The sequence below is a fragment of the Mesorhizobium sp. M0701 genome (assembly GCF_040320365.1).
Classification (GTDB): domain Bacteria; phylum Pseudomonadota; class Alphaproteobacteria; order Rhizobiales; family Rhizobiaceae; genus Mesorhizobium.
On sequence record NZ_JAMYPO010000009.1, the window covers coordinates 110,720 to 164,546 of the forward strand.

The 53,827-nt window shown below is 63.6% G+C and carries 56 protein-coding genes and 1 riboswitch (2 of these 57 cut by a window edge); of the genes, 28 read left to right on the forward strand and 28 right to left on the reverse strand.

Annotated elements, in window-relative coordinates; genetic code table 11:
* Together NKI24_RS11760 and NKI24_RS11765 are read left to right on the forward strand one after the other, a co-directional pair.
* A protein-coding gene (locus tag NKI24_RS11760; protein WP_352451219.1) for an ArsR/SmtB family transcription factor crosses the window boundary here: on the forward strand, positions 1–50 show its end. 319 nt of this gene lie to the left of the window's left edge; 50 of the gene's 369 nt are visible here — the last part of the coding sequence; its start codon lies off the left edge, out of view; its stop codon occupies positions 48–50.
* Complete coding sequence (locus NKI24_RS11765; protein WP_352451204.1) at positions 47–532, forward strand: SRPBCC family protein; 486 nt, start codon at positions 47–49, stop codon at positions 530–532. The genes NKI24_RS11760 and NKI24_RS11765 overlap by 4 nt, the downstream gene beginning before the upstream one ends.
* A gap of 57 nt (positions 533–589) precedes the next feature.
* Here NKI24_RS11765 and NKI24_RS11770 read toward each other — a convergent pair whose 3' ends face one another.
* The 3 genes from NKI24_RS11770 to rpmB form a co-directional block, all read right to left on the reverse strand.
* Entirely contained in the window at positions 590–1,264 is a 675-nt protein-coding gene (locus tag NKI24_RS11770; protein WP_352745366.1) for a spermidine synthase family protein, read from the reverse strand.
* Between the two features lie 76 nt (positions 1,265–1,340).
* Positions 1,341–2,021, reverse strand: coding sequence for a queuosine precursor transporter (locus tag NKI24_RS11775; protein ID WP_352570583.1), 681 nt, complete (start codon positions 2,019–2,021; stop codon positions 1,341–1,343).
* A gap of 82 nt (positions 2,022–2,103) precedes the next feature.
* Positions 2,104–2,400 (reverse strand): 50S ribosomal protein L28, encoded by a 297-nt coding sequence (rpmB, locus tag NKI24_RS11780; protein ID WP_006328411.1) that lies wholly within the window; start codon positions 2,398–2,400, stop codon positions 2,104–2,106.
* 384 nt (positions 2,401–2,784) lie between these two features.
* Between rpmB and NKI24_RS11785 the strand changes: the two genes are divergently transcribed.
* The 4 genes from NKI24_RS11785 to NKI24_RS11800 all read left to right on the forward strand — a co-directional run bounded on the left by NKI24_RS11785 (position 2,785) and on the right by NKI24_RS11800 (position 6,525).
* The gene (locus tag NKI24_RS11785) at positions 2,785–3,714 is read left to right on the forward strand and encodes an IS110 family RNA-guided transposase (RefSeq protein ID WP_352745370.1); all 930 of its coding nucleotides are present in this window, start codon (positions 2,785–2,787) and stop codon (positions 3,712–3,714) included.
* Between the two features lie 421 nt (positions 3,715–4,135).
* Positions 4,136–4,927 carry a DUF3108 domain-containing protein gene (locus tag NKI24_RS11790; RefSeq protein WP_352616079.1) on the forward strand — a complete coding sequence of 264 codons (792 nt, stop codon included), beginning with the start codon at positions 4,136–4,138 and terminating at the stop codon, positions 4,925–4,927.
* Between the two features lie 42 nt (positions 4,928–4,969).
* Positions 4,970–5,857 carry an aromatic amino acid exporter YddG gene (yddG, locus tag NKI24_RS11795; RefSeq protein WP_352616076.1) on the forward strand — a complete coding sequence of 296 codons (888 nt, stop codon included), beginning with the start codon at positions 4,970–4,972 and terminating at the stop codon, positions 5,855–5,857.
* Positions 5,854–6,525, forward strand: a complete 672-nt coding sequence (locus NKI24_RS11800; RefSeq protein ID WP_352745374.1) for a lysoplasmalogenase family protein — start codon at positions 5,854–5,856, stop codon at positions 6,523–6,525. Before yddG ends, NKI24_RS11800 begins: the two co-directional genes overlap by 4 nt.
* A gap of 5 nt (positions 6,526–6,530) precedes the next feature.
* Here the strand turns inward: NKI24_RS11800 and NKI24_RS11805 are convergent, their stop codons facing one another.
* Entirely contained in the window at positions 6,531–6,959 is a 429-nt protein-coding gene (locus NKI24_RS11805) for a cupin domain-containing protein (protein WP_352745377.1), read from the reverse strand.
* 21 nt (positions 6,960–6,980) lie between these two features.
* Positions 6,981–7,748, reverse strand: a complete 768-nt coding sequence (gene gloB, locus NKI24_RS11810; protein WP_352451211.1) for a hydroxyacylglutathione hydrolase — start codon at positions 7,746–7,748, stop codon at positions 6,981–6,983.
* Between the two features lie 98 nt (positions 7,749–7,846).
* Between gloB and NKI24_RS11815 the strand changes: the two genes are divergently transcribed.
* From NKI24_RS11815 to NKI24_RS11825, 3 genes are all read left to right on the forward strand, one after another.
* Entirely contained in the window at positions 7,847–8,626 is a 780-nt protein-coding gene (locus tag NKI24_RS11815) for a class I SAM-dependent methyltransferase (protein WP_352745380.1), read from the forward strand.
* 116 nt (positions 8,627–8,742) lie between these two features.
* Positions 8,743–10,575 carry an ABC transporter ATP-binding protein/permease gene (locus tag NKI24_RS11820; RefSeq protein ID WP_352745382.1) on the forward strand — a complete coding sequence of 611 codons (1,833 nt, stop codon included), beginning with the start codon at positions 8,743–8,745 and terminating at the stop codon, positions 10,573–10,575.
* 76 nt (positions 10,576–10,651) lie between these two features.
* Positions 10,652–11,458: a DUF1194 domain-containing protein gene (locus NKI24_RS11825; protein WP_352451214.1), complete on the forward strand. Its 807-nt coding sequence runs from the start codon at positions 10,652–10,654 to the stop codon at positions 11,456–11,458.
* An 18-nt stretch (positions 11,459–11,476) separates the two neighbouring features.
* Here NKI24_RS11825 and NKI24_RS11830 read toward each other — a convergent pair whose 3' ends face one another.
* Together NKI24_RS11830 and NKI24_RS11835 are read right to left on the reverse strand one after the other, a co-directional pair.
* The gene (locus NKI24_RS11830) at positions 11,477–12,502 is read right to left on the reverse strand and encodes an RNA polymerase subunit sigma-70 (protein WP_352745385.1); all 1,026 of its coding nucleotides are present in this window, start codon (positions 12,500–12,502) and stop codon (positions 11,477–11,479) included.
* Between the two features lie 42 nt (positions 12,503–12,544).
* Entirely contained in the window at positions 12,545–13,291 is a 747-nt protein-coding gene (locus NKI24_RS11835; RefSeq protein WP_352745388.1) for an SDR family NAD(P)-dependent oxidoreductase, read from the reverse strand.
* 235 nt (positions 13,292–13,526) lie between these two features.
* Here NKI24_RS11835 and NKI24_RS11840 point away from each other — a divergent pair, with 235 nt between their 5' ends.
* Complete coding sequence (locus NKI24_RS11840) at positions 13,527–13,847, forward strand: DUF1330 domain-containing protein (RefSeq protein WP_352745391.1); 321 nt, start codon at positions 13,527–13,529, stop codon at positions 13,845–13,847.
* 25 nt (positions 13,848–13,872) lie between these two features.
* On the opposite strand, the gene metW is transcribed toward NKI24_RS11840, so the two are convergent.
* Positions 13,873–14,487 (reverse strand): methionine biosynthesis protein MetW, encoded by a 615-nt coding sequence (gene metW, locus NKI24_RS11845; protein WP_023677909.1) that lies wholly within the window; start codon positions 14,485–14,487, stop codon positions 13,873–13,875.
* A gap of 58 nt (positions 14,488–14,545) precedes the next feature.
* Complete coding sequence (metX, locus tag NKI24_RS11850) at positions 14,546–15,715, reverse strand: homoserine O-acetyltransferase MetX (RefSeq protein WP_292661143.1); 1,170 nt, start codon at positions 15,713–15,715, stop codon at positions 14,546–14,548.
* 92 nt (positions 15,716–15,807) lie between these two features.
* Positions 15,808–15,885, reverse strand: a riboswitch (SAM riboswitch).
* A 138-nt stretch (positions 15,886–16,023) separates the two neighbouring features.
* On the opposite strand from metX, the gene hisC reads away from it, so the two are divergent.
* A complete protein-coding gene (hisC, locus tag NKI24_RS11855; protein WP_352745393.1) occupies positions 16,024–17,133 on the forward strand; it encodes a histidinol-phosphate transaminase in 1,110 nt (369 codons plus the stop codon).
* 6 nt (positions 17,134–17,139) lie between these two features.
* A complete protein-coding gene (locus NKI24_RS11860; protein ID WP_023677912.1) occupies positions 17,140–18,075 on the forward strand; it encodes a prephenate/arogenate dehydrogenase family protein in 936 nt (311 codons plus the stop codon).
* Positions 18,076–18,205: 130 nt separating this feature from the next.
* Here NKI24_RS11860 and NKI24_RS11865 read toward each other — a convergent pair whose 3' ends face one another.
* Positions 18,206–19,207 (reverse strand): DUF2125 domain-containing protein, encoded by a 1,002-nt coding sequence (locus tag NKI24_RS11865; protein WP_352452468.1) that lies wholly within the window; start codon positions 19,205–19,207, stop codon positions 18,206–18,208.
* Positions 19,208–19,321: 114 nt separating this feature from the next.
* Between NKI24_RS11865 and NKI24_RS11870 the strand changes: the two genes are divergently transcribed.
* Positions 19,322–19,870 carry a gamma-glutamylcyclotransferase gene (locus tag NKI24_RS11870; RefSeq protein ID WP_352745396.1) on the forward strand — a complete coding sequence of 183 codons (549 nt, stop codon included), beginning with the start codon at positions 19,322–19,324 and terminating at the stop codon, positions 19,868–19,870.
* 45 nt (positions 19,871–19,915) lie between these two features.
* Here the strand turns inward: NKI24_RS11870 and NKI24_RS11875 are convergent, their stop codons facing one another.
* The gene (locus NKI24_RS11875) at positions 19,916–20,896 is read right to left on the reverse strand and encodes a quinone oxidoreductase family protein (RefSeq protein ID WP_352745399.1); all 981 of its coding nucleotides are present in this window, start codon (positions 20,894–20,896) and stop codon (positions 19,916–19,918) included.
* A 345-nt stretch (positions 20,897–21,241) separates the two neighbouring features.
* On the opposite strand from NKI24_RS11875, the gene NKI24_RS11880 reads away from it, so the two are divergent.
* Together NKI24_RS11880 and NKI24_RS11885 are read left to right on the forward strand one after the other, a co-directional pair.
* Positions 21,242–22,189 (forward strand): aldo/keto reductase, encoded by a 948-nt coding sequence (locus NKI24_RS11880; RefSeq protein ID WP_352743762.1) that lies wholly within the window; start codon positions 21,242–21,244, stop codon positions 22,187–22,189.
* Between the two features lie 78 nt (positions 22,190–22,267).
* The gene (locus tag NKI24_RS11885; RefSeq protein WP_352745402.1) at positions 22,268–22,888 is read left to right on the forward strand and encodes a LysE family translocator; all 621 of its coding nucleotides are present in this window, start codon (positions 22,268–22,270) and stop codon (positions 22,886–22,888) included.
* A 27-nt stretch (positions 22,889–22,915) separates the two neighbouring features.
* On the opposite strand, the gene NKI24_RS11890 is transcribed toward NKI24_RS11885, so the two are convergent.
* Positions 22,916–23,716: a lysophospholipid acyltransferase family protein gene (locus tag NKI24_RS11890; RefSeq protein ID WP_352452463.1), complete on the reverse strand. Its 801-nt coding sequence runs from the start codon at positions 23,714–23,716 to the stop codon at positions 22,916–22,918.
* Between the two features lie 107 nt (positions 23,717–23,823).
* Entirely contained in the window at positions 23,824–24,732 is a 909-nt protein-coding gene (locus NKI24_RS11895) for a LysR family transcriptional regulator (protein ID WP_352452462.1), read from the reverse strand.
* 131 nt (positions 24,733–24,863) lie between these two features.
* Between NKI24_RS11895 and NKI24_RS11900 the strand changes: the two genes are divergently transcribed.
* Positions 24,864–25,484, forward strand: coding sequence for a pyridoxamine 5'-phosphate oxidase family protein (locus NKI24_RS11900; protein ID WP_352743768.1), 621 nt, complete (start codon positions 24,864–24,866; stop codon positions 25,482–25,484).
* Between the two features lie 29 nt (positions 25,485–25,513).
* Here the strand turns inward: NKI24_RS11900 and NKI24_RS11905 are convergent, their stop codons facing one another.
* The 3 genes from NKI24_RS11905 to ftsE all read right to left on the reverse strand — a co-directional run bounded on the left by NKI24_RS11905 (position 25,514) and on the right by ftsE (position 28,002).
* Positions 25,514–26,278 (reverse strand): YdcF family protein, encoded by a 765-nt coding sequence (locus NKI24_RS11905; protein ID WP_031212035.1) that lies wholly within the window; start codon positions 26,276–26,278, stop codon positions 25,514–25,516.
* 88 nt (positions 26,279–26,366) lie between these two features.
* A complete protein-coding gene (locus NKI24_RS11910; RefSeq protein WP_352743770.1) occupies positions 26,367–27,350 on the reverse strand; it encodes a cell division protein FtsX in 984 nt (327 codons plus the stop codon).
* On the reverse strand, positions 27,343–28,002 hold the full coding sequence (gene ftsE / locus NKI24_RS11915; protein WP_023677923.1) for a cell division ATP-binding protein FtsE: 660 nt from the start codon (positions 28,000–28,002) through the stop codon (positions 27,343–27,345). The genes NKI24_RS11910 and ftsE overlap by 8 nt, the downstream gene beginning before the upstream one ends.
* A gap of 236 nt (positions 28,003–28,238) precedes the next feature.
* On the opposite strand from ftsE, the gene NKI24_RS11920 reads away from it, so the two are divergent.
* The 3 genes from NKI24_RS11920 (at position 28,239) to NKI24_RS11930 (ending at position 29,826) form a co-directional block, all read left to right on the forward strand.
* Entirely contained in the window at positions 28,239–28,529 is a 291-nt protein-coding gene (locus NKI24_RS11920) for a hypothetical protein (protein ID WP_352456694.1), read from the forward strand.
* A 186-nt stretch (positions 28,530–28,715) separates the two neighbouring features.
* Positions 28,716–29,258, forward strand: coding sequence for a hypoxanthine phosphoribosyltransferase (hpt, locus tag NKI24_RS11925; RefSeq protein WP_352743774.1), 543 nt, complete (start codon positions 28,716–28,718; stop codon positions 29,256–29,258).
* Positions 29,259–29,454: 196 nt separating this feature from the next.
* Positions 29,455–29,826 carry a response regulator gene (locus NKI24_RS11930; RefSeq protein ID WP_352570563.1) on the forward strand — a complete coding sequence of 124 codons (372 nt, stop codon included), beginning with the start codon at positions 29,455–29,457 and terminating at the stop codon, positions 29,824–29,826.
* Positions 29,827–29,844: 18 nt separating this feature from the next.
* On the opposite strand, the gene NKI24_RS11935 is transcribed toward NKI24_RS11930, so the two are convergent.
* Complete coding sequence (locus NKI24_RS11935) at positions 29,845–30,795, reverse strand: DMT family transporter (RefSeq protein ID WP_352745407.1); 951 nt, start codon at positions 30,793–30,795, stop codon at positions 29,845–29,847.
* 223 nt (positions 30,796–31,018) lie between these two features.
* Between NKI24_RS11935 and NKI24_RS11940 the strand changes: the two genes are divergently transcribed.
* Positions 31,019–31,876 (forward strand): LysR substrate-binding domain-containing protein, encoded by an 858-nt coding sequence (locus NKI24_RS11940; protein WP_023677927.1) that lies wholly within the window; start codon positions 31,019–31,021, stop codon positions 31,874–31,876.
* Positions 31,877–31,949: 73 nt separating this feature from the next.
* Here NKI24_RS11940 and NKI24_RS11945 read toward each other — a convergent pair whose 3' ends face one another.
* Together NKI24_RS11945 and NKI24_RS11950 are read right to left on the reverse strand one after the other, a co-directional pair.
* On the reverse strand, positions 31,950–34,565 hold the full coding sequence (locus NKI24_RS11945) for a TIGR02302 family protein (protein ID WP_352745410.1): 2,616 nt from the start codon (positions 34,563–34,565) through the stop codon (positions 31,950–31,952).
* A 212-nt stretch (positions 34,566–34,777) separates the two neighbouring features.
* Positions 34,778–35,719 carry a threonine/serine dehydratase gene (locus tag NKI24_RS11950; RefSeq protein ID WP_352745413.1) on the reverse strand — a complete coding sequence of 314 codons (942 nt, stop codon included), beginning with the start codon at positions 35,717–35,719 and terminating at the stop codon, positions 34,778–34,780.
* Between the two features lie 63 nt (positions 35,720–35,782).
* On the opposite strand from NKI24_RS11950, the gene NKI24_RS11955 reads away from it, so the two are divergent.
* Positions 35,783–36,085: an ArsR/SmtB family transcription factor gene (locus tag NKI24_RS11955; RefSeq protein WP_352646661.1), complete on the forward strand. Its 303-nt coding sequence runs from the start codon at positions 35,783–35,785 to the stop codon at positions 36,083–36,085.
* Positions 36,086–36,095: 10 nt separating this feature from the next.
* Here NKI24_RS11955 and lysA read toward each other — a convergent pair whose 3' ends face one another.
* The 3 genes from lysA to argH all read right to left on the reverse strand — a co-directional run bounded on the left by lysA (position 36,096) and on the right by argH (position 39,058).
* Positions 36,096–37,364 carry a diaminopimelate decarboxylase gene (gene lysA / locus NKI24_RS11960; protein WP_352743783.1) on the reverse strand — a complete coding sequence of 423 codons (1,269 nt, stop codon included), beginning with the start codon at positions 37,362–37,364 and terminating at the stop codon, positions 36,096–36,098.
* 15 nt (positions 37,365–37,379) lie between these two features.
* Positions 37,380–37,586 (reverse strand): hypothetical protein, encoded by a 207-nt coding sequence (locus NKI24_RS11965; RefSeq protein WP_023677931.1) that lies wholly within the window; start codon positions 37,584–37,586, stop codon positions 37,380–37,382.
* 71 nt (positions 37,587–37,657) lie between these two features.
* Positions 37,658–39,058, reverse strand: a complete 1,401-nt coding sequence (argH, locus tag NKI24_RS11970) for an argininosuccinate lyase (RefSeq protein WP_352745416.1) — start codon at positions 39,056–39,058, stop codon at positions 37,658–37,660.
* Between the two features lie 35 nt (positions 39,059–39,093).
* On the opposite strand from argH, the gene tlpA reads away from it, so the two are divergent.
* The gene (gene tlpA / locus NKI24_RS11975) at positions 39,094–39,777 is read left to right on the forward strand and encodes a thiol:disulfide interchange protein TlpA (RefSeq protein ID WP_023677933.1); all 684 of its coding nucleotides are present in this window, start codon (positions 39,094–39,096) and stop codon (positions 39,775–39,777) included.
* Between the two features lie 2 nt (positions 39,778–39,779).
* Here tlpA and NKI24_RS11980 read toward each other — a convergent pair whose 3' ends face one another.
* Positions 39,780–42,212, reverse strand: coding sequence for a bifunctional diguanylate cyclase/phosphodiesterase (locus NKI24_RS11980; RefSeq protein WP_352745419.1), 2,433 nt, complete (start codon positions 42,210–42,212; stop codon positions 39,780–39,782).
* Between the two features lie 298 nt (positions 42,213–42,510).
* Here NKI24_RS11980 and ugpB point away from each other — a divergent pair, with 298 nt between their 5' ends.
* The 4 genes from ugpB to NKI24_RS12000 all read left to right on the forward strand — a co-directional run bounded on the left by ugpB (position 42,511) and on the right by NKI24_RS12000 (position 46,719).
* Positions 42,511–43,821, forward strand: a complete 1,311-nt coding sequence (gene ugpB / locus NKI24_RS11985) for a sn-glycerol-3-phosphate ABC transporter substrate-binding protein UgpB (protein ID WP_352745422.1) — start codon at positions 42,511–42,513, stop codon at positions 43,819–43,821.
* Between the two features lie 81 nt (positions 43,822–43,902).
* Positions 43,903–44,787 (forward strand): sn-glycerol-3-phosphate ABC transporter permease UgpA, encoded by an 885-nt coding sequence (ugpA, locus tag NKI24_RS11990; RefSeq protein WP_023677936.1) that lies wholly within the window; start codon positions 43,903–43,905, stop codon positions 44,785–44,787.
* Positions 44,788–44,795: 8 nt separating this feature from the next.
* On the forward strand, positions 44,796–45,644 hold the full coding sequence (ugpE, locus tag NKI24_RS11995; RefSeq protein WP_352570555.1) for a sn-glycerol-3-phosphate ABC transporter permease UgpE: 849 nt from the start codon (positions 44,796–44,798) through the stop codon (positions 45,642–45,644).
* A gap of 7 nt (positions 45,645–45,651) precedes the next feature.
* The gene (locus NKI24_RS12000) at positions 45,652–46,719 is read left to right on the forward strand and encodes a sn-glycerol-3-phosphate import ATP-binding protein UgpC (protein ID WP_352745426.1); all 1,068 of its coding nucleotides are present in this window, start codon (positions 45,652–45,654) and stop codon (positions 46,717–46,719) included.
* 42 nt (positions 46,720–46,761) lie between these two features.
* On the opposite strand, the gene NKI24_RS12005 is transcribed toward NKI24_RS12000, so the two are convergent.
* The 3 genes from NKI24_RS12005 to NKI24_RS12015 all read right to left on the reverse strand — a co-directional run bounded on the left by NKI24_RS12005 (position 46,762) and on the right by NKI24_RS12015 (position 50,601).
* Positions 46,762–47,844, reverse strand: a complete 1,083-nt coding sequence (locus NKI24_RS12005) for an ABC transporter ATP-binding protein (RefSeq protein ID WP_352745429.1) — start codon at positions 47,842–47,844, stop codon at positions 46,762–46,764.
* Entirely contained in the window at positions 47,841–49,424 is a 1,584-nt protein-coding gene (locus tag NKI24_RS12010; RefSeq protein ID WP_352745432.1) for an ABC transporter permease, read from the reverse strand. The genes NKI24_RS12005 and NKI24_RS12010 overlap by 4 nt, the downstream gene beginning before the upstream one ends.
* A gap of 169 nt (positions 49,425–49,593) precedes the next feature.
* Positions 49,594–50,601, reverse strand: a complete 1,008-nt coding sequence (locus tag NKI24_RS12015; protein WP_352745507.1) for an iron ABC transporter substrate-binding protein — start codon at positions 50,599–50,601, stop codon at positions 49,594–49,596.
* Between the two features lie 202 nt (positions 50,602–50,803).
* Between NKI24_RS12015 and NKI24_RS12020 the strand changes: the two genes are divergently transcribed.
* A complete protein-coding gene (locus NKI24_RS12020; RefSeq protein WP_023677943.1) occupies positions 50,804–51,346 on the forward strand; it encodes a sigma-70 family RNA polymerase sigma factor in 543 nt (180 codons plus the stop codon).
* A gap of 1 nt (position 51,347) precedes the next feature.
* Positions 51,348–51,986 carry an NrsF family protein gene (locus tag NKI24_RS12025; protein WP_352745435.1) on the forward strand — a complete coding sequence of 213 codons (639 nt, stop codon included), beginning with the start codon at positions 51,348–51,350 and terminating at the stop codon, positions 51,984–51,986.
* Positions 51,987–51,994: 8 nt separating this feature from the next.
* Here the strand turns inward: NKI24_RS12025 and NKI24_RS12030 are convergent, their stop codons facing one another.
* On the reverse strand, positions 51,995–52,873 hold the full coding sequence (locus NKI24_RS12030; RefSeq protein WP_023677945.1) for a 3-hydroxybutyryl-CoA dehydrogenase: 879 nt from the start codon (positions 52,871–52,873) through the stop codon (positions 51,995–51,997).
* A gap of 114 nt (positions 52,874–52,987) precedes the next feature.
* Positions 52,988–53,827 carry the 3' portion of an electron transfer flavoprotein subunit alpha/FixB family protein gene (locus NKI24_RS12035; protein ID WP_352745438.1) on the reverse strand. 90 nt of this gene lie beyond the right edge of the window, so only the last 840 of its 930 coding nucleotides appear in the window; its start codon lies off the right edge, out of view — the gene reads right to left on this strand; it ends in the stop codon at positions 52,988–52,990.

A 53,827-nucleotide genomic window follows, 5' to 3' on the forward strand; every position in this document is an offset into this window, starting at 1 on the left:
ACCAATCGAAAGCAACACTCCACGAGCAGGAAAAGGACGACAAGAAATGAACCAGATTGCCCCGGTTAACGACGAGCACTCCGTCATCCATTCGACCTTCACGATCGAGCGGACCTATCCGCAATCGCCCGAGCGCGTCTTCTTCGCCTTTGCCGACAAGGCGACGGTGCGGCGCTGGCGCGTCGAAGGCGACGGCTTCACCATCGCCGAATTCACCTTCGATTTCCGTGTCGGCGGCGGCGAGGTTTCGCGGTTCAGCTACCAGGGCGGCCCGGAGATCAGGCTCGATGCGCAGTTCCAGGACATCGTCCCTGACCGGCGCATCGTATTTTCATACCGGATGGCGGTCGGGGCGCAGCCGCTGTCGGCGTCGCTCACCACGGTCGAGCTTGCACCTTCCGGCGAGGGCACCCGCCTGACCTATACCGAACAGGGTGCGTTCTTCGATGGCGTCGATTCAGCGCAAGGGCGCGAGGAGGGCACGCGCGGGCTGCTGCAGGCGCTTGCCGCCGAGCTTCAGAAGGCGAGGTAGAGGTTCGCCGGCGTACCGGGCGGCGTCCAACAAGGCCCGCCCGGATTGCGAGGTGGCCTATTGCCCCTTGCTCGCGAGCCAGACGATGTGACGGGCGCCGCGCTTGCCGTGAGCCCGCACCTTGACCTCCTCGACCGTGAAGCCGGCCTGCTTGAGCCTTCGGGTGAAACCTGCGTCAGGGCCCTGCGACCAGACCGCCAGCACACCGCCGGGCTTGAGAGCTGCTCTCGCGCTGATCAGGCCGGCTGCGCTGTAGAGCGCATCGTTGGCCTTGTAGACGATGCCCTCGGGGCCGTTGTCGACATCGAGCAGGATCGCGTCCCAGGCCGAAGCTTGCGATCGGATGAGCTGACCGACATCGGCCTCACGAATGCTGACGCGCGGGTCGTCAAGGCAGCCGCCGAACAGCTCGGCCATCGGGCCGCGCGCCCAAATCATGACCGCCGGGACCAGTTCGGCAACGGTGACCTGGGCGTCGTCGGCAAGCTCGGCCAGCGCCGCGCGCAAGGTAAAGCCCATGCCGAGGCCGCCGATCAGGATGTTTGGGGTCCGGCGGCCGGCAATCCTTTGGCAGGACAGTTTCGCCAGCGCCTCTTCGGAACCGCTGAGCCGGCTGTTCATCAGCTCGTTCGCGCCAAGCATGATCGAGAATTCGCCGCCGCGCCGCTTCAGGCGGAGTTCCTGTCCGCCGTCAGGCGTTTTTGCCGAGTCCAGTTGAAGCCAGGGGATCATGCTCGATAGTCTTTGAGCATGATCTTGTCCGAAAACCGGTTCCCACTTTTCGCTAACGCGGACCTTTGGTTCGGGATCATGCTGCCAGTGCCGGCTGGCTCCAGCGGGCGGCAAGCAGCCGGTAGGGGATCAGCGCCACCACCGCTATGATCAGCTTGACGCTGAGATCGCCGAGCGCCCAGGAGACCCAGCGCATCGTCTCGACCGGCAGCACGCCCATCAGCGGCGCGGTTTCCAGCGCAAAGCCGTCGTTGGGCCCGGCGAAGGCGAACGCCGCCGCGAAGGCGACGGTGAAAAACACCACCGTATCGAAAACGGAGCCGACCAGCGTGCCGACGATCGGTGCGCGCCACCAGCTCTGCCGGCGCAGCCGGTTGAACACGGTGACGTCGAGCAACTGCGCGGTGAGGAAGGCGGCACCCGACGCCGCGGCAATGCGCACCAGCCGGTCGGCGGCGGTCTCGAATTCGATCAGGCCGTGGCGAAACAGCAGCGGTGGGATGACGATCGAGCAGACCACCGCTGTCATGAAGCCGACAAAGACGATCCTGCGCGCCACCGCCGGCCCATAGCGGCGGTTGGCGAGATCGGTGACCAGAAAGGAGAACGGATAGGTGAAGGCGCCCCAGGTCAGGATGTCGGCCAGCGACAGCCCGCCGATTGCGCCTTGCATCGGGAACTGCACGAGGATGTTCGAGGCCACGACGACGAGCGCCATGGCCGCCACGAAGGGCAGGTACCGCGAGAGGAAAATCATTTTTTTATCCTGGGTAATGGAACCAGCGGAACGCGATCCGGAGTTCGGACCACGCCCTGGAAGGCGGCTGCCGCCGAAAAACTCAGGCGGCCGGCTGCTCGGCGAGCTTCTTGGCGATCTGCTTCTTCAACAGGCGGGCGCGCTGCGACAATTCCTTGGCATCGGCCTTGGCCAGGAAGGCGTCGAGGCCGCCGCGATGCTCGACCGAACGCAGCGCGTTGGCCGAAATGCGCAGGCGCACGTTCTGGTTCAGCGCTTCCGAGATCAGCGTCACATTGACGAGATTGGGCAGGAAGCGACGCTTGGTCTTGTTGTTGGCGTGGCTCACATTGTTGCCGGACATGACTGCCTTGGCAGTGAGTTCGCAGGTGCGGGACATGGTTCTAACCTTCGGTTCTCGGTCCTGGCCAAACATTCGACCCGCGCCGGGTGGCGCGCGGTTTCGGTCAGGCGGCCTTATGGAAAAAGTTGGCGTTCCATAGTTGCATTTCGCCGAGGCGTCAAGCTTGGGGTTGGTTAGTGCCAAGGGAATCAATCAAAAGATGACCGATGCCGGCGCTGCCCCTCATCCGCCTGCCGGCACCTTTGTAACTTGTTTCTTGCCGACTCTGCTATGAAGGCAGGTGCGGTGGCGGACGGGAGACCGGAGCATCTTTGGGTGATCGAGCCCGTGGGAGAGCAAGGGTCTTCGTCCGCCGTTCCATCGAACCCGAACAGTCGCCTGGGCCGCAAGCGAAGCCCGATTAGGCAAGGATGGGACAGGATGGAAATCATTGTTGGCATCGACGTTTCCAAGGATCGGCTCGACGTGCATGTTTTGCCGTCGGGCGAGGCGTTCTCGGTGGAGAATGACCACGCCGGGGTGGAGGATCTGGTTCGGCGGCTGGCAGCCCTTTCGCCGGCCGTTGTCGGATTGGAGTCGACAGGCAGCTTCGAGAGACTGGCGGTCGCCGCCTTGGCAGGCGCCGGCCTGGCGATTGTCGTGGTCAATCCGGCGCAGGTGCGCGCCTATGCCAATGCACTCGGCAAGCGGGCCAAGACCGACCCGATCGATGCCGCCGTCATTGCCGCTTTCATCGCTGCGACCAAGCCGCAATTGCGGCCATTGCGCGACGCCGAAACCGAGGCCCTGGCCGAGCTCGTCGCCCGCCGGCGTCAGATCGTGCAGATGATCGTGGCGGAGGAGAACCGTGCTCGCACGGTCATCGCGAAACAGGCGCAAAAGAGCATCCACCGGCTGCTCGTCGCGCTTCGGCGTGAGCTGGCAAGCCTCGATGCGGGCATGGACGATCATATCCGCAAGTCCCCAGTCTGGCGGGTCAACGAAAAGCTGCTTTCCTCCGTGCCGGGTGTCGGTCCTGTCGTTGCCCGCAGCCTGATCGCCGAAATGCCGGAACTGGGCAGCCTCGACCGCCGCCAGATCGCCGCGCTCGCCGGCCTTGCGCCATGGACGAGGCAGTCCGGAAAATGGCGTGGCAAGAGCTTCATTGGCGGTGGCAGGAGCCACGTGCGCGCCGCCCTCTTCATGGCCGCCCTCGTCGCCATCAGGCACAACCCCGTGCTCAAGGCTTTCCGCGACCGCCTGGTCGAGGCCGGCAAGCCGAAGATCGTCGCCGTCGTCGCCACAATGCGCAAGCTTCTCACCATTCTCAACGCTATCGTCCGGGATCAAAAACCGTGGCAAACAGCTTGACAGCCAAGACAGTCGCTCTCCCGTATAGTGACGGGGAGAAGGGGCTTGGCCGCAGGCTCGGCGCTTCTGCAACTTCGCAAATTGGCGAAACCCTTTGCAAGGCGACCTTCTCCCCGTCCCTATACGGGGAGAAGTGCCCGGCAGGGCGATGAGGGGCTGCGCAAACCTGTAGCGATTTTCCAGGTGGCCACATTTTGTTCTTGCTTTGTGCCGGCAGCTATGCTACTAATTTCGGTATGGTGCTAATTGGCTCCAACGACCCGCCCGCCGAGGCGGGTTTTTTATTTTGGCCGTCGACCAGCCCCAACGTTGCCTGCCGACGGCGCCTTTCACATTAAGGCCGGAATTCAGCCTATAAGCGGTCGCACAGGGACATGCCAGACCGGAGCCGCCCCGTCCGGTCGACAATCAAGGACCCGCCATGCCTCGTTCTTTCCTCCATGCCCTGGTCGTGCTGATGGCCGTCGCGCTTTCGACGACGGTTTCGGCCGCTGAGCCGCAATCCTTCACGGGCGAATATTCGGTGTCGTTCCTCGGCCTCTCCGTGGCCAAGGCGAAATTCTCCAGCCAGTACGAGGGTGACAGCTATTCGATCGAGGGCAGCGTTTCCGCCGCCGGGCTCGCCACTTTGTTCGACGATACGCGAGGCACGATCTCGTCGAAGGGCAAGATTTCGGGCAAGCAGTTGCAGCCGCAAGCGTTCCACGCCGACTACACGTCCGGCAAGAAGGCATCGATGATCGACATCCAGTTTGCCAACGGCGTCGTCACCTCGACCAAGGTCGTGCCTGAGCCGAAGAAGCGCAATCCCGAGAATTGGATACCGCTGGTCGGCAGCCATCTCGTATCGGTCCTCGATCCGATGGCCGCGACCGTCATCCATGCCGACAGCCTCGACCAGGTCTGCGGGCGCACGGTGAAGCTCTATGACGGCGAAATGCGTGCCGATCTGAAACTGACCTACGAGTCCAAAGGGTCGATCTCGGTGGCCGGCTACAAGGGCGATACGGTCACCTGCAGGCTGGGCTTCGAGCCGGTGGCCGGTTACCGCAAGAACCGCAAGGCGCTGAACTACCTGAAGAAACGCAGCCGCATCATGGTGACGTTTGCACCGGTCGGCCAAAGCGGCGTATATGCGCCGATCCGCGCCACGGTCAGCACGCAAATCGGCCCGTTGACGATCAGCGCGGAGCGGTTCGAAGCAAACGAATAGGCGTGATGGTGCGCCGCCAACGATGGGCAGGGGGCGACGGGTATGGCGCGCGCAACACTGATCGGCTTCTCCGCGGTCGCCATGTGGGCGCTGCTGGCGCTGCTTACGGATGCCTCGGGCGCCGTGCCGCCGTTCCTGCTTTCGGCAATCACCTTCACGATCGGCACTTGCGTCGGGCTGGTTGCCCGGCTGTTCATGCCGGCAGCCGACGGCGCCGCGAAGATACCGCGCCAGGTCTGGGTGATCGGCATTGCCGGCCTGTTCGGCTACCACTTCTTCTACTTCACCGCGCTGCGCAATGCGCCGGCCGTCGAGGCCAGCCTTATCGCCTATCTGTGGCCGCTGCTGATCGTGCTCGGGTCGGCGCTGATGCCGGGCGAGCGGCTGGCCTGGAACCACGTCGCCGGCGCGCTGCTCGGCCTTGCCGGCACGGTCCTGATCGTCACCAAGGGCGGCGGGCTTGCCTTCGATGCGCGTTATGCCTTCGGCTATGCCATGGCCGGCGTCTGCGCGGTGCTGTGGTCGTCCTATTCGCTGTTGTCGCGGCGCTTCCCGTCGGTGCCGACCAGCATCGTCACCTGGTTCTGCGCCGCCACCGCGGCGCTTTCGCTGGTCTGCCATCTGTTGCTGGAACAGACGGTGCTGCCCGCCGGCGCCGGCCAGTGGCTGGCCGTGCTCGGCCTCGGTCTGATGCCGGTGGGGGCGGCGTTCTATGCCTGGGACATCGGCGTCAAGCGCGGCAACATCCAGGTGCTGGGGGCGGCGAGCTATGCCGCGCCGCTGCTGTCCACCCTGGTGCTGATCGCCGCCGGCTTCGCCGAGCCGTCATGGCGCATCCTCGCCGCCTGCGTGCTGATCACCGGCGGCGCGGCACTGGCGGCGAAATCGCTGTTCCTGCGCAAGAGGGCTACGAGCGAGGCAAACGCATGATGCCGTTTCCCGGCGGCATCGATGCCAATGCCAATGCGACGCTGCTGTTTTCGCTGGCGGCGGCGGTGATTTACGCGTTCAGCCTCGGCATGCCGCCGCGTCTTTCGCGGTCGGCGGCAAGGACATTGGCGGTGGCGATGCTGGCGGTGCTGGTCGTGCAGCAGGGCGGCCCATGGCTGCTCGTCGCCGCGCTCGGCGCCAGTGCCGTCGGCGATGCCTTCCTGTCGCGCGACGGCGAGAAGGCATTTCTTGGCGGCACGGCCAGTTTTCTTGCCGCGCACGTGCTTTACGTCGTGCTGTTCCTGCGTGCCGGCGGCGGCCTCGGGCTGCTTTCGGCCGAGCCGTGGCGGGCAGCGATCGTGCTGGCGATGATCGTGTCGGTGCTGGCCATGCTTTTCGCGCTCTGGCGCCGCATCGGCCCGGCCTTGCGTTTGCCGATTGGCATCCATGTCGCGGCGTTGCTTGCCATGGGCATTGCGGCGCTCACCCTGAACAGCGTCGGGGTCATTGGCGGCATCGTCCTGCTCATGCTGTCCGACGGGCTGCACGCCGCGGAAAAGTTCCTGCTGCCCGCCATCTCGCCGCATCGCATTTGGGTGCGCCATGGGGTCTGGGCGCTGTATTACGTCGGCCAGCTGGCGATCACGCTGGGTTTGCTGCTGGGCTAAGGTGGCTAGGGCGTGCCCGGCAGCCAGCCTGGTTCGGCGAGTTCGAAGGCGGAGAAATCGAAACCCGGCGCCACGGTGCAGCCGACCAGGGTCCATTCGCCGAGGCTGCGTGCCGACTGCCACCGGCCTGCCGGCACGACGATCTGCGGCCGCTCGCCCGCGGCAAGTGCCGTACCGAGGACCTGCTCTATGACGGGACCGCCTTCTCGGTGTATCGACAGCGCCAGCGGCGCGCCGTCATAGAAGTGCCAGACCTCCGCCGCGTCCCTGACCCGGTGCCAGGCCGACAATTGGTCCTTCTCCAGGAGGAAATAGATCGCCGTCGAATGGCCGCGGGCGCCTTCCGCGCCGTCGCGAAAGGTCTCGGCATACCAGCCGCCTTCCGGATGCGGCTTCAGGCCGAGCAGGGCGATGATTTCGGCGGAACTGGTCATGACCCTAGCTCCTGGCGCCGCTCAGAAATTGTCCTTGCGCTTGCGGATCTCGGCGAACACTTCGGCATCCGAGGCCTTCTCCAGGCCGAGATGCCTGCGGATCGCCGGATCGTGCCAGCGCAGGAACGGATTGGTCGACAGTTCCTCGCCGATCGTCGTCGGCAGCGTCGGTTTGCCGTCGGCGCGCAGCGCCTCGACCTTGGCGGCGCGCTCTTTCAGCGCCGAATTGGTCGGGTCGACGGTGAGCGCGAAACGGGCATTGGCCAGCGTATACTCATGGCCGCAATAGATAACCGTCTCGGCCGGCAGCGCCGCGAGCTTCTTCAGGGATTCGTACATCACCGGCGGCTTGCATTCGAGCAGCCGCCCACAGCCGAGCGCAAACAGCGTGTCGGCGGCGAAAGCCACTTTCGACGCCGGCAGATGATAGGTGACATGGCCGGCGGTATGGCCGGGTGTGGCGATGACCTCGATCCGCTCGTCGCCGAGATGGACGACCGAGCCTTGCTCGACAGTTTCGTCGATGCCGGGAATCTTTGCCTTTTCGGCTTCCGGCCCGACAATGCGCAGCTTGAAGCGCTCCTTCAGCGCCAGATTGGCCTCGACGTGGTCGAGATGGTGGTGAGTGGTCAGGATCATCGTCGGGGTCCAGCCGGTGCGCTTGATCGCCGCCAGGATGGGCGCCTCCTCGGGCGCATCGATGAGCGCCGTCTGACCGCTTTTCGGGTCATGCACCAGCACGCCGAAATTGTCGCTGCGGCACATGAATTGTTCGATCTCGACCGGCATCGCATCTCTCCCTTTATTGCCGCAGACATAGGGCGCCTGCCAGCCGATGTCATCTGCCTTTGTTGAACTTGGACTGCTTCGAAGCTACCGTTCCGCGCATGCATTCAGACATTGTCGATCTCCGTTCGTTTTATTCAACCACGCTCGGCCGCCTGGCCGAACGCTCGATCACCATGGCGCTGTCCTCGATATGGGCCGTCGTGCCCAACGAGCGGCTGGTCGGCCTCGGCTATACCTTGCCGTGGCTGGAACGCTTCGGCAGCGATGCCGAGCGTGTCTTTGCCTTCATGCCGGCAACACAGGGCGCGGTGGTCTGGCCGGCGACCGGGCCGACGGCGACCGCGCTGGTCTTCGATGAGGAACTGCCGCTGGTCGATTCCTGCATCGACCGCATGCTGCTCGTCCATTCGCTCGAACATGTCGAGAACCCGCGCGAGACGCTGAACGAGATCTGGCGGGTGCTGTCGCCGGCCGGCCGCGTCGTCATCGTCGTGCCCAACCGGCGCGGTGTCTGGGCACGCTTCGAGCATACGCCTTTCGGCAATGGCCGACCGTTCTCGCGCGGCCAGCTGACCGAATTGCTGCGCGAAGCGAATTTCACGCCGGCGGCGTGGTCCGATGCGCTGTTCTTCCCGCCGTCGCCGCGACGTTTCATGATGCAGTTCCATAACGTGCTGGAACGCGCCGGCCGGCGCTTCTGGCCGATCTTTTCGGGCGTTATTGTCGTCGAGGCGCAGAAGCGGCTCTATCAAGGCGTGCCGGTTGCCCAGCGCGCGTCCCGCCGCGTCTTCGTGCCGGTTCTCTCGCCGCATGGCGCGCCGACGCTTGGCCGGCTGTCGCGGGCCGAACACCCGGCCGCCAGGATGACGCGTTCGTGATCCGAGACGTGCTTTTTCACGCCTATCTGACGATATCAGGTTTGCTGTCCGATTGAAGGCCGTGCGGCCGATCCTATGACCGGTTTGGCATTGCTCCGAATGCAAGGATTTAACCGATGGATGATCGTCCGGATGTCGAGGCCAGCGCCCAGAAGCTTGCCACGTCGATCGAAGCCAGCAGCCTGCGTGAGCAGCTGGCAACAATCAAATTGGCACTGACCAGCTCGCCAGTGCGAAAACAATTGCTTTGGGCAGCGATCGGCATCGTCGCCGTCATCGTGGCGAGCTCAATCGGGCAGGTTCTGCTCAATCGCTGGAACCAGCCTTTCTACGACGCGCTTGCGCGGCGCGACATGCCGGCTTTCCTGCATCAGCTTCTGGTCTTTGCCGGCATCGCCGGCGGGCTTGTGGTGCTCAATGTCGGCCAGACCTGGCTCGACCAGATGCTCCGCCTGAAGCTGCGCGAGGCGCTGACGCTCGACCTGATCGACGAATGGATGCGGCCGGCGCGTGCCTTCCGGCTGACCCATGCCGGCGCCATCGGCGTCAATCCCGACCAGCGCCTGCAGCAGGATGCCGGGCATCTCTCCGATCTTTCCACCGGTCTTGGCATCGGCCTGCTGCAGTCCTGCATCCTGCTTGCCTCGTTCGTTGGGGTCCTGTGGTCGCTGTCTTCCGGCTTCATCTTCCACATAGGCGGCCATTTGCTGGCCATACCCGGCTACATGGTCTGGGCGGCGATCCTTTATGCTGGCACCGCCTCCTGGTTGAGCTGGCTGGTCGGGCGACCGTTGATCCGCTTCAACAACGATCGCTATACGCGTGAAGCGGAGCTGCGCTCCTCGGTGGTTCGCGTCAACGAGAATGTCGATGCCATCGCGCTGGCGCACGGCGAGGCCGATGCCAGGCGCCGGCTCGAATTCGATCTCGGCATGGTGCTGGGCGCCATGCGGCGCATCTACAGCGCCCAGATCAATCTTTCCTGGGTTACCGACACCTATGGCTGGATCACTGTCGTCGCACCGATCCTGGTCGCCTCACCGGTCTATTTCGCCGGCGATATCAGCTTTGGCGGCCTGATGATGGCCGTCGGCGCTTTCAACCAGGTCCATTCGTCGCTGCGCTGGTTCATCAACAATATCGGCGGCATCGCCGATTGGCGCGCTACGCTGATGCGGGTCGCCGACTTTCGCATCGCGCTTGGCGACACCGACGCGCTGCACCATACGGAAAGGCGCATTTCGTTCGGCGAAAACCCGGACGGCAGCCTGACCTTCGAGAAACTCGAGGTCGCCTCGCCGGAGGGATGCACCAAGCTTGCCGAGCCGCATGTCGAAATCCGCGCCGGCGACCGGGTCATGATCACCGGAGATCCGGGCGCCGGCAAGACGCTGTTCTTCCGGGCCATTGCCGGTCTGTGGCCATGGGGCAGCGGACGGATCGGCATGCCGGCCGGAGAAGCGCCGATCTTTGTTCCGCGTACCCCCTATTTCCCGCTCGGCAAGCTGCGCGAGGTGCTCAACCATTCAGACGGCGCGGCGGAGGCGAGCGATGCCGAGATCTCGGAGGTGCTGGCCGATGTCGGGCTGCAACGCCTGTCGTCCTCGCTCGATCGCTCGGCGCGCTGGGAGCGTGAGCTCAGCGACGACGAGCAGCGTCTGCTGGCCTTTGCCAGGCTGGCCTTGCGACGGCCGAAATGGGTGATCATCGACGAGGCGCTGGACGCGTTCGACGGCCCAACGCTGAGGCAAGTGCTGTCGATGCTGGAGAAGCGCCTTCCCGACGCCGCGATCCTCAATATCGGCCGCGGCCAGCACAATGCCCGCTTCTTCCGGCGGGCGTTGACCATCGTCAAGGATGCCGGCCAGCCGCCACTCAAGCCGGCCCGTATCAGGGCAGGTGCCATCGAACCGCCCCCGGTTGTCGTTTCGGCTGGCCGAAAGAAATAGAAGGCAAGCTTTATTTCGCCGCGATCGCGGCGAAAAACTGTCGCGATCGTTTCAGATGGGAACGTTCCGATCGGCCATGCTTGACGCTCTCGCCCTGCTCGCCTGCCTGGCCTGCACCCCGGCGGCACCTGCGGCCGCACCGGCCAATGCAATTGCCGTCGATGTCGAGCTGGTGCTGGCCGTCGACATCTCGCAGTCGATGGATGAAAGGGAGTTTGCCCTGCAGCGCGCCGGCTATGTCGCGGCGCTGCGCCACCCCGACTTCATCAACGCCGTGCGTGCCGGCACCTTCGGCCGCATCGCCATCGCGTATTTCGAATGGGCCGGCACCATCCGCGACGATGCGGTCATTGCCTGGCAGGTCGTCGACAGCAAGGAGAGCGCCTACGCTTTCGCCGACAAGATCGCGGCCCGCCCGTTCAGGAGCTTTCGCGGCACCTCGATTTCCGGTGCTGTGGCTTTCGGCGCCGAGCTTTTCAACGGCACGGCCTTCACCGGCAAACGCCGCGTCATCGACGTCTCGGGGGACGGCCCAAACAACACCGGCTTGCCGGTCACAACGGCACGCGATGCGGCGCTGGCGAAGGGTATCGTCATCAACGGGCTGCCGATCCTGATCAGCCCGTCACCCACCTTCAGCCATCTCGACCGGTATTATGCCGAATGCGTTACCGGCGGGCCGGGCTCGTTCGTGCTGCCGATCTATGCTGCTTCCGAATTCGCCACCGCCACTCGCCGCAAACTGATCCTCGAGGTCAGCGGCATCGAGTATCCCAAGCTGGATCCGAGGACGATCCGCATCGACGCACCGATCGACTGCCTGCAAGGCGAGCGCGACCGGCGGTTTTTCTCGGACCCATATTTCCCGGAACTCGACCGATAAGGCTGGCCCAGGGGTAAGCTAGGCTGGTGGCAGGCCGAAGGCCGGGAACAGAGATGGCCCGAGCGGCCCTATGAAGATCGTCAAGGAAGCGATCCCGCCCTCGGCTGCGTCGAACACATGCAGGGAATGGGCCCGCCATTCAGGGCCGTCGTGGCTGCGGGAATAAACCCCGACCGCCGGCTGGGAATTGGCGCGGGTGGCCAGCGTGCGGAAGCCGCCAAACTTAGGCCAGACGGTCTCGAAGAAACCGCGGATCGCTTCGCGGCCTTGATACCATTCACGCCAAGGCGGCATGGTATAGATGGCGTCCTCACGCAGCAGCTCGATCAAGCTGTCGAGATTGGCGGCCTGCCAGGCCTGCATGTAGCGTTCGAGCAGCAGGCCTTCTTCGGGGCTGGGCCGTGATCGGCTGGCCGGCCGTCCCTGAGGATAGCGCGCCGCCAGCGTTACGCGGGCCCGCTGCAACGCGCTGTTGATCGAAGCCGTCGATCCGCCCAGCAAACGCGCCGTCTCGACAGCCGACCATCCGAGGACGTCGGCAAGCAGCAGCGCGGCGCGCTGCCTGGGCGGCAGATCCTGGATCGCCGCGACGAAGGCGAGCTGGACGGCCTCGCGGCTCTCGTAACGGGCTTCCGGACCTGGCTCGCTGCCGGCAACTTCTGGAAGCTCGGCGTCGGGGTAGGGCTCCAGCCAGGCGATGTCGGCTACGGGCCCGCCTATGGCCGCCCCGTGCGAGGGCGGCCGTCCGGGTTCCCGGAGAATGCGACGCGCCCTCGACCTCGCCTTGATGGCGTTGAGGCAAGCGTTGGTCGCGATCATGTAGAGCCAACCGCGAACCGAACCTCGCCCGTCGAACTCCGATCTTGCGCGCCAGGCGCGAAGCAACGTGTCCTGGACGAGGTCGTCGGCCTCGTGCAGCGAACCCATCATGCGATAACAATGCAGCTTGAGCTCGCGGCGATGCGCGGCCGTGACCTTCTCGAAGGCCAGCCGATCGAGGATCGGCTGGCGTGCTGGTTCCAGAGGTGGTTGAGCGTCTGTCATGTGGCTTGTGCGGTTACGAGCGAGCGTTGCATTACGCGCCCCTCAGGCGGCCAGGGCAAGCCCGCTACCGCTCACCATGAAGGAACTGCCTTGCGGCTGGCCGGTGGCGAGTGCGACCACCGCCCGTCCGACATCGGCCGGGGTTTGCATGTCGGTCATGGCGGCGATGAAGTCCGCCGGCTGGATGCCCATATAGGCCGCTATGCTGTCGACGCCGGCCTTGCCCACGCCGGTTTCCGGCATGATGCGCATCGGCGCGAGCGCCATGAAGCGCAGGCCGAGGCCAAGCCGGTCGGCCTCCTTCTGGCTATGACCGGCCAGGAACATCTGCATGCGTTTTGCGCCGGCATAGCCGCCGGCGTTCGGTGGTCCGCCGGTCAAGGCCGCGCCGCTGGAGATCAGAACGATCCGGGTCCCCGGCTTGAGCGGGCGCCGCAGAGCGGCCCGGCAAAACAGGAACGACGCCTTGACGTCCGTGTCCCAATTTGCCGAGAACGCCTTCCAGGTCTGTTCATGCACTGGCGCAGAAGGCGCCAGCGCACCTGCGCAGATCACCAGCACGTCCGGCTCAAGCGCGGCGAAGACCTTATCCGGGGCGGAGTCCACCGTAGCATCGACCGCGAGCGTCTTCACGCCCGAGACCTCCCAGGCAAATTGCGCCAGGGCCTGTTTTCCGCGGGCAACGGCCAGCACCGTCGCTTTCTCCTTGAGAGCGGCCTCCGCGATCGAGCGGCCGACACCACGGCTGCCTCCGACGACGACGACATTCTGATTTTGCAACGATCCCATGGATCACCTCTCGTTCCCGGCCGCCGGACCATCCAGGCGCGCTCATCGATAAGGACAGCGCAGGTGTGCCAAAATCATCGGTGCCAGGCGGAAATATCTTTCAGGTGACGGCAGCCGCGCGTCGGTTTTTGTATTCAGTGTCATTACCTCCGGGGTAATCGACCAGCGCACTACGTCTCGGCAAACTGCTCCCATCAAGCCGGTTGTCCGGCCTTCGACCACAAGGAGATACGCCATGACCGCCTATGCCGTCGCCCATATGCGCCAGGTCACGCCGGGGCCGCAGATCGTCGAGTACCTGCACAAGATCGATGCCACGCTGGAACCGTTTGGCGGCCGCTTCGTGGTGCACGGAGGCGAGGTGGAAGTCGTTGAAAACACCTGGCCGGGCTATCTCATAGTCATCGAGTTTCCCAACCGGCGGCAGGCACGTGCATGGTACGACTCGCCCGCCTATCAGGAGATATTGCCGCTGCGTACCGGCAATTCCCAGTCCGACGTGGTCTTCGTTGACGGCGTCCAGCACCCCCACAAGGCCACCGACGTTCTCGAATAGAGGGACGATCTGCCACGATTGGCTCTTATCGTTTCAGCAGAAATACCGCTTGCTGGCCGAAAAAGTTCCAGAACCACCACGGCATCGAGAAGCCGATCCGCTGGCCGTTGGCGTCGAGCGCGGTTGCCTTTTCCACCGTCGCGCCAAGCTCGTCGCACAGATTGACGAAGTCGCGAATGGTGCAGAAATGGATGTTCGGCGTGTCGTACCAGGAATAGGGCAGGTCCCTGGTCACCGGCATGCGGCCGTTGAAGAGCAATGAAAAGCGCACCCGCCAGTGGCCGAAATTCGGGAATGAGACGATGGCGCGGTTGCCGATCCGGAGCAGTTCGTCGAGCACCAGCTTCGGATTGCGTGTCGCCTGCAAGGTCTGCGACAAGACGACGAAGTCGAAGCCCTTGTCGGGATAGAATTGGAGATCCTTGTCGGCATCGCCCTGGATGACCGACAGGCCACGCGCCACGCATTCGTTGACGCCGCGCTGCGACAGTTCCAGCCCGCGGCCATCGACCTTCTTGGTCGCCTGCAGCAATTCGAGCAGCAGGCCGTCGCCGGAACCGACGTCCAGCACCCGCGACTGCGGCGGGATGAGATCGGCGACGACTTCGAGGTCGACGCGCTGGGCGCGGTTGACGCTCATGCCTTCGGCTCTTGCTCGGCACATGGTCCTGATCCGAACAATCCGCAACTTTTCGGGGTCATGCGCCGAGCCCTCTCGCCCGCGCGGCCGAGGCGATGAAGCCCTTGATGGCGGCGAACAGTTCCGGTTCGTCGAGCAGGAAGGCGTCGTGGCCGCGGTCGGTCTCGATCTCGACGAACGATACCGAGGCGCCGGCCGCGTTCAGCGCGTGCACGACCGAGCGGCTCTCCTCGGTCGGGAACAGCCAATCGCTAGTGAACGAAACCAGGCAGAAGCGCGTCTTGGTGCCGGCGAAGGCATCGGCCAGCCGGCCGCCATGGTCGGCGGCGAGATCGAAATAATCCATCGCCCGCGTCATGTAGAGATAGGAGTTGGCATCGAAGCGATCGACGAAGGTCATGCCCTGATGGCGCAGATAGCTCTCGATCTGGAAGTCGGCATCGAAGCCGAAGGTCAGCGCTTCGCGGTCCTGCAGGTTGCGGCCGAACTTGCGGTGCAGCGCTGCTTCCGACAGATAGGTGATGTGGGCGGCCATGCGCGCCACCGCCAGCCCCTTTTCCGGCCGCTTGCCATGCTCGAAATATTTGCCGCCATGCCAGTCCGGGTCGGCCATCACTGCCTGCCTGCCGACCTCGTGGAAAGCGATGTTCTGCGAGGAATGGCGGGCACCGGTGGCGATCGGCAACGCCGAGAAGACGCGCTCCGGATAGCTGGAGGCCCATTGCAGCACCTGCATGCCGCCCATCGAGCCGCCCAGCACGCTGAACAGCTGTTCGATGCCGAAATGCTCGACCAGCATCAACTGCGCCCGCACCATGTCGCGGATGGTGATGATCGGCAGGTCGAGCCCGTAGGGCTTGGCGGTGGCGGGATTGGTCGAGGCGGGGCCGGTGGAGCCGAGACAGCCGCCGATGACGTTTGACGAGATGACGAAGAAACGGTCGGTATCGATGATCTTGCCGGGACCGATCAGCACTTCCCACCAGCCCGGCTTGCCGGTCACCGGATTAGTGTTGGCGACGTGCTGGTCGCCGGTCAGCGCATGGCAGACGAGGATGGCGTTGGAGCGCGCATCGTTGAGCGTGCCATAGGTCTGGTAGGCGATCTGGAACGGCGACAGCAGCGTGCCGGCGTCGAGCTTGAGCGGCTTGTCGGCGCCGAAACGCAACACCGGGCTCGACGGCTGGTCGGCCTCGTTGTTGGTTTTTCGAGCGCGCAAAGCGACCATTACATCTCCTTGCCCGGCCTTCCGTTGTCCGCCGGTCTGGGCAACAGCCAGCCCGGGCAACAAAAAACCGGCCATGCCTTCGCAAAGCCGGTTACAAGATGCAAACGGCCCTTTAGCAAGTTGTTTAACGTGGCTGCAAGCCGACCGGCCAAATCACCACGGAACTGTCAATGCTCTTCTATGACTCGCGCGTGGGTTCGTCAACGGCAAGTTCTTGATCCCGAATTGCCGCCCCTCGACATTCCGGGCCACGGCTTGTATTTCCGCTGCGGCCTCCCGATGGAGGCATCCTCGACGGATTTCATGGAATGAGCCAGACACCGGATCAGACACGTCCAACGCCCCGCGCCGGCATCATGGACATCGAAGCCTATGTGCCCGGCAAGAGCGCGGCGCCTGAAGGTGTCGCCAAGGTCCATAAATTGTCGGCGAACGAGAACCCGCTCGGTCCTTCGCCAAAGGCGATAGAGGCCGCGCGCGCGGTCGCCGACAAGCTCGCGGTCTATCCCGACGGCAGCGCCAGGCGCCTGAGGGAAGCGATCGCCGAGGTGCACGGGCTCAACCCGGCGAACATCGTCTGCTCCAACGGCTCCGACGAGATTCTGGGCCTGCTGGCGCAGACCTATCTCGCACCCGGCGACGAAGCCATCATCACCGAACACGGCTTCATGGTCTACAAGATCTACATACAGTCGGCCGGTGCCGTCCCGGTAACGGTCAAGGAGACCGATGAACGCGCCGACATCCATGCGATCCTCGCTGCGGTGACGCCGCGCACCAGGATCATCTTCCTTGCCAATCCAAACAATCCAACCGGCACCTACGTGCCGTTCCAGGAGGTGCGCCGCCTGCATGCCGGCCTGCCGCGAAACGTGCTTCTGGTGCTGGATTCAGCTTACGCCGAATATGTCCGGCGCAACGATTATGAAGCCGGCGTCGAGTTGGTGGGCAGCGCGGAAAACGTGGTCATGACCCGCACTTTCTCCAAATTGGGCCTGGGCGGGGCGCGGATCGGCTGGATGTATGCGCCAATGCACGTCATCGACGCGATCAACCGCGTGCGCGGGCCTTTCAACGTCAATGCGACGGCGATCGAGGCCGGCATCGCGGCGATCCACGACCGCGCCCATATCGAACGCAGCGTCGCGCACAACGAGACCTGGCTAGCCTGGCTGAGCGAGCAACTAAGCGGGCTCGGGCTGCGGGTGACGCCGAGCGTCGGCAATTTCATCCTCATCCACTTTCCCGAGGACAAAAGGCATTCGGCGGCGGCCGCCGACGACTACCTCAGTGCGCGCGGCTACATATTGCGGCGCGTTTCCGGCTACGGTTTTCCGAACGCGCTGCGCATGAGCATCGGCACCGAAGAGGCCAATCGCGGCGTTGTCGCAGCACTCGCGACATTCCTGAAAAGCTAGAACACCATGACCTCACCGATGTTCGAAAAGATCGCGCTGGTCGGCATCGGCCTGATCGGCTCGTCGCTGGCCCGCGTCATCCGCCGCGAGGGACTCGCCGGCCAAGTGGCGATTTCGACGCGCAGCGACGCGACGCTGGCACGCGCGAGCCAACTCGGCCTTGGCGACACCTATACGACGGATGCGAAAGAGGCGGTTCGCGATGCTGATCTGGTTATCGTTTCGGTGCCGGTCGGCTCTTCAGGCACGGTCGCCGCAGAGATCGCGCCTGCGCTGAAGAAGGGCGCCATCCTCACCGATGTCGGCTCGACCAAGGCGTCGGTGATCGCGCAGATGCAGCCGCACGTGCCTGATGGCGTGCACTTCATCCCCGGCCATCCTTTGGCCGGCACCGAAAAATCGGGACCGGACGCCGGTTTTGCCGAACTGTTCGAGAACCGCTGGTGCATTTTCACGCCGCTGCCCGGCACCGATCCCGCAGCACTGGAAAAGCTCTCGGAATTCTGGCGCCGCTGCGGCTCCAACATCGACACGATGGACCCGCAGCATCACGACATGACGCTGGCCATCGTTTCGCACCTGCCGCATATCATCGCTTACAACATCGTCGGTACCGCCGACGATCTGGAGTCGGTGACCAAGTCCGAGGTCATCAAATACTCGGCTTCCGGCTTTCGCGACTTCACCCGTCTCGCGGCGTCCGACCCGACCATGTGGCGCGACGTCTGCCTGCACAACAAGGACGCCATTCTCGAAATGCTGGCGCGGTTTTCCGAGGATCTGTCCTCGCTGCAGCGGGCGATCCGCTGGGGCGACGGCGAAAAACTGTTCGACCTGTTCACCCGCACCCGCGCCGTCCGCCGCTCGATTATCGAGGCCGGCCAGGACATCGACGTACCGGATTTCGGCCGCCAGGCAGTCGAACACCCGCCGAAGGGATAAGCCGCGGCAGGCCGATCGCAGGCCGGCCCGGCTTAGAGCGGTTCATCGTTTCACAGAAACGCCGAACCGCTCTATCTCTTTGTTTTGCGCAATTCCGGACGGAAAACCGTTTCACACTTTTCCTGGAGCTCTAGTCGAGCGGCTTGATCTTGCCGAGCGGGATGAAGCCGAGCGAGGCCTTGCCCCTGACGATCTTCAGCGGCATCGACGGCTGGTTGCCGAGCAGCGCCAGTCCGGCAAAGCCGGTTTGGATCTGTTTCTTCTGCTCGGGGATGGCGGTGGCGAGGATTGCCGCCACGGCCTTTGGATCATTGAGCCTGATCGTCAGGTCGGCATTTATGAGACCGTCGTCATCGACCGACAGCGGTCCGGAAACGGTGATGCGCGCAGTTCCGGACGACAGATCGAGCTTGTGGATTTCGGCCGCCTGGCCGCGCAGGCTCTTCGGATTTGCCTTGATCAGCGTGACGCCGTTCTTCAGCGTCAGGTCGCCGCTGCCGTCGAGCGGCGGCAAGACGCGCCCGTCGATGGCCGCCGCGTCGATTTCAAGATCGGTGAAATTGCCGGCATAGTCGATGTCCGGGCCGTTTGGGCGCAATTGTCCGGTGGCGGTTCCGGCGCTGAACAGCGAGACGGGATCGGTGTCGTCTGCCGGATCGGTCTGGCCGGACAGGCCTTCTGCCTGCAGCGAGAGGCGCCTCGGCAGCGGCCAGGACAGCTTCATGTCGGCCCGCAGATCATCCCAGTCGATCCAGAGCGGGGTCATGCCGGGAACTGAGGTCCTGAGCGGCCCCCTGAGCTCGGCGGCAGGCGACAGAAGCCGCGTGATCTGCGTGGCGGCGTTGATCTTGCCTGTCGATGCCGCGACGTTGCGGCTGTCGTCCTCGTAAGCCAGGCTGTCGCAGGAAACGGTGAAGCTGAAGGGATAGCCGCTGACCGCGAGATTGGCGCAGTCGGCCTTGATGCCTTTGTCGTCGAGGTCGGCGACCGCCTTTTTGGTTGCGCTCTCGACCAGGTCCGCCAGGTAGAACCAGCCCGCGCTGTAGATGCCGAACAGCACGAGAATGAAAGCGGCAAGCCACAACAGGCGGCGACGTTGGCTGGGCGGCGGGCGCTCGTCACTTGACGTCATGCTGCGGCTTTCGTTAACGCGGGGTGGCACGGGTGGGCTGTCGCTTGCGGCACCAATAGGCAGACGGACTGAAACACCACCGGTGAGGTGGTCGTCACAATCAGGCTTGGCGATATGGGCGATTTTTGGGTTTTTGGCTACGGCTCACTGATCTGGCGACCGGGATTCGCGCATGTCGAGACGCGGCGCGCGCGCCTGCATGGCTACCGCCGTTCGCTCTGCGTCTATTCTTTCGTGCATCGCGGCACGCGCGAACGGCCGGGCCTGGTGCTCGGCCTCGACCGCGGCGGCTCCTGCATTGGGCTGGCGTTCCGGGTTCCAGGCGAGCTGCGCAACGAGGTCATCACCTATCTGCGCGAACGCGAGCTGGTCACCAACGTCTATCTCGAACGTGTGCTCCGCATCCGCCTCGATAACGAGGAGACGGACAGGCGCGGCACCAATGGGGGCGAGACGGTGGAAGCCGTGGCCTACGTTGTCGACCGCAGCCATGAGCAATATGCCGGTGCGCTCGACCCCGCCGAGGCGGCGACCGTCGTTCGCGGCGCCGTCGGCCAGTCGGGGAGGAATGAGGACTACGTGCTCAGCACGCTGGAGCACCTTGAAGCACTGGGTATCAGCGACCACTGGCTGGAAGAGGTGACAAGACGGATCGCGACGTAGCTTCTTTTATCGTTGACCATGATGTTTTCGGTGTCGTGGTCTGGGCTACATCCTGAAAATCTGTTTTCCAAGATCGGCGCGATCCAGACTGTTTGCCACGGCAAGCTTGAACTCGGTCAGCGCGTGGAGACCGCCGACAGGAACGTGGAAGCCGGGCTGGCCGAAGGTGTCGATAACCTCGCGTAGCACAGGCCGGTCGGCTTCGGCAGGCGGCGAAAAGAAATAGCGATAGATATTCGCCCTGATCTCGACGCCGCTCAGCAAGACATCGAAGTTGTGCAGTTCGAAGCGCTCGGCACTCATGCCGCCATTGATCACCATCTGTCCGCCAAGCGCCAGGGTGCGGATCAATTCGCCGCTGACAGGTCCGCCGACATTGTCGATAATCCCGTTCAATCCGGCGCCACCGGTGATATCCATCACCGCTTCCCGGATACTTGCCTTCAAGTCAGAAAGGTCAAGAATGGCGGCGGCGCCAAGCGTCTTCAGATCGAAGCTTTGGTGCGAGCGCCGCACAAGCGCGATGACGTTGATGCCGCGTCGTTGGGCGAACTGCATCACCATTGTCGAAATTGACGAATAGCCGGCCGTGACAGCCAGCCACTGGCCAGGCCGCACGCGGGAATCCACCAGCAGATCCCACGCGGTAATGGGGTTCACCATCTGCCCGGCGCGTTCGACAGGATAGCCGGCAGGCAACGGGATCAGCCATTCGGCGGGAATGGCCGCGTACTCGGCCCAGCTGCCATAGTAGCCGAACGCGACAAGCGTGCCCGGTTCCAGCAAGACGTTCGCGCCAACGGCTTCGACGATGCCGGCGCCATGGTTTCCCGCGATCTGCCGGGGAAAATGCGGCTTCTTCGGTTCGGGATAGAGGTTCTGGATAAACAGGAAGTCGCCCGGATTGATCGAGGCCGAGACCATCCTGACCAGCACCTCGCCGTCGCCGATCCGCGGCATCGGCAGGTCATCCACATAGAGCACGTCGCGGGGCGAGCCGATGGCGTCAAATACAATTGCTTTCATGCCGGTCTCCACAACAAACGATCCTGGGCCAACAGTCTGAGCCCGGGCCAGACCGTGCCGAGACTTGCGTCGGCGCGGCGGAACTTATGGCCGGCCGGCAAAGGTCTGAATTGGCAGATTTGACAATCTATGTGCTAAACTTGCCAGATTGTTTCCTCAGAGGGTACTGGTTTGGAAATTCGGGACAGCGTCTTGAAGCCCGACACGGCGCGGCGGGTCGCGGTTTTGTGAAGCGGCGGCGGGCTGGAAAAGAGGCTATGCGTTTGACGTTGCCACGGTGCGACATAGGTTAGCCCGGTCGGCGGCTCCCACCCGCCCCAGCATGAATCACCATGGAGATCAGCCTTGCAGAAACGTCGTCTCGGTCGCACCGACCTATCCATCGCGCCATTGGTTCTGGGCGGCAATGTGTTCGGCTGGACCGCCGATGAGAAAACCTCGTTCGACCTACTCGACCGCTTTGTCGACGCTGGCCTCAACGCCATCGACACGGCCGATTCCTATTCGCGCTGGATTCCCGGCCACGAGGGCGGCGAATCCGAAACCATTATCGGCAAATGGATGAAAAGCCGCGGCAACCGCGACAAGGTTGTCGTTGTCACCAAGGTCGGTTCGGATATGGGGCAGGGCAAGAGGGATCTGTCCGCCGCCTACATCGAAAAGGCCATCGACGCCTCGCTGAAGCGGCTGCAGGTCGATAGCGTCGATCTCTATCTGTCGCACTGGCCCGACCCGGCGACCCCTTATGAGGAAACGTTCGGCGCCTACCAGAAACTGCTCGACAAGGGCAAAATCCGTTATGCCGGCGCTTCCAACCTCGACGCCGCCCAGTTGCGGGCCGCACTTGACGTAGCAAGCCTGCGCGGTCTGCCGCGCTACGAGGTGCTGCAGCCGGAATACAATCTCTACGACCGCTCGTCCTTCGATGGTCCGCTGCGCGATCTGTGCGCGGCCGAGGACATCGGCGTCATCACCTATTTCAGCCTCGCCAAGGGGTTTCTGAGCGGCAAGTACCGGAGCGAAGCCGATCTCGGCAAAAGCCCGCGCGGCAGTGGTGTGAAAGGGTATCTCAACGCGCGCGGCATGCGCATTCTCTCAGCGCTCGACGCGGTGTCGGCCAGACATTCGGCCAAGCCGGCGGAAGTGGCGCTTGCCTGGGTCATGGCGCGGCCCGGCGTCACCGCTCCGATCGCCAGCGCGACGACGCTCGACCAGCTCGACAGCCTGGTGCGTGCCGCATCGTTGCAGCTCAGTCCGGACGATATCGTCGAGCTCGACAAGGCCAGCGCATAGCCGCGCACGATCGTTCAAGACCGGCGCCGCTGCCTTACCCTACCGTCCCTGCCTCGTCACAGGATGCAGGGACGCCGCATGGCCGGACAGGGTCTTCTCGATCAGCAGCTATGGGAGCGATTGCTGGCGCTTGTGCTGGCATCGGCCATCGTCATGGGCAGCCCGGGACCGGCGACGATAAGCGTCACCGCGGTCGGCGCTGCGTTCGGCCTGCGCGGTTCGCTGCGCTATGCCTCGGGGATCGTTGTTGGCACGATCCTCGTGCTCGTGGTGGTGGCAACGGGCATTATGGCCGTTCTCGCGGCGTTGCCGAAGCTCGCCGCGCTGCTGGCGGTCGCCTCGGCAGCCTACATCCTCTATCTGGCCTTCAAGATAGCGACGGGGCCGCCACTGGCGGCACGCATTGGTGGGGCGGCGCTTCCCACTTTCCTGGGCGGGTTCCTTCTGGCCGTTGCCAATCCGAAAGCCTATGTGGCGATTGCCGCCGTGTTCGCCGGCGCGTCTTCCGGCGCCGGCGGTCTTGCTATTTCAGCCAAGCTGGCGGTCCTCGCCTTGATGATTGTTGCCATTCATCTCTTGTGGCTTCTCGCCGGCGCGGCTTTTGCACGTTTGCTGCGCAAACCGCTGGCGTCGCGGATCATCAATCTGGTGTTTGCCGTGACGCTGGTTGCAACAGCCGCCCTGGCTGCCTTGCCGTGAGCCTTTCTGGCATCCGCGGTGGGTGTCTCAGTCTTTCAATTCAGGTTTCGCGTCCAGCTCACCAAGCCGTTTCACCGCCGTCGGCGGCATCGGCGGCGGGTTCGGTGTCTGCGCCGCTTCGACGAGGAGCTGGTCGCAGGCGGCCTCCGTTTCGCCGATCAGCCGTTGCATGAATTCGTCCTTGCCGAGGCCGGGCGGGATCGGTGGCAGGAAGCGCGCCTTGATCGTGCCGGGATAGCGCAGGAATTTGCGGCGCGGCCAATAGAGGCCGGCGACGTGAGCGACCGGCACCACCGGAATGCCAAGTTGCGCGTAGAGTTCGACGATGCCGTATTTGTAGACCGGTTCGTCGCCCGGCGCGCGGCGGGTGCCCTCGGGATAGATGATCAGCTGGCGCGGATTGCGCGCCAATTCCTGTTTGGTCGCGGCGATCACCGTCTTCAATGCCTTCGAGCGGCTGCCGCGGTCGACAGGAATCATCCGCATCTTCAAAATGTACCAGCCGAAGAACGGGATCCAGGTCAGCTCCCGTTTCAATATGTAAACGGGATCGTCGAGATAAGGCAGGAAAGCGATCGTGTCCCAGAAGGACTGGTGCTTCGGCGCCAGGATGAAGGAGCCGTCAGGCAGGTTTTCCTGGCCGGTGATCTCACTTCTGGTGCCGGCGATCTTGTCGTAGAGCCACATGCTGGTGCGCGACCAGAATTTCGGCACGAACCAGGCGCGATGGCGTGGCGACAGGAAATAATACGGGGTCCAGAGGATCATCTGGACGATCAAATTGAGGTAGAAGGCGAGATTGAACGCCAGCGAGCGGAAATACAGCATACAGCAAGTGCCCGGTGAGGAGGTGTGCGTTGGTTACACCAAGCGCCGGCAAAAAGGAAACGCTGCGAGGCGGGCGATCGGCCCGGCCTTGCGATGGGCCGTCTTCGTCACGTTTGCCACGCCGCCTGCAGCAGGCGCTGTCTCAGGCGCGGGGCGGCGAAGTCGAGGAATGCGCGCAGCTTCACCGGCAGTAGCCCCTGGCCGGCATGGACGAGGCTCACCGGCCATGGGTCTGGCTCAAACTCTTGAAGCACCGGGCGCAGCCTACCCGACCGGACTGCGGCGGCGATCTGGTAGGAAAGCAGCCTCGTCACGCCGACGCCGGCAATCGCCGCATCGATCGCTGCCTCAGCCGTGTTGACCCGTAACCTGGAGCGGACCGGCACGCTGACTTCGGTCTTGCCGGTGGCGAAGCTCCAGGCGGCGGCGGTGAGCCCTTCAAAGGTGATTGCACTGTGTGCTGCAAGCTCCTGCGGCGTTTTCGGCGTGCCGTGCTCGGCGAGATAGGCCGGGCTCGCGCAAACGACGCGGCGGATCGAACCCAGGCGGGTGGCGATCAGGCTCGAATCGGCAAGCTCGCCGATGCGGACGGCGAGGTCGATGTGCTCTTCGACCAACTGGGTTATCCGGTCGGCGAGTGTCAGCCGCACACCTACCTCAGGATAGACGGAGAGGAAGCTGGTGATGACCGGCAGCACATGCAGGCGGCCGAAGACGATCGGCGCAGTGACGATCAGTTCGCCGGTCGGGGCGCTGTATTCGCCGGCGGCTATTCGCTCGGCCTCGCCGACCTCGTCGAGAATGCGACGACACGCGGCGAGATAGGCATGGCCCGCATCGGTCAGCGACAGCTGCCGCGCCGTGCGGTTCAACAGCCGTGTCTTCAGATGCCGCTCCAGGTCCGAAACCTTGCGGCTGACCGTCGTCAGCGGAATGCCGAAGCGGCGCCCGGCAGCCGAGAGGCTGCCTGTCTCCGCCGCGGCAACGAAAAGCGACATGGACTGGAGGCGATCCATAGCTCTCCCGAAAATTTGCCCTCCCGAAAAACGGAAGGATAGATTGCAGATATGGCATCTGCATCTCGAAGATGGAAGGACCTATTTCCTTACTAGCAATGCAGCGCAGCTCGGCGCTTGAGGAGGCTTCCATGAACGCTCACACCAGCGATGTTGCTTTCACCCCGACGGTGAAGGCGATTCAGGCGCGCAAGGGCTCGCGCCAGGCCTATGCCCGTGTCGAGGAGCGTGGCGGCTGGCAGGCGGTAATCACGCCCGATCTCGCCGCCTTCATCGAGGCGCAGACCAGCGTCTTTCTGTCGACCGCCAATGCGGACGGGCAGCCTTACATCCAGCATCGCGGCGGGCCTGCCGGTTTCCTCAAGGTGCTCGACGAACGGACGATCGGCTTTGCCGATTTTTCCGGCAACAGGCAGTTCATCACCCAGGGCAACCTCAGCGACAACCCACAGGCTTTCCTATTCCTGATCGATTATGCGCACCGGCAGCGCATCAAGATCTGGGGCAGGGCGCGCGTCGTCGAGGGCGATGCCGAGCTGACGGCAAAGCTGATGCCGCAAGACTATAAGGCGCGACCCGAGCAGGTTATCCTGTTTACGGTTTCGGCTTGGGATTCAAATTGCTCGCAGCACATCCCGCAGCGTTTCGAAGCTGCCGGCGTGGCGGCGGCGCTGGGCGAACGCGACAAGCGCATCGAACGGCTCGAACAGGAGATCGCACGCTTGCGATCAGATGCAGCAGCCAGGGAATAAGAGCTAGGGAATAAAAGTGCCGGTGCCGTTCAGTTTCCGCCCGCGGCGTCGGCCAGCGTGACGCCGTTGGGCGATTGCTTCACCGGCATGATGCCGCGCGCCAGCGCCAGCAGGTATTTGTTGTATTCGGTGAACAGCACGCGCAGCGCTTCCGGCTTGGTCAGCCAGCCGCCATTCTCGAGGTTGGTGTTGACCACCGGATAGGGCTCGAGCCTGGCGCCGTGCAGCAGCCGGCCCATTTCCAGCAAGCTACGCGGCATATGATAATTATTGGTGACGAGAATGACCGTGCCGTAGGCATGGTCCTCGACCCATTTGGCACTTTCCTCGGCATTGCCGATCGTGTCGAGCGCGGCGCGGTCGATGTCGACGCAGCAGGAAAACAGCCTCTTGTCGCCGCCGGTCGCGGCCTGAAGCTGGCGGCGGCTGGCGGAGGGATGGACGCCGCTGATCAGCAGCCGCTCGCCCTTGCCTAACGCAAGCAGGCCCATCGCAGCGTCGAGGCGCGACTGGCCGCCGGTCAGCACGATGATAGCGTCGGCCCTTGCCGGATTGGCGGGCGTAGTCAGGCGGCTGACGGTATTGGCGAACCAGCCGAAGCCGGCGACAAACAGCGCCATAAAGGCGAGCAGAAGGAGAGCCGAGATGCGCAAGGAGCGGGCTGCCAGCAGCCGCCCATGTTTGGCGAACTGATCCGGCTTGGCAAATTCATCAGGCTCGGCGAATACAGGCGGGCGCGCAACCAGCACTGGCATGCATCCAGCGGTATCGGTCGAGTCCCGAACGTCCATCATGAAATGGTTAATCCCGAAATACGGCCTTTGGTAGGAAAAAAATGCAATTTTCGTGACGATGCGTTTTCATCCGTGATCGATCTTTCCTTTAGCCGGCGTCCGGCTGGCGAATGTCGATGTCGCTGAGATAGGTAACCACGGTGAAATGGGAGGTTGCCGCCGTCAGCGCGCCGATCACCAGCACCATGACAGCGACCCCGAGATAACCCGCCGAGCCGATGGCGAAATTGCCGAACAGGGCGGTCGCCTGGTCGGCCTGCGGCGTTGCCATGTTGCGTGACGACCACCAGGAGAAGACGATGAAGACCAGGATCGCCGCGGCGCCGCCTGCCGCGGCGCCCTTCATGCCGGTGACCAGAAAATGCCGGCGGAATTCGCGCGCGATGAAGCGCGCCTCGGCGCCGACAAAATGCAGCACCTCGATGATGTGGCCATTGCCGGCCATGGCGCCGCGCGTTGCGAACACAACGGTCAGCACCGTCGCCGACAGCATCAGCGCCAGCACTGCGACACCGATCGTTACCGTGGTGCGGGCCATGGCAACCAGCCGGTCGACCCAGGTGCGATGATCGTCGAGCGAGGCACTCGGCAGCTTCGGCGTGATCGCCGCGCGCAGTGCGGCGAAATCGGGCGGACTATTCTCGTCGATGGTGATGATGATCAAGCGCGGCACCGGCAGCTCATCGATGTTCAGGCCCGAGCCCAGCCAAGGCTCGAGCAGCCGGGCCGTCGCTTCGTGGTCGACGATCCGGGCGCTTTTCACGCCAGGGAATTCGCCGGCGATCTGCGAGGCCAGCGCAAGTGCGGCCTCCATGTCGAGGCCGTCGACCGGCTTGATCTGGATTGTCGCTTCGCGCGAGATCTGGTTCTCCCAGACGGAGGCGGTGTCACGCACCAGCGTGACGGCGCCAAACGTCAGGCAGGACAGAAACGTCATGATGGCGATGACCAGCACCAGCGCCCGGCCGGCGATGTTCTGCGCCGGCACGATCGGCGCCATTTTGCGCTGGACGCGGGGCTTTGCCGCCGCGGCGTCCTGACCCTCGAAATGTTCGACGGAGAGCTCAGTCATAGATGTCCAGCCTTCCGCCGGCCAGGATCATTCGCCGTGCGTCGACCTGTTCCATCAGGCCGAGGTCGTGTGTGGCGATCACCACGGCGGTGCCCAGCCGGTTGAGCTCGATGAACAGCCGCAGCAAGCGTCGTGCCAGCGGCGGGTCGACATTGCCGGTCGGCTCGTCGGCGAGCAGGATCTCGGGCTGCTCGATCAACGCCCGGGCGATGGCGGCGCGCTGCTTCTCGCCGCCAGACAGCACCGGCGGCAGCACATGCATGCGCTCGCCGAGGCCGACCCATTTCAGCAGCTCGGTGACGTCGGTGCGATAGGTCGCCTCCTCGCGGCCGCGCACGCGCAGCGGCAAGGCCACGTTCTCGTAGGTGGTCATATGGTCGAGCAGGCGAAAATCCTGGAACACCACGCCGATGCGACGTCTCAGATGCGGCAATTCGGTACGCGAGATGCGCGAGCGATCCTTGCCGAAAATTGTGATCAGGCCGCGCGTCGGCTTCAGCGACATGAACAAAAGCCGCAGCAACGTCGTCTTGCCGGCGCCTGAAGGTCCGCTCAGGAACTGAAAGGAGCGCTCCGGAATGTGCAAGGAGATGTCGCGGAGGATCTCCGGACCCATGCCATAGCGGAGGCCGACATTTTCGAAGCGGATCACTTTCGACGACCTGAAATTCTCGGCGGCAAGATGCCAGCCCTTTCTGTGGAAAGACCATCGGCCGGCATGGTTAACCGACGGTTAATTTGGGGGCTTTTCGAGCGAGTCACAGGGGTTCCGGTGGGGAAGCGTTAACCATTTCCGTTTACCCAAAAGAAACGAACAGCGAACAGGTGCGGTAGTGTTGGGCCATGATGGCTGAGGATCGAACCGCGCGCCCGGTTTCCGGCGAAATCATGACCGATCCGGCCGCCGAGCCGGAACGCATCATGCGCGACGTGACCGCCGAGGTCATCGATGCCGACTATGAGGTGCTGCCCCGCCATTTTACACGTCCAGACTTTGCGCCGCCGCCTGCGCGCATGATTTCCATGCCTTCGATCGAAGGCATGGACATGTTGCGCAAGCCCGAAACCGCCGTCGAACGGCCGTTGTGGGTGCATGGTGGGCCGATCTTCTGGATTGTCGGCGTCGGTGCCGCCTTTGCCGCCTTCTGGATTTCGGGCGGCCATGCGCTGGTTCGTTAGAGCGGCGCCAGAAAATCAACAGGTCACCAGATAAACGATCAGCGACGCGCTGCGGACATCCGACCGTTCGCGGGCGTCCTGCGAAAGATTTGGCCTTGCCAGCCGGCTCGACATGCCTAGAAACAGGTTGAAGACCGTTTTCGGTCGGCTTCGCCTACAAGGCGATCATTTCTGGAAGGGCAGCCAATGCCAGTTGTGCGCGGCAAGGACATCGAAGTCCTGTTTTCGGCGTCCGCCATCGCGCGGCGGAACCTGGAACTTGCCAAGGAGATCGCCGGGCACGACTACCACGACCTTCTGGTAATCTCGGTGCTGAAGGGATCGTTCATCTTCGCCGCCGATCTTATCCGTGCCATGCACGATGTCGGCCTGTCGCCGGAGGTCGAGTTCATCTTCATCTCCAGCTATGGCGCCGGCATGACCAGCGGTGAGGTGAGGGTGCTGCGCGACATCGACAACGAGGTCGCCGGCCGCGATGTGCTTTTGATCGACGACATTCTGGAATCCGGCAAGACACTGAGTTTCACCCGCGACCTCATGCTGTCGCGCGGCGCGAGGAGCTGTGCCATCGCCGTGCTGCTCGACAAGCGCATGCGCCGCCAGACCACGCTCAACGCCGACTATGTCGGCTTTGACTGCCCCGATTATTTCGTCGTCGGTTATGGCATGGACGTCGCCCACGCGTTTCGCGAATTGCCGTTCGTCGGCATCGTCAAGGGCGACGCCTGAGGCCTTTTGAAAATTCTACTCCGGCGGTCATCTGACGCGGTTTTCTGCGCTTCCGGTGCTCACGGACTTGAATGTCCGCTCCGCTCCGGTTCTCGAAAGCCACGTCATATGCCTCGCCGGAGCGAATTTTGAAAAGGCCTCATGGCCTTCCTGGCTTTCAGGAAACATCAACTTTTCCTCGCCAAATATCCTGCCCATGGCAAAGCTCCTGATCGTCGAGGACGATGAATCCGTCCGCACTCTCGCCGCTCGCGCGCTCGAGCGCGCCGGGCATAATGTCACTGTTGCCGCCGACGGCGCACATGGCCTTTCTCTGATCCGGACGGCGCAAGGGAGCTACGACCTTGTGCTGTCCGACATCCGCATGCCGGAGATGGACGGCATCGAGATGGCCAAGGCGGCAGCGGCGCTGTTCCCGGCGATGAAGATCATGCTGATGACCGGCTATGCCGACCAGCGCGAGCGCGCCGAGGAATTGGACGGCATTATTCTCGACGTCGTGCAAAAGCCGTTCACGCTGGCTGAAATCCGCGCCCGCGTCGAACAGGCGCTCGCCTGCTTCGCCTAAGCCCAAGGCCGACCGCCTTCAGGCGGGGTCGCAGGTCGCCGCAATGGCTGGCGCGCCGCTCCGGCGCCGGCTGGCATTGAGGGCAAACAGGCCCGCGCCGATGATGAGGGCTGCGCCTGCCGCCGTCGCTGGTCGCGGCACTTCGGCAAAGAACAGAAAACCCCATAGCGGCGACCAGATGATACCGGTGTATTCGAAGGTGGCGACGCTGTTGGCGGGCGCCAGCCGGTAGGCCTGCGACAACAGGATCATGCCGGCCGAGGCAACGAAGCCGCATGCCCCCATCTTGAGGAGATCCGGCGTCGCCGGCCAGACCCATGGCCGGACGAGGAATTCGAGACTCGGATGCACGGCGTGGTCAATGCCTGCCAGCCAAAACAATGCCGCCGCCAAGGCGGCGCCGACCAGATAGGCGCCGTTCTGATAGAAAGCCATGACGGTCGAGGATTCGGTGTCGCCGATCTTGCGTGCCATCAGCTGCGAGAAACCGTAGAGCAGAGCCGAACCTAGCGACAGCAGCGCTGCCCAGTCGAACAAGCCGGCGCCCGGGCGCACCATCACCAGCACGCCGAGAATACCGACCAGGAGGGTGGCGAGCGCCTGCCAGGACGCGCGTTCGCCGAGATAGGGGCCGGCCAACGCCATGATGAACAGCGGCGCCATGAAATAGAGCGCCACCGCGTCAGCCAGCGGCAGGGCGGCGATTGCCAGGTAGTAGGCCGTATAGGAGGTGAACTGGATGAAGGCGCGCATCGTCAGCATGCCGAACCGCTTCGACAGGATCGCCTGCAATCCGACGTCGGCGTGGACAAGGAAAACCAGGATCGGCAGGGCGACGATCGAGCGGATCGCCATCACCTCGGTGACCGGATAGTGGCTCGACACCGCCTTGACCAGCGGGTCCTGCAGCGAAAAGACCAGCACGCCGAGACAGAGGCTGAGGATGCCGAGCACAAGCCGATTCTGCATAGGCGCTCCTGTCTCCCGCGTGCGCGGCCGAAAGCAGGCCTGCATCCGGGTAAAAAGAACCCGCCACCGTTTCGGGCAGCGGGTACGAGTGAGGACTTTTGATTGGTCCGCAGCCGATTTCGCGGCCGCATATCCAATGGGTAAGGCGACTATCGTCCGCCGTTTGACATGTTGCAAACGAATTGGAATGATGCCAGCAATCAGATTTTCTTATGGCGGGCACATGCGACCCAACCTCGACAGCGACCTGTTGCGCACCTTCGTGGCGGTCGCCGACACCGGCAATTTCACCAAAGCGGCGGAGCGGGCCGGCCGCACCCAGTCGGCGGTCTCGATGCAGATGAAGAGGCTCGAAGGCATGATCGGCGACAGCCTGTTCGAGCGCGGGTCGCGCGGTGTAGCGTTGACGCAGCGCGGCGGCGAACTCATCGCCAACGCCAGGCGCATCGTTTCACTGCTCGACGAGACGGCGGCATCGATGGTCGCGGCGCCGCTTGGCGGGCCGGTGCGCATCGGTATCCCGGAGGAATATGGCCACGCGATCCTGTCGCGGGCACTCGGCGCCTTTGCCAAGCGCCATCCTCAGGTCGACATCACCGTCCGCTATGCGCATTCCGGTGCGCAGATCGCCGCGCTCGCCGCCGGCGAGCTCGATCTGGCGGTGGTGTTCGAATGGCAGGATCTGTCAGGCGGTGAGGTGCTGATGCATGACCCGACCGTATGGGTGACGTCGGAGCTGCATCACATGCATGAGGAGCGGCCGGTGCCGATCGCGCTCTACAACCGTGCCGGTTGGTGCAAGGATTTCGCGATAAAGTCGCTGGAACAGCGCGGTCTCGCCTATCGTGTCGCCTACACCAGCGATACCAATGGCGGCCTGCGGCTCGCCGTCACCTCCGGGTTGGCGATTGCGCCGATCTCGCGCAGCAACATCCCGGCCGGCTGCCGCGAGCTTACGGCCGCCGACGGGTTCGGCGACATCGATTCCTCGAACGTGGTGCTGCGGCGCAATCCGAACGCTTCCGGCGAGGCCATCGACGGCATGGAAGAGGCGATCCGCGAGGCGTTCACCAACCGTTAAAACGTGCCGCTCAGTCCGGCGGTGGCGGCCTCCACGGACCGCACGGCGATCTTCCGAATATTGGGGGGCAGCCTTACTTCAGCTCCAGCAACCGCTCCAGATAGCTGCGCTCGATATCGGGGCTGAGTGCGTTGCCGAGCCGCTTGCGGATCGCTTCGAGGATCTGGCGGGCACGCTGCACATCGATCTCGTCGGGCACTCTCACCGAACTTCCGTCATCGGGACCCTCGCTGGTGCGGGGCCGCCCGAGCGGGTCACGGTCGGCATTCTGCTGGCGCCCGCCCTGCCCGTTGCCGCCCTGGTCGCCTTGCATCGCCTGCAATTGCTTCATCATGTCCTTGGCGCCCCTGCGCAAGGCTTCCAACGCGCGGCCCTGGTGACCGACGGCCTGGTCGCCTTCGCCCTCGCCGAGCGCCTGTTCGGCATTGCCCATGGATTTGCCGGCCTCGCCAAACCCCTCATTGGGGTCGAGGCCCATGCCTTCGAGGCTCTTCCTCAATTGATCGAGCTCGCCCTGCAGCTTGCCCTGGCCTTCCTGCAATTGCTTCAGCGCATCAGCAAATTCCTGCGGCGTCATCGGCTTCGGCCGGCCGAGCGGATCGCGGTCGTCACCCGGGCCGGGTTTGCCCTCTTCGCCCATCGGGCCTGGCTCACCGTTCTCGCCGAGCTGCTCGTCGCGGTTCTGCCCGCGCTGTTGCTGGCCGCGCTGCATCTGGTCCATACGGAAAGTGTCGTTCATCATCTCCTGCTGGCGCCGCATGATCTCGCCCAGCTTGTCCATCTGCTGGCGCATCTCGCTGTCTTGCTGGCCGCCTTGCTGCTGGCGGCCTGCCTGCAGATTGTTCATCATGTCCTGCAACTCGGACAGCAATTGCTGCGCCTGGTCGCGATTGCCGGATTTCGCCAGGTTCTCGATCTGGTCCATCATGCGGTCGATGTCGCTCTTGCGCAGTTCCTGACCGTTCTGCTGCATCTGTGGCGCATTCGGATTCTGCTGCGCCCGCGCCGCGAATTCCTGCAGGAACTGGTTCATCGCCTCGCGCAGTTCCTTCATCGCCTTCTCGATCTCTTGGTCGCTGGCGCCGTTCTTGATCGCATCCTGCAGCGCCTGCTGCGCCTGGCGCAGCCGCTTCTCGGCCGCCGACAGATTGCCTTCCTCAATGCCGAGCGCGATCTCCCAGAGGTAAGCGACCTCGTCGCGCAACTGGTCGTCGCTGTCTGCCATCTTCAGCCGGGTGCGGGCGCTCATGATGGCGAGGTAGTGCGCCATGTTGTCGAACGTGTCTTCCGGCCTGAGCGTGATTGCATCCATCAGGTCGAGCACGCGGTCCTTGGCATAGGCGTCGAGCGCCAGTATGCGGCGCTGCTCGACCACAGCCCGCGCCAACGGGTTGGAGAATGGCCGCTCCGGCATCACCAGCGTCTTGGTTTCGCTGGTCGCCGTGTGTCCGGCACCGTCGGTGGCGACAAGCGACAGCTTGACGTTGCCACCTGCCCAGACATGGTCGGTCAGATCCTTCGTCGTCTTAGCGGCATTGGCCTTGCCGCCGCGGCGCGGCAACGTCAGCGGCATTTCCGGCGGGCCATAGAGCGGATGCGCGTTGGGCACTTGCGGATCGGCCAATGCGAAAACCGCCTTGGCGGAGGCCGCGCCATAGTCGTCGTCGATCTGGTAGTTGAGTTCGAAGGCGCCGTTGACGGCGCGCTTCGGCTCGCCGACAAAGCGGATCTGCGGCGGCTTGTCGGGAATTATGGCGAAGGCCCAGCGGCCGAGCTCGCCGTCGCTGGACTGCAGCGTCAGCGTGCCGTCGGCCGTTAACTTGCCGCTGAACTGGCGCACGGTGGAAGGCGTTGCCGGACTTGCCTCAGTCTTGGCGGCTTGCGGCCCGGTCGGATCGATGGCGCGGGTGTTGCCGCCGGTGTCGGCGTAGCTCAGCGTTTCCTCGCCCGAACCGCCGGTGACGCGCAGCGACACATCGCTGCCCTCCGGAACCGTGAAGGTCGGCGGCGCTTGAGTGGCGTTGTTGGCCAGGACCGGGGCGTTGAGGAATACCGGCGGCCTGCCGGTATAGGCCGGCGGCGTCACCCAGGCGTCAATGCGCGGCGGCACGACGTCGCGGGCGGCACGGGCAACAAAACCGTCGCTCAGCCTGCCGCCCGATGGCCCGAAGGAGAAGGCAAAGGCAGTGACCAACAAAAGCGCGGCAACGGCGCGCAGCGCCCACGGGTCGCGTTCCGGCACGCGTGTGCGCGGCACGTCGCCGCCAAGCTCGCCCAGCCGGTCCGCCATGCGCCGCTGATGCTCGCGCCACAGGGCTTGCGAAAAAATGCTTTCCTTGCCGCTCGGGCGATCGGTCTGGACCTGCACCGGGCTGTGCAGCAATCGGTTGGCCGCCTCGATGCGGCGGTCGACCTCGGCACTGGATGGCGTGCGGAAGAAACGCAGTGGATAGAGTGCGGCAAGCGCTGCGACGCCGAATGCCGTGATAAGACCGATCCGCGCCAGATCGGGCAAAAATGGGAACAGGCCGAGCCACGAAATGCTGAGGAACAGGCTGGCGACGATGATCAGTGGCAGCAGCAATGGCCAGCCGCGTTCGACGATTATCGAGACCTGCGTCCCCAGCCGGCTCAAGGCAAGGCGCCTGGCCAGACTGCGATCGCTGGTGAAAATGGGTCGTTGTGTCATCGGCCCTTCCTGGCCGGGCGGGATAGCCCAGGCCTCACGAGTCTATCGCATGGGCCCGAAAAGTCGATTTTCGGGAAGCACGATGCGAAGACCTAAAATCTTAGCGCGTACTTCGTGCGTCCAAGCGGATGCACATCTCCCTAAGGATACCAACAAACACGGCGAAGGCGAGGCGGTTCCCCAAAACGTGAACAATAATGCCCCGGATATTGTCAGAATTTCGCCGGATTGGCGTTTGCGCCGCAGACCAGTACGGCAACGCGCTCGCCTGCAGCCGGTGCGTAGCGGCCGGACAGGAGCGCCGCGAAGGCGGCCGCACCGCCCGGCTCGGAGATGATTCGCACGCGGTCCCACAGCGCCGCCTGGGCGGCGATAATGTCGTGGTCGCCGACCAGGATCGAGCGCTCGACGAATGCCTCGGCGATAGGAAACATCATTTCGCCGACACGCTTTGGCGCGAGCGAATCGGCGGCGATGCCCTCAGCCGGCGCGTCGACGGGTCGGCCCGCCTCGAAGGCGCGATGAAGCGTCGGCGCACCCTCCGGCTCGACCGCGATTATCCTGATGCGGCCGGAAAACCAGGCGGCGATGCCGCCGATCAGCCCGCCGCCGCCGACGGCGACCAGCAGGGTGTCGAGCTTCGGCAGGTCGGCCTCGATCTCGAGGCCGAGCGTGCCTTGCCCGACCAGCGTCTCCTCCTGGTTGAAGGCGTGGATCTGCAGCGCGCCGGATTTTTCGGCGAAGCTCTCGCTGGCGGCCAGCGCCTCGGCATAACGGGCGCCGCCGACGATCAGCTCGGCGCCGTAGCCGCGGATGCGGTCCAGCTTGGCCTGCGGGCTCACTTCGGGAACAAAGATGGTCGCCTTGTGGCCGAGCCGCATGGCGGCATAGGCGACGGCGGCACCGTGGTTGCCGCCCGATGCGGCGCCGACGCCGGCCGCAGGAACCGGCCGTTCGAGGAGATTGGTGAACGCACCACGTACCTTGAACGAGCCGGAATGCTGCAAGCACTCAAGCTTCAGGTCGACAGGCAGAGGCGGGCGGCCGAAATCTGCCATGTCGACGCGCAGCACCGGCGTGTGGCGCACGAAGGGCCGGATGCGGGGTTCTATCGCCGCAATGCGCTCGCGTGTGATCGTGTGGCCGTGCAGCATGGTTTCACTCCCAGAGTTGACATTCAGAGTTGACATAACTTAGTAACTTGGCAAAGTGCCTAAATGCAAGAGATCGATGTCTTCAAAGCAATCGCCAACGAGCGCAGGCTGCAGATCCTCGATTGGCTGAAGGACCCGCGAGCGCATTTTCCGTCGCAGACGGACGGCGATCTGGTCGAGGACGGCGTCTGCGCGCTGCTGATCGCGGAAAAGCTGGGGATCACCCAGGCAACGCTCAGCGAGCATATGCGCGTGCTCACCCAGGCAGGGCTTTTGCGCAGCAAGCGCATCAAGCAGTGGATATTCTATCGCCGGAATGAGGACAGAATCGCCGAGACCAGGGCGCTCATTCAGCACCGGCTGTAGCTGCAGAGTTCTACTCCAACCAGTCCGGCACCGAGTCCAGTCCGATCAGCTCGTCATAGGTCTGGCGCGGGCGCACAACGTGGAAGCGGTCGCCGTCGACCAGCACTTCCGGTACCAGCAGCCTGGTATTGTAGGTGCCGGCCTGAACGGCGCCATATGCGCCGGCGGTGGAGACAGCGATCAGGTCGCCGGATTTCAGCCGGGGCAGGTCACGGTCGAGCCCGAGATAGTCGCCGGTCTCACAAACCGGGCCAACGACGTCGACCTTCATGCGTGGTGCAGCGGCCGGCTGCTGCGCCACCGGCCTGATGTCGTGGAAAGCGTCGTAAAGCGTCGGCCGGATCAGGTCGTTCATCGCGGCGTCTACGACGAGGAAGTTCTTGGCGTCGCCCTCCTTCACGAAGATCACCTGCGAGACCAGGATGCCGGCATTGCCGACGATCAGCCGGCCTGGCTCGAACGTCACTTTCAGCCCAAGTTTGGCAACATGCTTCCTGACGATCTGGGCATAGGCATCGGGCAAAGGCGGCGGGTTGTTGTCGACGCGGTAGGGAATGCCAAGGCCGCCGCCGACATCGATGTGCTCGATGGCATGACCGTCGGAGCGCAAGGCGCCGACCAGCTCCACCAGCAGCGCAAAGGCGTCGTCGAAGGGCTGCAATTCGGTGATCTGGCTGCCGATATGGGTGTCTATGCCGGTGACCTTGATGCCCGGCAGCTCAGCCGCGCGCGCATAGACCTTCCGCGCATGCTGCCACGGAATGCCGAACTTGTTCTCGGCCTTCCCAGTCGAAATCTTCTTGTGCGTCCTGGCGTCGACATCCGGATTGATGCGCAGCGAGATCGGCGCGATCTTGCCCAGCGCGGTGGCGCGGGCCGACAGCAGCTCCAGCTCCGGTTCGGATTCGACGTTGAAACAGAGAATGCCGGCCGAGAGCGCAAAATCCATTTCGCGAGCGGTCTTGCCGACGCCCGAAAACAGGATCTTGCTTGCCGGGATGCCGGCCGTCAAAGCGCGGCGCAATTCGCCCTCCGAGACCACGTCGGCGCCGGCGCCGAGCCTTGCCAGCACCCTCAGCACGGCCTGGTTGGAATTCGCCTTCATGGCATAGCAGACGAGAGCATCGAGCCCGGCAAAGGCCTCGGTGAAGACGCGAAAATGCCTGGTCAGCGTCGCCGTTGAATAACAGTAGAACGGCGTGCCGACGCTGGCGGCGATGTCTGATATCGCCACGTCCTCGGCATGCAGCGCGCCGTCGCGGTAGTCGAAATGGTTCACGAGATTGGTCCGAAATCAGAGCAGCGGGTCGAGGATGAATTTCTTGTCCTCGACAGGTTTTTCCGGCTCCGGCGGCAAAGGTTGCTTGGCCTTCTCGGCGTCCTTGCGGGCCTGCACGGCTGCCGCGTACGGCGTGTCGAGCGCAGCCTTCCTGCCGCAGGCCGCTACGGTGGCCATTGCCGCCAGCAGCGTCAGCGTCACCAAAATCCTGCTTCCGGTCATCGTGCCATCCGTCCGAAACTGTTGCCCGCAGCCGCTTCTAGCCGAGTTTTGCGGCCATTGCACCCCGCGTCTTACGCCTTGGCGAGCCGCTTTTTCCAGTAGCGGATCTGCTTGCGCACCTCGGACGGCGCGGTGCCGCCGAAGCTCGTGCGGCTCTTTACAGAATTCTGCACGGCAAGAACCGAAAACACGTCGGCGCTGATACCGGGGTGAATGGACTGCAGATCCTCCAGCGAAAGCCTGTCGAGCCCGATCTTCCTGTCCTCGGCCAGCGCCACCGCCCGGCCAGTGAGATGGTGCGCCTCGCGGAACGGCAGGCCGAGCGTGCGCACCAGCCAGTCGGCGAGATCGGTCGCAGTCGAATAGCCGGCGCCGGCCGCATTTTTCATCGCGGCAGTGTTCACCGTCATATCGCGCACCATGCCAGTCATTGCCGCCAGCATCAGGTCGAGCGTCTCGGCCGCGTCGAAGACGGATTCCTTGTCTTCCTGCATGTCCTTGCCATAGGTCAGCGGCATGCCCTTCATCACCGTCAGCAGGCCGACGAGATGCCCGGTGACGCGGCCGGTCTTGCCGCGCACCAGTTCGGCAGCGTCGGGATTCTTCTTCTGCGGCATGATCGACGAACCCGTCGAGAAACTATCCGACAGCCTGACGAAGCCGAATTGCGGCGTCGACCAGATGATGATCTCTTCGGCCAGCCGCGACAGATGCGTCGCGCAGATCGCCGCCAAGCCCAGGAACTCGAGCGCGAAATCGCGGTCCGAAACACTGTCGAGCGAATTGCGCATCGGCTCGCGAAAGCCAAGCGCCTTCGCCGTCTGGTGCCGGTCGATGGAAAAGCTGGTGCCGGCAAGGGCGGCGGCGCCGAGCGGGCTTTCATCCATTCGCTCAATCGCATCGCGGACGCGCGACAGGTCGCGTGCAAACATCTCGACATAAGCCATGCAGTGGTGGCCGAAGGTCACCGGCTGCGCCGCCTGCATGTGGGTGAAGCCCGGCATCACCGTTGACGCATGCTCCTCGGCCCGATCCAGGAACGCCGTGATCAGGCCCTTCAGCGCCTCGGCGACACGAAAGCATTCGTCCTTGACCCACAGCCTGAGGTCGACCGCCACCTGGTCGTTGCGCGAGCGGGCGGTATGCAGGCGGCCGGCGGCGGGGCCGATCAAATCGGCCAGACGGGCCTCGACATTCATGTGGATGTCTTCCAGCCTGGTCGAGAACTCGAAGGTGCCGGCCTCGATCTCTGCGAGGATCGTGTTCAGCCCGTGAGCGATTTTTTCTTGATCGGCCGCCGAAATAATGCCCGTTTGCGCCAGCATCTGGCTATGGGCGATCGAGCCGCGAATATCCTGCGCATAGAGTTTGCGGTCGAACGAGATCGACGCGTTGATCGCTTCCATGATTGCGGCCGGACCCGAGGCAAAACGTCCGCCCCACATCTGGTTGCTGGCCTTCTTGTCGTTCATCGCTATAACCCGTGCTCCGGAGCAGTTTTTCAAAAATGGCAGACGGCAATAGATTTTTCCCGGCTTTGCGTCTCATCCTCGCCGCTTTGGTTGCGGGCGTGCTGGCCGGCGCGGTCGCGGTATATGTCAGGGAAAGCAGTTCTGGCAACAAGGCGCCCGCGCAAGTGGCCGCCGGCGGCGGCAAGGACGACGTCGCCTGCGCCGCCAAGACCGACCGTGCCAAGAAGATCGCCGCCGCTGCCACCGGCCAGGTTGCCGCGCTTTTGCCGGCGGATCCGCCGCAATCGCTGAAAAGCCTTGCCTTCAACGGCCCCGACGGCAAGCCGACGACGATCGCCGATCATGCCGGCAAGACGGTGCTGCTCAATCTGTGGGCGACATGGTGCGCACCTTGCCGCGCCGAAATGCCGGCGCTCGATGCGCTGCAGAAGGAGATGGGCAGCGATGCGTTTCAGGTTGTTGCCGTCAACGTCGATGCCGGCGACGATGCCAAACCGAAGAAGTTCCTGGAGGACACCGGCGTCAAGTCGCTCGGCTACTATCGCGATGCCACGATGGCGCTGTTCAACGACGTCAAGACGCGCGGCCTGGCGCTCGGTCTGCCGGTCACCATGCTGATCGATGGGCAAGGCTGCCTGATCGCCCATATGAATGGCCCGGCCGAATGGTCGGGGCCGGATGCCAAGCGTCTGGTCGAGGCGGCGCTTCAGCCGGGATAGGCTCAGACCGTGCGCAGGCGCGGCTTGAGCACGGCAATGCTTGCGCCGCGTCGGCTGGCGGTGCGGATTGCCGGAGCGGCCACGCCCGTCAGTTCCCCGAATGTCTCGATCGGAGCCGGTTTGCCGAGGTAGTAGCCTTGCCCGATCTCGCAAGCCTCGGCGTCCAGGAACTGCAATTCACCCGGCGTCTCGATGCCTTCTGCCAGAACCGGTAGGCCGAGACCGCGTCCAAGCCCCAGCACGGCGCGAACGATCGCCGCGAACTGGGGGTTCTTGTCGACCGATTTGATGAACGACCCGTCGATCTTGATCTTGTCGAAGGGAAAGGCGCTGAGGTTGGACAGCGAAGAATAGCCGGTGCCAAAATCATCCATCGCCACATGCACGCCAAGCGCCTTGACCTGCCTCAAGGTTGCCAGCGCGCGCGGCATGTCCTTCACCAGGGCCGTTTCGGTGATCTCCAGTTCGAGCCTGCCGGGGGCCAGGCCGGACCTCGTCAATGCGTCGTGCACCTTGCGGCTGAAGTTCGGATTGTGAAGTTGCACGGCGGAGACGTTGACGGCGACCATCAGCGGGTTTGTCCAGCGAACAGCATCGTTACAAGCCGTCGTCAGCACCCAGTCGCCTATCTGCGCGATAGCGCCACTGTCCTCGGCCACGGGGATGAAAACGGCCGGAGAAATGTCACCCCGCTCAGGGTGCTGCCAACGGACCAGGGCTTCGAAGCCGATCATCCTGCCGCCGCGGATCTCCTTCTGCGGCTGATAGACGAGGTGGAACTCCTTGCGGGCGATCGCCTGGCGCAATTCATGCTCCATCACACGCTTGTCGCGGGCTGCGGTGCCCATGGCTATCTCGAAAAACCGATAAGTGTCCCTGCCTTCGGTTTTGGCGCGATGGAGTGCCGTGTCGGCATGGCTGATCAGGCCGGCCTGGTCTTCGGCATCCAGCGGAAAGAAGGCGATGCCGATGCTGGCCGAGACGAGGCCGGAGCCGACCGAAACCCTGTTTTCCTCCCGGATCGCCGCCAGCAAGTCCTCGGCTATCCGGCCTGCGGCCAGGGGGTCGGGGAGGTTCGGAGCTATGATGGCAAATTCATCGCCGCCGAGACGCGCGAGCATCTGTCCGTGGCGCGGGATGCCGGAAATGCAGTGCGCCAGCTTCTGCAGCATAGCATCGCCGGCCCCGTGGCCATAGAGGTCGTTGACTTGCTTGAACCGGTCGAGGTCAAGCAGCAGGAGCGCCAGATGTCCATCCTTGCCGCCACGATCCATCGAGGCGAATTCTGCTTCCAGCCGGGAAGAAAAGCTCCGCCGATTGGCAAGCCCGGTAAGCGGATCGAAATGCGCGAGGCGGAGGATCTCTTGTTCTGCCTTCTTGCGCTCACGGATGTCGCGAACGGCAAGCACCGTATGAGGCCTGCCGCAGTAGGTGATTTTCCTGGCGATCAGCTCGACAGGAATTCTCGCCCCGTCGCTGCCCCTTAACTTCGCTTCCTGCGCCTGTTCGCCGAAGCCGGACATATCGGCTGCGCTCTGTCCGTCGAAAAGCTCGCCGAATTGCATCGTGTTCAGGGTGGCTGTCGCTGTTCCGGTCAGCTTCGCCATACTGTCATTGGCGCTGACAATGCGGGTGCCATCGCAAACGATCAGACCTTCCACCGCCGCATTGGCGAGATCGTGCATGCGATCGGCCTCGAGCTTCTGGCGGCGAAAGCGCAGGTCGATCCACAGCGCGGCACCCGATAGCACAAGGATTATCAGGCTGGCGACCGCTGCGGCAAAGGCCTGGGAAACGGGCTCGATGGAATGTTCGGATATTTCAATCGAGGAATCCGGAATGATCGACACCGCAGCCATCGCGATGAAATGCAAGCTGCAAATCGCCAGCGTCAAAAGCGCGGCGCCGCCGAAAGTCGCGAGCGCTGACGGACGGCGCAAGACGACAAGGAGCGCCAGTGCCGCGAGGGTCACGCCGGCCAGAAGCGATATCGCGACAAGGAGCAGGTTCCATACGATCCGGCCTTCGACCTCGAAAGCTGCCATGCCGATGTAGTGCATCGTCGCGATGGCGCCGCCCAGAATGGCGCCGCCGACGAGGAAATGGTCGATGCCGCGGCGCAAGGTGGCAACCCACATCCCAAGCGCGGTCAGGATGACGGCGGCGGCAAGCGAAAAGGCGGATAATCCCGGATTGTATGCGTTAGGTATTCCCGGCGTAAACGCAGTCATGGCGATGAAATGCGTCGCCCATATGCCGAACCCGGTCGAAGTTGCGGCGATCATCAGCCAGACAAGCCGATTTCGGTCGGTCGATCGGCCGACATGCTTAAGGAGATTAACCGCTGAGAAGCAAGAAATGCCGCAGACGAGGGCGGCAAGTGCGACCAGTCTCAGGTCGTGCTGACTTACAATACAGTTATAGACCGTCAGCATCCTGGGTTCACTCGGTCTGCCAAAACTAACAGGGGAGGTGTGACTGATTAGCTCTTGGAGATTTTAACGAATGGTTAACCCGCGGGCCATGAGGCGGGTCTTTTCGGGGAAAACCGACGCCGCTGCGCCGACAAGGCGGTGATGTCGTTTCTGACGCCGCGCTTTCGGTAGCGAGTGCACTTTAGGAAGGAATGATGTTCATTGATCCGCAATAAAACCGTTGTCCGATTGTCATCAGCGCCACATATTGGCTGTGCGGAAGTGCCCCCTTTCGCCAATGACAAACGGGAGATGAAACATGAAGTTCTTCGGCTTTGCGGCCGGTATCGCCGCCACCGTGACCCTGCTTTCCACCACCTCCGCCTTCGCCGTCACGCAGATCAGCTGGTGGCACGCCATGACCGGCGCCAACGCCGAGGTCGTCGCCAAGATCTCCAAGGATTTCAACGCCAGCCAGAGCGACTATGAGCTCGTTCCGGTGTTCAAGGGCACCTATCCGGAGACCCTGAATGCCGGCATCGCTGCCTTTCGTGCGGGGCAAGCGCCCGATATCCTCCAGGTGTTCGACGTCGGCACCGGCGTGATGATGGCGGCCGAGGGTGCGATAAAGCCGGTGGCCGATGTGATGACCGGCGCCGGGATGACTTTCGACAAGAGCCAGTATCTGCCCGGCATCGTCGGCTATTATTCGAAGCCGGACGGCACCATGCTATCGTTCCCCTACAACTCTTCCTTGCCGATCCTCTACTACAACAAGGACATCTTCCAGAAGGCAGGCCTCGACGTGAACAATCCGCCCAAGACGTGGAACGAGGTGTGGGAAGCTGCCAAGAAGATCAAGACGAGCGGCGCCGCCCCTTGCGGCTATACCTCGACCTGGCTGACCTGGATCCACCTGGAGAATTTCGCGGCGTGGAATGACGTGCCTTGGGCCACCCAGCAGAATGGCCTGGCCGGCGGTGATGTCGAACTCAAGATCAATGCGCCGATTTTCGTCAGCCACTTCCAGGCGCTCGCTGACCTGGCCAAGGACGGCACATTCAAATATGGCGGGCGCACCTCCGAAGCCAAGCAGATATTCCTCGCCGGCGAATGCGGCATCTTCACCGAATCGTCGGGCGGCCTCGGCGATATCGTCAAGTCCGGCATGAACTATGGCATCGGCCAGCTTCCCTATGATACCGACGCCAAGGGCGCACCACAGAACACGACGCCGGGTGGTGCCAGCCTGTGGGTGTTCGGCAACAAGTCGGACGAGGAATACAAGGGCGTCGCGGCTTTCTTTGCCTATCTGTCCAAGACCGATGTGCAGGAATATCTGCACCAGAAGTCGGGATATTTGCCAGTGACGCTTGCCGCATACGAGGCGACGAAGAAATCAGGCTTCTATGACAAAAACCCCGGCCGCGAGACACCCATCCTGCAGATGACGGGCAAGGCGCCGACCGACAATTCGAAGGGCGTGCGCCTGCCGAATCTGCCGCAGGTGCGCGATATCCAGAACGAGGAGCTGGAGAAGATGCTGGCCGGCCAGCAAACCGCCCAGCAGGCACTCGACAATGCGGTTGCGCGCGGCAACGCGGCGATCAAGGAAGCGCTGGAGAACTGACGGGATTATCTCGGTTAGTCGGTTGGAATATCGCCCGCGCGAGCTCGCGTGGGCGATACCTGGATAGCGAGGGAAATCAGCCTGTCTCCACGCGTCGTCTTTCCCAACAAGATCCTGCCCTACCTGCTGGTGGCGCCACAACTCGCCATCACCCTGGTTTTCTTCTACTGGCCGGCCGGTCAGGCGCTTTACCAGTCGATGCTCAGGCAAGACCCGTTTGGGCTGAAGAGCAGGTTCGTCTGGTTTGCCAATTTCCGGAAGGTGCTGGCCGATCCGGCCTACCTCAACTCGATCAAGGTCACAGTAGTGTTCTCTCTTGCGACCGCGATCGTTGCCATGGTTGTGGCCCTGCTGCTCGCGGTCATGGCCGAGAAGGCCGTGCGCGGCAAAGGCCTCTACCGCACACTGTTGATATGGCCTTATGCCGTGGCGCCGGCGATTGCCGGCATGCTTTGGCTTTTCCTGTTCAATCCCTCGATCGGCTCGTTGGCCTATTTGCTGAGAAGCCTCGGCATCGTATGGGACCCGCTGCTCAACGGCACCCACGCCATGATCCTGCTGGTGTCGGCTGCCGCCTGGAAGCAGATCAGCTACAACTTCCTGTTCTTCGTCGCCGGCCTGCAGGCGGTGCCGAAAACGCTGATCGAAGCGGCGGCCATGGACGGCGCCGGCGAAACCAAGCGCTTCTGGACCATCGTCTTCCCGCTGCTTGCGCCGACAACCTTTTTCCTGCTGGTCGTCAACACCGTCTATGCCCTGTTCGACACGTTCGGCATCGTTCATGCCGTCACCGGCGGCGGGCCGGGCAAGACGACCGAGACGCTGGTCTACAAGGTCTACAATGACGGCTTCGTCAATCTGATCCTGGGCGATTCGGCGGCGCAGTCGGTCATCCTGATGGCCATCGTCATTGCGCTCACAGCGATCCAGTTCCGCTATGTGGAACGCAAAGTCCATTACGGCTGAGGGCAGCGATGATCGGCCAGTCCCCGCTCCGCACCTTCATCGCCCATGCCGTGCTCATCCTCGGCATATTGATCGTGGCTTTTCCGATCTACTACACCTTCGTTGCCTCGACGCACACGCTGCAAACGATCCTCAGGCCGCCCCTGCCGCTCTTGCCCGGCGGCCAGCTATGGAACAATTACAGCGAGGCGCTGTTCGGCGGCATCGGTCGTATCGGCGGGGTCAGCGTCGGCAGGCTGCTCCTCAACACCACGATCATGGCGCTCGGCGTTGCGGTGGGAAAGATCTTCATCTCGATCCTGTCGGCCTACGCGATCGTGTTCTTTCGCTTTCCGCTGCGCATGACCTTCTTCTGGCTGATCTTCATCACCTTGATGCTTCCAGTCGAGGTGCGCATCCTGCCGACCTACAAGGTGATGGTCGATCTCGGCATGATCGACACCTATGCCGGCCTGATCGTCCCGCTGATCGCCTCGGCCACCGCAACGCTGCTGTTTCGCCAGTTCTTCATGACCATACCGGGCGAATTGGTCGAGGCGGCGCGTGTCGACGGTGCCGGGCCATGGCGCTTCTTTTTCGATATTCTGGTGCCGCTGTCGCGGACAAACATCGCCGCGCTGTTCGTGATCCTCTTCATCTATGGCTGGACGCAGTATCTTTGGCCGCTGCTCGTTACCAACAGCAACGACATGAACACCATCGTCATCGCGCTGAGAAAGATGGTTTCCTTCGCCGATGCCGACACCCAATGGCACCTGGTGATGGTCACGGCAATGCTGGCCATCGTGCCGCCGATCCTGGTGGTCGTGCTGATGCAACGCTGGTTCGTGCGCGGTCTGGTCGAATCCGAAAAGTGAGAAGCCGATGGCGACCGTGGATCTGAAGGATGTCAGGAAAATCTATCCCAGCGGCGTCGAGGCCGTGAAGGGCGTTTCCATCGCCATTCCCGACAAGGAGCTTTGCGTGCTGGTCGGCCCCTCCGGCTGCGGCAAGTCTACGCTGCTGAGGATGATCGCCGGGTTGGAGACCATTTCGGCCGGGATAGTCGCCATCGACGGCAAGGTGGTCAACGCCATTGGCCCGACCGAGCGCGACATCGCCATGGTGTTCCAGAATTACGCGCTCTACCCACATATGAAGGTCTATGACAACATGGCCTATGGCCTGCGCAACCGCGGCACGCCGAAGGACGAGATCGACAGCAGGGTGCGTTCGACCGCCAAGGTGCTGGAGCTTTCGGCGCTTCTCGACCGGCGCCCGCGCGAGCTTTCCGGCGGCCAGCGCCAGCGTGTCGCCATGGGCCGTGCCATCGTGCGCGACCCGAAAGTCTTCCTGTTCGACGAGCCCTTGTCCAACCTCGATGCGAAATTGCGCGGGCAGATGCGCGTCGAGATCAAGAATTTGCAGCGCTCGCTTGGTGTCACCTCGGTTTATGTAACCCACGACCAGCTTGAGGCGATGACGCTGGCCGACATCCTCGTCGTCATGAACGCCGGACTGGTCGAACAGATCGGCGCGCCGCTCGATGTGTACGAGAAGCCGGCGTCGACTTTCGTCGCTTCCTTCATTGGTGCGCCGCCGATGAATCTCCTGGCGCTGACAGGGAGCTCACCCAGCTCGGCACTGGCGGACGGTACGGTGGTTGGCTTGGCGCCTGGACAAAGCAAGGCGGTGACACTCGGGTTTCGTCCGGAGGATGCCGATATCACCTTCGCGGCGGAGGCGCCCTCCGGCGCGCTCGCGCTGCCGGCGACGGTCGAAGCCGTCGAACCGGTCGGTGCCGAAAGCTTTCTCCACTGCGCGGCAGCCGGCAGCCGCATCGTCGTACGCGTCTCAGGTCGCGCCAGCGCCAAGACCGGCGACCAATTGCGCGTCGTGGCCAGATCCGAAAAGCTGCACTGGTTCGATCAGGCGGGCAAGCGGGTCGATTGAGGTTGGTCTTTCGTCCGGCGAGCGGTGCACGTGCAAAAGCCCTCAGGCAAACACATGCGCCTTGCCGGAAACGGTCAGCCGGACGATCTCGCCGACGGCCGGGGCGTCCATGCCCGGCTTGCGCAGGATCAATGGCGTGTTGCCGATCGCAGCTGCGTCGGGCGGATCGGGACTGTTCAGAAGACGCACGGCGATCGTGCACATCGAGCCGGCAAATTCGGATTCCGTCACCTCGCCGAACAGCATGTCCGGCGTGCCCGACATGCCTTCCCGCGACGTCCGTTTCAGCAGCACCTGCTCCGGCCGCAGCATGATGCGAGCAACGTCTCGCCGCTCCATGCTGTCGACGGCGACGCGGCCGAGCGGCGAGGTGGCGAAGCCATCGGCGATCCTGGCCGGCAGGACGATGGCGTCGCCGAGGAATTCGGCGATCATCCTGTCCTTCGGCCTGAAATAGAGGTCGCGCGGCGTGCCGACCTGCGAGAATTTGCCGTCGCGCATCACCGCGACCTGGCTGGCGAAGGACAGCGCCTCGGCCTGATCATGGGTAACCAGGATGGTGGTGATGCCGGCTGTTTCGAGGAGCTCGGCCACGGCCTTGCGCATTGAGGCTCGCAGGCCGGTGTCGAGCGCCGAGAACGGCTCGTCGAGCAGCATCAGCCGCGGCTTCATGGCCATGGCGCGGGCCAACGCGACACGCTGCTGCTGGCCGCCGGAGAGTTCGTGCGGGCGGCGCTTCAGGATCCCTTTGTCCAGCCCGACGACATAGGCGAGCTCGGCGATGCGCTCGCTGCGCTTTTCCTCGTGACGGCCCATGCCGAACCCGATATTCGCGGCGATGCTCAGATGCGGGAATAGAGCGCCGTCCTGCGCCACCAGCCCGATGCCGCGGCGATGCGCCGGCACGGACGCGTCGCCATCGGCCAGCACCTCGCCATCGAGCACGATGCGGCCCTGGTCCGGTGCCTCGAAGCCGGCGATCAGCCGCAGCAAGGTGGTTTTGCCGCACCCGGACGGCCCGACGATGGCCGTGCGGCTGCCGCTGGCCACGCTGAGGTCGACGCCGGCAAGTGCAGCCACCGGGCCGTAGTGCTTGTGGATGCCGCTCAGTTCGAGAAAACTCATCGCCCGGCCATCCGCTTCGACTGGACATAGAGCAGCCAGGTCAAAGGCAGCGACATCGCCACCATGATCAGCGCATAAGGCGCCGCCGACGCATAGTCGATCTCGCCGCTATAGGACCAGAACGCCATCGCCAGTGTGCGGGTGCCGTTGGGTGCCAGCATCTGGGTTGCGGTCAATTCGTTCATGATGCCGAGTGCGACCAACGCCATGCCGGCCGCGGCACCCGGCGCCGACAGCCGGATCGTCGTCGACCATAGCGCCTTGAGCGGCGATCGGCCGAGGCTGGCGGCGGCGCGTTCGAGCTCGACCGGTGCCTGTGCGATCGATGCCCGCAAGCTGATCAGCGCGCGCGGCAGGAACATCAGCGCATAGGCGACCAGAATAGTGAACAGGGTCTGGTAGAGCGGCATGGCGATACGCACGGCGATGGTGACCAGCGCCAGGGCGATGACAACGCCGGGCAACGCGCCGACGATATAGTTGCAGCCCTCCAGGACGCGTTGCAGCCGCCCCGGCGCGCGGATCGAAATCCACGCCATCGGCATTGCCGCGACGGTGGCGAGCAGCGCGCCGGCAATTGCTAGGAACAGCGTTTGGCCAAGCGCCAGGCCGATCTCGTCGAGCCGCCAGACATCGGCGCCGCCGGCCATGAGCCAGCGGCCGATAGTGGCGAACGGCACGCCGAGCGCCAGCAGCGTGGTAATGGCAGGCAGCAGCAGGCAAGGAATGGTGGCGCGCCCAAGGCCCGTGCGCTGCTGCTGGCGCGCAGCACCCGAACCGACGCGGGCATAGCGCTCCTCGCCGCGCACCAGCACCTCCAGCCCGAGCAGCACAAGGCAGCAGGTCACCAGCACGCCGGCCAGCATGTTGGCGGCGGGACCGTTGAAGGTCGACTGGAACTGGTCGACGATCGCGGTAGTGAAGGTGTCGAAGCGGATGAAGACATAGAGCCCATATTCGGCCAGGAGATGCAGGCCGACCAGCAGGGAGCCGCCGCAAATGGCGAGCCGGAGCTGCGGCAGCACGACGCGCCTGAACACACGCCACGGGCCGAGACCAAGGGCTGCCGCTGCATCCTCGAGAGCGGGATCGAGCCGGCGCAATGCCGCCGCCACCGGCAGATAAAGGAAGGGGAAATAGGCGATGACCGACACAAGCACGCCGGCCCACAGGCCGTGCAGTCTGGGCACCATGGTGACCCAGGCGTAACTGTGGACGAAGGCCGGAATGGCGAGCGGCGCCACCGACAGCCAGGCCCATAGGCGGGCACCCGGCAGATCGCTGCGCTCGGTCAGCCAGGCCAGCATGACCGACAGGACGATCGAGATCGGCACCGCCAACACCACCAGCAGGCTGGTGTTGACCAGAAGTTCGCCGACGCGCGGCCTGAACACCAGCGCCGCCACCGTTTCCCAGCCGGTCTGCACCGCCACCCAGACGATGAAGGCAAGCGGCAGCAGCGCGAAAAGCGAGACAAAGACGGCAGCCAACGCAATCCATGAGACCGACCAACGACGTGCCCGCACGGCCGTGGCGTCGGCCGGCAAGCCTGGGCGTGCGAGATCGATCGCGGATTGCATCAGATCAGACGTTGCGCCAGCTCCGCCCGGAGGCGGAAACGATCGGCGGCGGATAATCTCGCGGGTAGCTTGTGGTCATAGGCAAATGCCATCTTGAAAACAGAGCGCTCCTGTGGAAAGCGAATTCCCACAGGAGCGCAGTCGGTTGCCCTTTTAGGACGAACGCCGGCTAAAGCAAGCCGGCCGCCGTCATCAGGTCGGTCACCTTTTTCGAGTTCAGCGTCGTCGGGTCGACTTTCGGCGCCTGCAGATCGGCCAGCGGCACCAGCTTCGGATTGGACTCGGCGCCTTTGCCGACTGCGTATTCGAACGAATCGCCTGTTTTCAGCACGTCCTGGCCGCCATTGCCGGTGACCCATTTCAGCAAAGCCTGCGCTTCCTTCGGGTGCTTGCTCGAGGCCAGCACGCCGCCGCCGGAAATCGAGACGAAAGCACCGGGATCCTGATGCTTGAAATAGTGCAACTCGACGTTCTTGCTGTTCTCGCCGGTCTTGGCCTGATCGCCGTAGTAGTAATAGTGATAGATCACGCCGCCTTCGACCTCGCCGGCATTGACCGCCTTCATCACCGTGCTGTTGCCCTTATAGGCGGTAAAATTCTCCTTCATCGCCTTCAGCCATTCGGCCGTCGCCGCCTCACCCTTGAGCTGCAGAAGCGCGCTGACGATCGCCTGGAAATCGGCGCCGGAGGGCGAAGCGGCCCAGCGGCCCTTCCAGCTCGGATCGGCGAGATCGAGCAGCGATTTGGGCAGCTGGTCGGCGCTCAGCTTGGTCTTGTTGTAGGCAAAGACGGTGCTGCGCGCGGCGACGCCGACCCATTTGCCGCTCGCCGGCTGGTACTCCTGCGGAACCTGGGCCAGCGTCTCGGTGTCGACCGGTGCGAACAGGCCGGCCGCCTCGACTAATGCCATGGCCGGCGAATTCTCCGTCAGGAATACATCGGCGGGCGAAGCGGTGCCTTCTGCAACGATCTGATTGGAGAAATCGCTGTCGCCGCCATTGCGGACGGTAACCTTGATGCCGGTTTCCTTGGTGAATCCCTCCGCCCAGGCCTTGGTCAGGTTTTCGTGCTGGGCGTTGTAAACGACGATGCCCTCGTCCTCTGCTATTGCCGGGCCGGCGATCAGGCTGATTGCAAGTGCTGTCGCACCGGCAAGGGCGGAAAGAGCATATTTCATGGCGTCGTCCTCGATTTCGATGGTCTTTGGCTTGGCACGCTGCACCTACCAATACCTGACTGGTGCAGTCAACATTGCTGACCCACTCAATCGCTCAAAAGGAGCAAACTTTCGTGATGCTCAGCTAATTTGCCTTGGACATTATTTCGCCGGCCCCGTAACAAATCAGCGCCGAGACGCGAATATCGGGGAGTGAACTCTTGTGAGCGGCAAGGACGAAGCCGAGCTTTCACGGCTGCTGCGGGCCGCGATCGCCGGAGACGAAAGGGCCTATGCCGACTTTCTGCACCGGATCGCCGCGCTCGTTCGTGGCTTTGCCCGGCGCAAGATCGTGCAGGGCGGGGTGGATCCCGAGGATGTCGTGCAGGAAACCTTGCTGGCCATTCATGTGAAACGACACACCTGGCGCCATGATGCGCCGGTGCTGCCTTGGGTCTATGCAATAGCCCGCTTCAAGCTGATCGATGCGTTCCGGCGGCGCGGTCGGCGGATCGAGATCGAGATCGACGAAATCGCCGAGACCTTTGCCGAGCCGGAATCGGAGACGGTGAGCGAGCGCGACGTCAACCGGGCGCTCGACAGCCTGCCGCCGGCACAGCGTTCCGTCGTCTCGGCCGTATCGGTCGAAGGCCGGTCAATCGGTGAGACCGCGGCCAAATTCGGCATCAGCGAGACGGCTGTGCGGGTGTCACTGCACCGCGGGCTTGCCGCCATTGCCAAACGGTTCAGGGCGGGGCGGGAATAACATGAGGACCGAAGATTTCATCAAGGCGCTCGACGCCGATGCCCGCAGCAAGGCGCTGCCGCTAGGCACCGCCTGGTGGCTTGCCGCCGGCGCGGCCATCGTGATCGCGGCCGCGGTTTTCTGGCTGACGATCGGCCCGCGCCCCGACATTGCGATCGCCATGCACACGATGCGGTTCCTGTCCAAATTCGTCTTCACGATTGCTCTTGCCGCCAGCGCCTTTGTCCTGGTGCGTGGGCTGTCGACGCCCGGTGCATCGACCGGCCGGGCGGTGAGCTGGATGGTCGCCGCGCCGCTGCTGGTGATTGTGGCTGTGATTCTCGAACTCTTCGCCGTGCCTGCGTCCGACTGGGGCACGCGCCTGGTCGGCACGAACATGGTCATCTGCCTGACCTTCATTCCGTTGATCGGGATCGGCCCGCTTGCCGTCTTTCTCGCGGTGCTGCGCCATGGCGCGCCGACAAGGCCGGTGCCTGCCGGTGCGGCCGCGGGCCTGCTTGCCGGCGGGCTGGCGGCGACCTTCTATGCGGCTCATTGCTTTGACGATTCGCCGCTTTTCGTCGGCACCTGGTATATGATCGCGGTCGCCATCCTTGCCGTGCTCGGGGCGCTCGGCGGACGACTTTTTGTGCGCTGGTAGCGAGGCGATCAGCGTGTCGGAACGGGATGCTCGCCGCGATAGTCGTAGAAGCCGCGCCCGGTCTTGCGGCCGAGCCAGCCGGCCTCGACATATTTGACCAGCAGCGGGCAGGGGCGGTATTTCGAATCCGACAGCCCGTCATGCAGCACCTGCATGATCGACAGGCAGGTATCGAGCCCGATGAAATCGGCAAGCTGCAGCGGCCCCATCGGATGGTTGGCGCCGAGCTTCATGGCGGTATCGATGGCGTCGACCGAGCCGACACCTTCATAGAGCGTGTAGATCGCCTCGTTGATCATCGGCAGCAGGATGCGGTTGACGATGAAGGCCGGGAAATCCTCCGAGACGGTGATCGTCTTGTCGAGCTGCTTCACATAGGTTTTTGCCGCCTCGAAGGTCTGGTCCTCGGTGGCGATGCCGCGCACCAGTTCGACCAGCTTCATCACCGGAACCGGATTCATGAAATGTATGCCGATGAAGCGTTCCGGCCGGTCGGTCTGCGAAGCCAGCCGTGTGATCGAGATCGATGACGTGTTCGTCGCCAGGATGGCCTCGGGGTTGAGCTGCGGGCAGAGCTGGGCATAGATCTTGCGCTTGACCGTCTCGTCCTCGGTCGCTGCTTCGATCACCAGATCGGCGCCCGCAAGGTCGGCCATGGCCGGTGCTGCCGAAATGCGCGCCATCGCCTCATTGCGCAGCTTTTCCTCGAGTTTGCCGGAGCCGACCTGACGGGCCATGTTGCCGCTGATCGTAGCGATGCCCTTTTCGATGCGGTCGGGTGAAATATCGTAAACCAGCACCTTATAGCCCGCCAGCGCCGACACATGGGCGATGCCGCCACCCATCTGGCCCGCGCCGATGATGCCGATCGTCTCGATCTTGCTCATTACCCGATCCCGTCGAGGCCTTTGCGGCCCGTTTTTTGTGCAGTGCAAACTAAAAGGGCGGGGCGACTTCGTCTACCCCACCCCTCAGAATTTAATACGCTTTGGCAGAAGGCGTCAAAGCGCCTTTTGCAGTTCCGGCATAATGACGAAGAGATCGCCGACGAGACCGTAGTCGGCGACCTGGAAGATCGGCGCCTCCTCGTCCTTGTTGATGGCAACGATCACCTTCGAATCCTTCATGCCGGCAAGGTGCTGGATGGCACCGGAGATGCCGACGGCAATATAAAGGTCGGGCGCTACCACCTTGCCGGTCTGGCCGACCTGCCAGTCGTTCGGCGCATAGCCGGCATCGACGGCGGCGCGAGATGCGCCAACCGCCGCACCGAGCTTGTCGGCGACCGGCAGGATGACCTCCTGGAACTTCTCGGAGGAGCCCAGCGCACGGCCGCCCGAGATGATGATCTTGGCCGAGGTCAGCTCTGGACGGTCGGTCTCGGAGAGCTTGTTCTCGACAAAGCTCGACAGGCCGGGATTGGCCGCCGCCTGGACCGTCTCGACCGGCGCGGAACCGCCCTCGGGCGCTGCCTGGAAGGAAGCGGTACGCACCGTGATGACCTTCTTGGCGTCACTGGACTGCACCGTCTGGATGGCGTTGCCGGCATAGATCGGCCGCTTGAAGGTGTCGGGCGACACGACTTCGATGATTTCAGATATCTGGGCGACATCGAGCAGCGCCGCCACGCGGGGCGCGACGTTTTTGCCCGACGAGGTCGCCGGCGCGATGATCGTCTCGTATGGCTCAGCAAGCGAAACGACGAGTGCCGCCAGCGGTTCGGCGAGACGCTCGGTCAGTTCGTCGGCGTCGGCGAGCAGCACCTTGGTGACGCCCTGGAGCTTGGCGGCGGCGTCCGCTGCCGGCTTGGCACCTTTGCCGGCAACCAGCACATGCACGTC

What these genes read in the sequence shown, in the direction of transcription:
- ugpB (WP_352745422.1), top strand. Translation starts at nt 42,511, where the DNA reads ATGAAGTTCTTCGGCTTTGCGGCCGGTATCGCCGCCACCGTGACCCTG.
- NKI24_RS11860 (WP_023677912.1), top strand. Translation starts at nt 17,140, where the DNA reads ATGACCTCACCGATGTTCGAAAAGATCGCGCTGGTCGGCATCGGCCTG.
- rpmB (WP_006328411.1), bottom strand. Translation starts at nt 2,400, where the DNA reads ATGTCCCGCACCTGCGAACTCACTGCCAAGGCAGTCATGTCCGGCAAC.
- NKI24_RS11935 (WP_352745407.1), bottom strand. Translation starts at nt 30,795, where the DNA reads ATGCAGAATCGGCTTGTGCTCGGCATCCTCAGCCTCTGTCTCGGCGTG.
- metW (WP_023677909.1), bottom strand. Translation starts at nt 14,487, where the DNA reads ATGAGCGTCAACCGCGCCCAGCGCGTCGACCTCGAAGTCGTCGCCGAT.
- NKI24_RS11770 (WP_352745366.1), bottom strand. Translation starts at nt 1,264, where the DNA reads ATGATCCCCTGGCTTCAACTGGACTCGGCAAAAACGCCTGACGGCGGA.
- NKI24_RS11805 (WP_352745377.1), bottom strand. Translation starts at nt 6,959, where the DNA reads ATGACCAGTTCCGCCGAAATCATCGCCCTGCTCGGCCTGAAGCCGCAT.
- NKI24_RS11890 (WP_352452463.1), bottom strand. Translation starts at nt 23,716, where the DNA reads ATGCTGTATTTCCGCTCGCTGGCGTTCAATCTCGCCTTCTACCTCAAT.
- NKI24_RS11980 (WP_352745419.1), bottom strand. Translation starts at nt 42,212, where the DNA reads ATGCTGACGGTCTATAACTGTATTGTAAGTCAGCACGACCTGAGACTG.
- NKI24_RS11900 (WP_352743768.1), top strand. Translation starts at nt 24,864, where the DNA reads ATGAACGCTCACACCAGCGATGTTGCTTTCACCCCGACGGTGAAGGCG.
- ugpE (WP_352570555.1), top strand. Translation starts at nt 44,796, where the DNA reads ATGATCGGCCAGTCCCCGCTCCGCACCTTCATCGCCCATGCCGTGCTC.
- hisC (WP_352745393.1), top strand. Translation starts at nt 16,024, where the DNA reads ATGAGCCAGACACCGGATCAGACACGTCCAACGCCCCGCGCCGGCATC.
- NKI24_RS12030 (WP_023677945.1), bottom strand. Translation starts at nt 52,873, where the DNA reads ATGAGCAAGATCGAGACGATCGGCATCATCGGCGCGGGCCAGATGGGT.
- NKI24_RS11950 (WP_352745413.1), bottom strand. Translation starts at nt 35,719, where the DNA reads ATGCTGCACGGCCACACGATCACACGCGAGCGCATTGCGGCGATAGAA.
- NKI24_RS11830 (WP_352745385.1), bottom strand. Translation starts at nt 12,502, where the DNA reads ATGACAGACGCTCAACCACCTCTGGAACCAGCACGCCAGCCGATCCTC.
- tlpA (WP_023677933.1), top strand. Translation starts at nt 39,094, where the DNA reads ATGGCAGACGGCAATAGATTTTTCCCGGCTTTGCGTCTCATCCTCGCC.
- NKI24_RS11865 (WP_352452468.1), bottom strand. Translation starts at nt 19,207, where the DNA reads ATGACGTCAAGTGACGAGCGCCCGCCGCCCAGCCAACGTCGCCGCCTG.
- NKI24_RS12000 (WP_352745426.1), top strand. Translation starts at nt 45,652, where the DNA reads ATGGCGACCGTGGATCTGAAGGATGTCAGGAAAATCTATCCCAGCGGC.
- NKI24_RS11820 (WP_352745382.1), top strand. Translation starts at nt 8,743, where the DNA reads ATGGATGATCGTCCGGATGTCGAGGCCAGCGCCCAGAAGCTTGCCACG.
- metX (WP_292661143.1), bottom strand. Translation starts at nt 15,715, where the DNA reads ATGGTCGCTTTGCGCGCTCGAAAAACCAACAACGAGGCCGACCAGCCG.
- NKI24_RS12025 (WP_352745435.1), top strand. Translation starts at nt 51,348, where the DNA reads ATGAGGACCGAAGATTTCATCAAGGCGCTCGACGCCGATGCCCGCAGC.
- NKI24_RS11765 (WP_352451204.1), top strand. Translation starts at nt 47, where the DNA reads ATGAACCAGATTGCCCCGGTTAACGACGAGCACTCCGTCATCCATTCG.
- NKI24_RS11945 (WP_352745410.1), bottom strand. Translation starts at nt 34,565, where the DNA reads ATGACACAACGACCCATTTTCACCAGCGATCGCAGTCTGGCCAGGCGC.
- NKI24_RS12005 (WP_352745429.1), bottom strand. Translation starts at nt 47,844, where the DNA reads ATGAGTTTTCTCGAACTGAGCGGCATCCACAAGCACTACGGCCCGGTG.
- NKI24_RS11875 (WP_352745399.1), bottom strand. Translation starts at nt 20,896, where the DNA reads ATGAAAGCAATTGTATTTGACGCCATCGGCTCGCCCCGCGACGTGCTC.
- gloB (WP_352451211.1), bottom strand. Translation starts at nt 7,748, where the DNA reads ATGCCGGTCGAGATCGAACAATTCATGTGCCGCAGCGACAATTTCGGC.
- NKI24_RS11930 (WP_352570563.1), top strand. Translation starts at nt 29,455, where the DNA reads ATGGCAAAGCTCCTGATCGTCGAGGACGATGAATCCGTCCGCACTCTC.
- NKI24_RS11825 (WP_352451214.1), top strand. Translation starts at nt 10,652, where the DNA reads ATGCTTGACGCTCTCGCCCTGCTCGCCTGCCTGGCCTGCACCCCGGCG.
- NKI24_RS11800 (WP_352745374.1), top strand. Translation starts at nt 5,854, where the DNA reads ATGATGCCGTTTCCCGGCGGCATCGATGCCAATGCCAATGCGACGCTG.
- NKI24_RS11835 (WP_352745388.1), bottom strand. Translation starts at nt 13,291, where the DNA reads ATGGGATCGTTGCAAAATCAGAATGTCGTCGTCGTCGGAGGCAGCCGT.
- NKI24_RS11815 (WP_352745380.1), top strand. Translation starts at nt 7,847, where the DNA reads ATGCATTCAGACATTGTCGATCTCCGTTCGTTTTATTCAACCACGCTC.
- NKI24_RS11885 (WP_352745402.1), top strand. Translation starts at nt 22,268, where the DNA reads ATGGCCGGACAGGGTCTTCTCGATCAGCAGCTATGGGAGCGATTGCTG.
- NKI24_RS11955 (WP_352646661.1), top strand. Translation starts at nt 35,783, where the DNA reads ATGCAAGAGATCGATGTCTTCAAAGCAATCGCCAACGAGCGCAGGCTG.
- NKI24_RS11785 (WP_352745370.1), top strand. Translation starts at nt 2,785, where the DNA reads ATGGAAATCATTGTTGGCATCGACGTTTCCAAGGATCGGCTCGACGTG.
- NKI24_RS11895 (WP_352452462.1), bottom strand. Translation starts at nt 24,732, where the DNA reads ATGGATCGCCTCCAGTCCATGTCGCTTTTCGTTGCCGCGGCGGAGACA.
- NKI24_RS12010 (WP_352745432.1), bottom strand. Translation starts at nt 49,424, where the DNA reads ATGCAATCCGCGATCGATCTCGCACGCCCAGGCTTGCCGGCCGACGCC.
- NKI24_RS11870 (WP_352745396.1), top strand. Translation starts at nt 19,322, where the DNA reads ATGGGCGATTTTTGGGTTTTTGGCTACGGCTCACTGATCTGGCGACCG.
- argH (WP_352745416.1), bottom strand. Translation starts at nt 39,058, where the DNA reads ATGAACGACAAGAAGGCCAGCAACCAGATGTGGGGCGGACGTTTTGCC.
- NKI24_RS11910 (WP_352743770.1), bottom strand. Translation starts at nt 27,350, where the DNA reads ATGACTGAGCTCTCCGTCGAACATTTCGAGGGTCAGGACGCCGCGGCG.
- NKI24_RS11840 (WP_352745391.1), top strand. Translation starts at nt 13,527, where the DNA reads ATGACCGCCTATGCCGTCGCCCATATGCGCCAGGTCACGCCGGGGCCG.
- yddG (WP_352616076.1), top strand. Translation starts at nt 4,970, where the DNA reads ATGGCGCGCGCAACACTGATCGGCTTCTCCGCGGTCGCCATGTGGGCG.
- NKI24_RS11775 (WP_352570583.1), bottom strand. Translation starts at nt 2,021, where the DNA reads ATGATTTTCCTCTCGCGGTACCTGCCCTTCGTGGCGGCCATGGCGCTC.
- NKI24_RS11905 (WP_031212035.1), bottom strand. Translation starts at nt 26,278, where the DNA reads ATGATGGACGTTCGGGACTCGACCGATACCGCTGGATGCATGCCAGTG.
- NKI24_RS11920 (WP_352456694.1), top strand. Translation starts at nt 28,239, where the DNA reads ATGACCGATCCGGCCGCCGAGCCGGAACGCATCATGCGCGACGTGACC.
- NKI24_RS11965 (WP_023677931.1), bottom strand. Translation starts at nt 37,586, where the DNA reads ATGACCGGAAGCAGGATTTTGGTGACGCTGACGCTGCTGGCGGCAATG.
- hpt (WP_352743774.1), top strand. Translation starts at nt 28,716, where the DNA reads ATGCCAGTTGTGCGCGGCAAGGACATCGAAGTCCTGTTTTCGGCGTCC.
- NKI24_RS12015 (WP_352745507.1), bottom strand. Translation starts at nt 50,601, where the DNA reads ATGAAATATGCTCTTTCCGCCCTTGCCGGTGCGACAGCACTTGCAATC.
- NKI24_RS11790 (WP_352616079.1), top strand. Translation starts at nt 4,136, where the DNA reads ATGCCTCGTTCTTTCCTCCATGCCCTGGTCGTGCTGATGGCCGTCGCG.
- NKI24_RS11940 (WP_023677927.1), top strand. Translation starts at nt 31,019, where the DNA reads ATGCGACCCAACCTCGACAGCGACCTGTTGCGCACCTTCGTGGCGGTC.